We start from the raw sequence: 57,671 nt of genomic DNA, 5'->3' as shown, positions 1-57,671 counted from the left end.
GTCACCGGCACCGTCCTCACGGTCGACGGAGGACTCTCGATCTGAGCCGGCGCGCCCCCGGCCCGCGCTCGCGCTTCCCCTAGGAGACCCCGATCATGCACAGCACACCCCGCCCCTCGACGCAGCCGGGCCCGGCAACGGCCCCCGCACCCGCCCCGACGGCCACCCCGGCCGCAGACGGGAGGACACGGTGAAGCGGCGCGTCGTCATCACCGGCATCGGAGTCCTCGCTCCCGGCGGCATCGGTGCCAAGAACTTCTGGAGCCTGCTCAGCGAGGGCCGTACCGCCACTCGCGGCATCACCTTCTTCGACCCCTCGCCGTTCCGCTCGCGGGTGGCAGCGGAGATCGACTTCGACCCCGCGGAACACGGCCTGCGGCCCCAGGAGATCCGCCGCATGGACCGCGCCGCGCAGTTCGCGGTGGTCGCCGCCCAGGAGGCGCTGGCCGACAGCGGACTGGACATGGCCGAGAGCGACCCGCACCGGACCGGCGTCTGCCTCGGCAGCGCCGTCGGCGCCACCATGGGCCTCGACCAGGAGTACCGGGTCGTCAGCGACGACGGGCGCCTGGAGCTCGTCGACCACCAGTACGCGGTGCCCCACCTGTACAACCACCTGGTGCCCAGTTCGTTCGCCGTCGAGGTCGCCTGGGCCACCGGCGCCGAGGGCCCCACCACCGTGGTCTCCACCGGGTGCACCTCCGGCCTTGACGCCGTCGGCCACGCCACCGAGCTGATCCGCGAAGGCAGCGCCGACGTGATGATCGCCGGCGCCACCGACGCGCCGATCTCGCCCATCACCATGGCCTGCTTCGACGCGATCAAGGCCACCACGCCCCGCCACGACGACCCCGCGCACGCCTCCCGGCCCTTCGACGGGACCCGCAACGGCTTCGTCCTCGGTGAGGGCTCGGCCGTGTTCGTCCTGGAGGAGCTGGAGGCCGCCCGGCGACGGGGCGCCCACATCTACGCGGAGATCGCCGGATTCGGCTCCCGCTGCAACGCCTTCCACATGACCGGACTGCGGCCGGACGGGCGCGAGATGGCGGAGGCCATCCGGATCGCCCTCGACGAGGCCCGCCTCGACCCCGAGGCCATCGACTACGTCAACGCCCATGGCTCCGGCACCAAGCAGAACGACCGGCACGAGACGGCGGCGTTCAAGCTCAGCCTGGGCGAGCACGCCCGCCGTACCCCGGTCAGCTCCATCAAGTCGATGGTGGGGCACTCGCTCGGCGCCATCGGCTCCATCGAGATCGCGGCGTGCGCGCTGGCCATGGAGTACGGCGTCGTACCGCCGACGGCCAACCTGCACACCCCGGACCCCGAGTGCGACCTCGACTACGTCCCCCTGACCGCCCGGGAACGGCGGCTCGACAGCGTGCTCAGCGTCGGCAGCGGCTTCGGCGGCTTCCAGAGCGCCATCGTGCTCAGCCGCCCGGAGAGGAGCCCGCGATGACCACCGCCATGACGACGCCCGCCGCCGCGGGGACGCCGGCGGCGGCGAACGCGACCGCCGTGGTGACCGGCCTCGGCGTCGTCGCCCCCAACGGCCTCGGCACCGAAGCCTTCTGGGCGGCCACCCTCGCCGGGCAGAGTGGCATCGGACCCATCGAGCGGTTCGACCCCGCCTCCTACCCGGCCCGCCTCGCCGGCGAGGTGAGTGACTTCGACGCCGCCGAGCACCTGCCCAGTCGGCTGCTTCCGCAGACCGACCACATGACCCGGATGGCACTGGTCGCGGCCGACTGGGCACTCGCCGACGCCGAGGTGGAACCGGACGAGACGGACTCCTTCGGCATGGGCGTCGTCACGGCCAGCTCGGCCGGCGGCTTCGCCTTCGGCCAGAACGAGCTGCGGGCCCTGTGGAGCCGCGGCAGCAAGTACGTCAGCGCCTACCAGTCCTTCGCCTGGTTCTACGCCGTCAACACCGGCCAGATCTCCATCCGGCACGGCATGCGCGGCCCCAGCGGCGTCCTCGTCGGCGACCAGGCGGGCGGCCTCGATGTCCTCGCCCAGGCCCGCCGGCTGATCCGGAACGGCACGCCCCTCGTCGTCTCCGGCGGCGTCGACTCCTCGATCTGCCCGTGGGGCTGGGCCGCCCTGCTCACCAGCGGCCGGCTCAGCACCGACGACGACCCGGCCACCGCCTACCGGCCGTTCCACCCGGCCGCCGCCGGACACGTCGTCGGCGAGGGCGGGGCACTCCTGATCGTGGAGGACGCCGCGAGCGCGGCGGCCCGCGGCGCTCGCCCCTACGGACGGATCGCCGGTTACGGCACCACCTTCGACCCGCGGCCCGGCAGTGGCCGCGAGCCGGGGCTCCGCCGCGCGATCGACCTCGCCCTGGCCGACGCCGGCCTCGGCCCGGGGGACGTCGACGCCGTTTTCGCCGACGCCGCCGCCGTCCCCGAGCTCGACGCGGCGGAGGCCCGCGCCCTGCGCGACCTCTTCGGTGTGCGAGGGGTACCCGTCACGGCGCCCAAGACCATGACCGGTCGGCTCAACTCCGGTGCGGGGCCGCTCGACGTGGCCACGGCTCTGCTCTCCCTCCGGGATCAGGTGATCCCGCCGACCGTCCACGCGGAGGCGGACTGCGCCCACGGCCTGGACCTCGTCACCGGGCGGCCACGGGAGACGGCGCTGCGCACCGTGCTCGTCCTGGCGCGCGGCTACGGCGGCTTCAACTCCGCCCTCGTCGTCACTCGTGCGGACTGACGACGAGGCCGGCGGTACGCCGCCGCGCGCGGTGCGGCTGCCACGTCCCGGGCGGCCCCGGGAGACGGCGCTGCGCACCGTGCTCGTCCTGGCGCGCGGCTACGGCGGCTTCAACTCCGCCCTCGTCGTCACTCGTGCGGACTGACGACGAGGCCGGCGGTACGCCGCCGCGCGCGGTGCGGCTGCCACGTCCCGTGCGGGGAGACGTGGAGCTGTGGCTGGTCTGGACCGGCGAGCCGCCCGCCGCGGCGGAACTCGCCGTCCTGGACGCGGCGGAACGCCGGCGCGCCGCCGCGTTCCGCCGCCCGGCGCAGGCCGCGCTGTACGTCGCCGCGCACGCGGCCCTGCGGCACCTCCTGGGGGAGCGCCTCGGTGTCCTTCCTCAGGACGTGCCGCTGCGTCGCGAGGCGGGCGGGCGGCCGGTGGTGGCCGGGCAGTCCGCTGTGCACTTCTCCCTCTCGCACAGCGGGGACCTGGCCCTGGTGGGGCTCGCCGGCCGTCCGATCGGCGTGGACGTCCAGCGCGTGCCCGGAGTGACGACGGCGGAACTGTGCGGTCGCCGTCTGCACCCGGCCGAGCGGGCGGAACTCCGGGCCCGGCCGCCCGCCGACCGGGCGGAGTGCTTCGCCCGGCTCTGGGCGCGCAAGGAGGCGTACCTCAAGGGCCTGGGCACCGGTCTGCGGCGGGCCCTGGACGCCGACTACCTGGGCGACGGCGGGCCCGGAAAGCCCGGCGGCCCCGCCGGCTGGTCGGTGCTCGACGTGCCGTGCGCACCGGGGCACACCGCCGCGGTGGCCCTCGCGGCCCCGCCGGGAGCGGTCGTCCAGGCCGCGGCCTGACCGGGCGGGGCCGTACGCGCGCTCGTCCTCACGGCCCCAGGGTCGTACGGGGCCGTTCCCCGGGTCCGGGTGCGTACGCGGCCGTCTCGGGTCCGTACGCGGCCATCCCGGGTCCGTACCCGCCCCGCCGCGAAAGCCGTACCCGTGTCCGTCATCGACCGATCGACCGAAGGAGCAGCTGATGAACGCCGGCATCCTCCCGCACCTGATCCGCGTCGAACGCGGCAGCCTCGACGAGGACGAGGCCGCCGCACTCGTCACTGTCCTCCTCACCTGCACCCAGGCGGGCACCGTGGACCCGGACGGTTCGCGCGGCCCCGACGACGGCACGGCGCGCTGGGCCCGGCTGGAGAGGACCCGCGGCTTCGGCGGGCCGCGCAGCTGGCAGCGGCTGCGCTGAGCGAGCACCACGGACCCGTCGGGGCGGTGGGGAGACCCCTCGGCCGTCCCCGGCACGAAGCAAGGGCCGAGACCGTCACAGCAAACACCCGCTGAAAGGGAGCCGTCGTGCGCAAGGTGCTCATCGCCAACCGTGGCGAAATCGCTGTTCGTGTCGCCCGTGCCTGCCGGGATGCCGGGATCGCGAGCGTCGCCGTCTACGCCGAGCCGGACCGGGACGCTCTGCACGTCCGTAAGGCCGACGAGGCGTTCGCTCTGGGCGGTGACACCCCGGCCGCCAGTTATCTGGACATGGCCAAGGTGCTCCAGGCCGCGAAGGAGTCGGGCGCGGACGCGGTCCACCCGGGCTACGGGTTCCTCTCCGAGAACGCCGAGTTCGCGCAAGCCGTGATCGACGCCGGGCTGACCTGGATCGGCCCGCCGCCGCAGGCCATCCGCGACCTCGGTGACAAGGTCGCCGCCCGGCACATCGCCCAGCGCGCCGGCGCCCCCCTCGTGGCCGGTACTCCCGACCCGGTCTCCGGCGCGGACGAGGTCGTCGCCTTCGCCGAGGAGCACGGGCTGCCGATCGCGATCAAGGCCGCGTTCGGCGGCGGCGGCCGCGGACTGAAGGTCGCCCGCACCCTCGAAGAGATCCCGGAGCTGTACGACTCCGCCGTGCGCGAGGCGGTCGCCGCCTTCGGCCGCGGCGAGTGCTTCGTCGAGCGCTACCTCGACAAGCCCCGCCACGTCGAGACCCAGTGCCTGGCCGACACCCACGGCAACGTCGTCGTCGTCTCCACCCGCGACTGCTCCCTCCAGCGCCGCCACCAGAAGCTCGTCGAGGAGGCCCCCGCGCCGTTCCTGACGGGCGTGCAGGTGAAACACCTGTACGCCGCTTCCAAGGCGATCCTGAAGGAGGCCGGCTACGTCGGGGCGGGAACCTGCGAGTTCCTGGTCGGCGCGGACGGCACGATCTCCTTCCTGGAGGTCAACACCCGTCTCCAGGTCGAGCACCCGGTCACCGAGGAGGTCACCGGCATCGACCTGGTCCGCGAGATGTTCCGGATCGCCGACGGCGAGGAGCTCGGCGCTGCGTCATATTTCCAAGAGGGCGACCCGGTGGTACGCGGTCACTCCTTCGAGTTCCGCATCAACGGCGAGGACCCGGGCCGCCGCTTCCTGCCCGCCCCCGGCACCGTCACCGTCTTCAACCCGCCGACCGGCCCCGGTGTCCGCGTCGACGCCGGCGTCGAGGCCGGCTCGGTCATCGGCCCGGCCTGGGACTCGCTCCTCGCCAAGCTGATCGTCACGGGCGCCACCCGCGAGCAGGCTCTCCAGCGCGCCGCCCGCGCCCTGGCGGAGTTCGAGGTCGAGGGCATGGCCACCGCCGTTCCGTTCCACCGCGTGGTGGTCACCGACCCGGCGTTCGCCCCCGAACTCACCGGTGGCAGGGACCCGTTCACGGTCCACACCCGCTGGATCGAGACCGAGTTCGTGAACGACATCCCGCCCTTCGCCGCCCCAGCCGACGGGGAGGGCGACGAGGAACAGGGCCGCGAGACGGTCGTCGTCGAGGTCGGCGCCAAGCGGCTGGAGATCTCGCTGCCGTCCTCGCTCGGCATGACCCTGGCCCGCACGGGTCTGGCCGCCGGGGCCAAGCCGAAGCGCCGCGCCGCCAAGAAGTCCGGCCCGGTCGCCTCCGGCGACACCCTCGCCTCCCCGATGCAGGGCACCGTCGTGAAGGTGGCGGTCGAGGAGGGCCAGGAGGTCGAGGAGGGCGACCTGATCGTCGTCCTGGAGGCCATGAAGATGGAACAGCCCCTCAACGCCCACAAGCCCGGCACCGTCACCGGGCTCTCGGCCGAGGTCGGCGGCGCCCTCACCTCCGGCGCCCCCGTGTGCGAGATCAAGAGCGGTCCGTGACCCCACCGGCCGGGCCCGCGCGCTGCCGCCCACCGGTCGCACGACCCGCCGCCCCAGCGCCGACACAGGGCCGCCCGGCCGGTGCGCGCGACGCCCGCCGCCATCCGACCCCGAGAGGCGAACACCGACCATGACGGCCACCCTGCCGACGCGGCGCACCCGAACGGCCCGCCGCACCGTCCTCGACGGGGCGGGTGTCCCGCTGTCCGCGCTGCTCGCGCTGCCCGAGGACGCCCCGCCCCGCGCCACCGTGGTGGCGCTGCACGGCGCCGGGATGAGCGGCGGATACTTCGACGGCTCCGCGCACCCGGACGCCTCGCTCCTTGAGCTCGGCGCGCGCCTCGGCTTCGCCGTGCTCGCCGTCGACCGCCCCGGCTACGGCGACTCCGCGCCCCTGTTGCCCCGGGGCAGTGACCGCCAGGAGCAGTCCGCCACGCTGCGCGCCGCCCTTGCGGCGTTCACCGCGACCCACGAGACCGGTGCCGGGCTGTTCCTGCTCGGTCATTCGTACGGGGGGATGCTCGCCCTCACGGCAACCGCCGACGGCCCGGCCGGCGCGCCGCTGCTCGGCGTGGACGTCTCCGGTTGCGGCCGGCACCTGGCGGTCGACCCGGGCCCGCCGGAGGGTTCGCTGCGCCGCACCGCCCGGCACTGGGGTCCGCTGCGCTGCTACCCGCCGGACACCTTCCGCTCCAGCCAGGCGCTGGTCGGGCCGGTGCCGGAGCGCGAGCAGGGCGACGCCGGCGCCTGGGCGGACCTGTTCCCCGGCGTGGCGGCCCGCGTCCGCGTACCGGTGCGGCTGACGTTCGCCGCCCACGAGGGGTGGTGGCGGCAGGACGACGCCGACCTGGCGGAGCTCGCCGCGGCGTTCACCGCCGCGCCGCGCGTGCTCGTCGAGCGCCAGCCGAGGGCCGGCCACAACATGAGCCTCGGCTGGGCGGCCCGCGCCTACCACCTGCGGGCCCTGGCCTTCGCCGAGGACTGCCTGCTCCCCGCCGACCTGCCTCCACCGACCCAGCGAACAGGAAGGGACACGCCATGACGGCAGTCGATCCCCCCGACGCCGAGACCGGGGCCCGGCTCGACGAACTCCAGCGGCTCAAGACGCTGGCCGACGAGGGCCCCAGTCCCGAGGCGACCGCACGCCAGCACGCCAAGGGGAAGCTGACCGCGCGCGAGCGGATCGAGCTGCTGCTCGACAAGGGCAGTTTCTGCGAGATCGAACCGCTGCGCCGGCACCGGGCCACCGGTTTCGGCCTGGAGTCCAACCGCCCCTACACGGACGGGGTGGTGACCGGGTGGGGCGAGGTCGAGGGCCGTACGGTCTTCGTGTACGTGCACGACTTCCGGATCTTCGGCGGCGCGCTGGGCGAGGCCCACGCCGCCAAGATCCACAAGATCATGGACATGGCCATCGCGGCCGGTGCTCCGCTGGTCTCCCTGAACGACGGCGCGGGCGCCCGTATCCAGGAGGGCGTCTCCGCCCTCGCCGGGTACGGCGGCATCTTCCAGCGCAACACCAAGGCGTCCGGCGTCATCCCGCAGATCAGCGTGATGCTCGGCCCGTGCGCCGGCGGCGCTGCCTACTCGCCCGCCCTGACGGACTTCGTGTTCATGGTCCGCGAGACCTCGCAGATGTTCATCACCGGTCCGGACGTCGTCAAGGCGGTCACCGGCGAGGAGATCACCCAGAACGGCCTCGGCGGCGCCGACGTGCACGGCGGCGTCTCGGGCGTGGCCCACTTCGTCCACGACGACGAGGAGTCCTGCCTCGCCGACGTCCGGTACCTGCTGTCGCTGCTGCCGTCCAACAACCGCGACCTGCCGCCCGTCGTCCACGGCGGCGACCCGGCGGACCGCGCGAACGACCGCCTGCTCTCCCTCGTCCCCGCCGACGCCAACCGCTCCTACGACGTCCACGCCGTGATCGAGGAGGTCGCGGACGACGGCGAGTTCATGGAGGTGCACGCCGACTGGGCGCCGAACCTGGTCTGCGCGCTCGCCCGCCTCGACGGACACGTCGTGGGCTTCGTCGCCAACCAGCCCGCGGCCCTCGCCGGCGTGCTGGACATCCAGGCGAGCGAGAAGGGCGCCCGCTTCGTCCAGTTCTGCGACGCCTTCAGCATCCCCCTCGTCACCCTGGTGGACGTGCCGGGCTTCCTGCCCGGCGTCGACCAGGAACACGAGGGCATCATCCGCCGCGGCGCCAAGCTGCTCTACGCGTACTGCAACGCGACCGTGCCGCGGATCTCCGTCGTGATGCGCAAGGCGTACGGCGGCGCCTACATCGTCATGGACTCCCGCTCCATCGGCGCCGACATCGCCCTCGCCTGGCCCCTCAACGAGATCGCCGTCATGGGCGCCGAGGGCGCCGCCAACGTCGTCTTCCGCCGCGAGATCGCCGCCGCCGACGACCCCGACGCGGTGCGCGCGCAGAAGATCGAGGAGTACCGCCGGGAGCTGGTCCACCCGTACTACGCGGCGGAACGCGGCCTCGTCGACGACGTGATCGACCCGCGCGAGACCCGGGCCGTGCTCTGCCGCGCGGTCACCATGCTTGCCGCGAAACACGCGGAACTACCCCACCGCAAGCACGGCAACCCGCCGCAATGAGACCGGCCGTCCCCGCACCGGGGGCCGCCGGAACCGTGGCGCACGCCCGTAAGTCCCCTCGAAGGAGAGGTACATGGATGCTTCAGTGATCGTCGTCGGCGCCGGGCCGACCGGTCTCGCCCTCGCCGCGGAACTGCGACTCGCCGGTGTCGACGTCGTCGTCATCGAGCGCCTCGCCGAACCCACCGGCGAGTCCCGCGGCCTGGGCTTCACCATCCGCACCATGGAGGTCTTCGACCAGCGCGGCCTGCTGCCCCGCTTCGGCGACATGGTGACGAGCAACGTCGGGCACTTCGGCGGCCTCCCGATGGACTTCGGCGTCCTCGGCAGCAACCACCAGGCCGCGAAGTCCGTCCCGCAGTCCAAGACCGAGGCGGTCCTGGAGGAGTGGGCCCAGGAACTCGGCACCGACCTGCGCCGGGGGACCGAACTACTCTCGCTGCGCGACACCGGCGACGGGGTCGAGGCCGAGGTCCGCGACCCGTCCGGCGAGCGGCAGAAGCTCACAGCACGCTGGCTGGTCGGCTGCGACGGCGGCCGCAGCCTCGTCCGCAAGGCCATCGGATCCGAGTTCCCCGGCACCGCCGCGACCCTGGAGATGTACCTCGCGGACATCCGCGGCGTGGAGCTGGAGCCCCAGCTGATCGGCAAGACCTTCCCCGGCGGAATGGTCATGGTCGGCCCGCTCGGCGACGGCGTGAACCGCATCATCGTCTGCGAGCGGGGCACCCCGCCCCAGCGGCGCGACGCCCCGCCGCCGTACGAGCAGGTCGCCGCCGCCTGGGAACGCCTCACCGGCATCGACATCTCGCACGCCGAGCCCGTCTGGGTCAGCGCCTTCGGCGACGCCACCCGGCTGGTCACCGAGTACCGCCGCGGCCGGGTGCTGCTCGCCGGTGACGCCGCGCACATCCACCTGCCGGCGGGCGGCCAGGGCATGAACACCGGCATCCAGGACGCCGTCAACCTCGGCTGGAAGCTCGCCGCCGTGGTCCGCGGCACCGCCCCCGAGGGGCTGCTCGACACGTACCACGACGAGCGGTACCCGGTCGGGCAGCGGCTGATGATGAACACCAAGGCGCAGGGCCTGCTCTTCCTCGGCGGCCCCGAGGTCCAGCCGCTGCGCGACGTGATCGGCGAACTCCTCACCCACGAGGACGTCGCCCGGCACCTCTCCGGCATGGTGAGCGGCCTGGAGATCCGTTACGACGTCGGCTCCGGCGTCAACCCGCTCCTCGGCCTGCGCATGCCGCACCTGGAGCTCGTGTCGGACACCTTCAAGACCAGCAGCACCGCGCTGCTGCACGCCGGCCGCGGCATCCTCCTCGACCTGGAGGACAACGCCGAGCTGCGCCGCCGCGCCGACGGCTGGACGGACCGGGTGGAGGTGGTCACCGCGGCGCCCCACGGCGTCGACCCCGCCGGCCCGCTCGCCGGCACCTCGGCCGTCCTGGTGCGGCCCGACGGGCACGTGGCCTGGATCGCGCCCGGCAGCCATCACGACCTGCCCATGGCTCTCGGCCGGTGGTTCGGACCGTCCCGGCACGAGTCGGACTGAGAAGGAGACGGACATGCACAGCACGCTCATCGTGGCCCGGATGGAGCCCGGCTCGGCCACCGACGTGGCCAAGCTCTTCGGCGCGTTCGACGAGACGGAGATGCCACACCGCATGGGCACCCTCCGGCGGCAGCTCTTCTCCTACCGGGGCCTCTACTTCCACCTCCAGGACTTCGCGGGTGAGGACGGCGGAGAGCGGATCGAGGAGGCCAAGACCGACCCGCGTTTCGTCGGCATCAGCGAGGACCTCAAGCCGTTCATCGCCGCCTACGACCCGGCCACCTGGCGGTCCCCCGCCGATGCCATGGCCCAGCGCTTCTACCACTGGACCGCCCGCCCCTGACCGGCCGCAGGCCGCCGACGAAAGGAACACCCCTTGTCCTCCCGTGAATTCACCCTCGACGACCTCGTCCAGATCCTGCGCGAGGGGGCCGGCGCCGACGAGTCCGCCGACCTCGGCGGCGACATTCTCGACGTCGACTTCGAGAGCCTCGGCTACGAGTCGCTGGCCCTGCTGGAGACGATCGGCCGCATCGAGCGCGAGTACGGCATCACCCTCGACGACGACATCCTGGCCAGCGCCGGGACGCCCGGGCAGCTCATCGACGCCGTCGGCGCGCAGCTGGCGCTCGCCCGGGCCAACTGACCGGCGCCCGGCGCCTCCCCGAAGAAAAGACCGTCCGCCCCGCCGCCCCGCGGCGGCGTACCCGGGCTCGTACCGGCTCACAGGAGTCCCCCATGACCCAGCAGAACCCGAGAACCGCCCTCGTCACCGGCGCGACCAGTGGCATCGGCCTCGCCGTGACCCGTCTCCTTGCCGCCACCGGCCACCGCGTCTTCCTCTGCGCCCGTGACGAGGAGCGGGTCGCGCAGACCGTCAAGGAACTGCGCGAGGAGGGCCTGGACGTCGACGGCACTGCCTGCGACGTCCGCTCCGCCGACGACGTCCGGCGCTTCGTGCGGCTCGCCGTGGAGCGCTTCGGCACCGTGGACGTCCTCGTCAACAACGCGGGACGCAGCGGCGGCGGGCCGACCGCCGGCATCGACGACGAGCTGTGGCTCGACGTCATCGACACCAACCTCAACAGCGTCTTCCGGATGACCCGCGAGGTGCTGAACGCCGGCGGCATGTCCGGCAAGGCCGGCGGCCGAATCATCAACATCGCCTCCACCGCGGGCAAGCAGGGTGTCGTCCTCGGCGCCCCCTACTCCGCCTCCAAGCACGGAGTCGTCGGCTTCACGAAGGCCCTCGGCAACGAGCTCGCCCCGACCGGCATCACCGTGAACGCCGTCTGCCCCGGCTACGTGGAGACGCCCATGGCGCAGCGGGTCCGGCAGGGCTACGCGGCCGCGTACGACGTCACCGAGGACCAGATCCTGGAGAAGTTCCAGATCAAGATCCCGCTCGGCCGCTACTCCACCCCCGAGGAGGTCGCGGGCCTCGTCGGCTACCTCGCCTCCGACACCGCCGCCTCCATCACCTCCCAGGCGCTCAACGTCTGCGGCGGCCTCGGCAACTTCTGAGCCCCGCCCCGACCCACACCACCCCGAACAAGGAGGCATCGATGACCGTGCGCGAAGTGGAACACGAGATCACCGTCGCGGCCCCGGTCGAGCGGGTCTACCAGCTGATCGCGGAGGTCGAGAACTGGCCGCTGATCTTCCCGCCGACCATCTACGTCGACCATGTGGAGCGCGGCGAGCGCGAGGAGCGCATCCGCATCTGGGCCACCGCCAACGGCGAGGTCAAGAACTGGACCTCGCGGCGCACCCTCGACGCCGAGGCCCGGCGGATCACCTTCCGGCAGGAGGTGCCCGCCGAGCCGGTCGCCGCGATGGGCGGCGCCTGGGCGCTCGAACCGGCCGGCCCGGATGCCTGCCGGGTCCGGCTGCTGCACGACTACCGGGCGGTCGGCGACGACCCGGCCAAGCTCGCCTGGATCGACGAGGCCGTCGACCGCAACAGCCGCTCGGAGCTGGCCGCGCTGAAGGCCAACGTCGAACGCGTCGCCGCCGAGGACGAGCTGCGGTTCTCCTTCGCCGACGCCGTGACCGTGCAGGGCGCGGCCAAGGACGTCTACGACTTCCTGAACGAGGCGGACCTGTGGAAGGAGCGGCTGCCGCACGTCGCGCAGGTCGTCCTCACCGAGACCTCCCCCGGGCTCCAGACGCTGCGGATGGACACCCTCACCAAGAACGGCGACTCGCACACCACCGAGTCCGTCCGCGTCTGCTTCCCGCACAGCCGCATCGCCTACAAGCAGACGACGCTGCCCGCCCTCATGAACCTGCACACCGGGCTCTGGACGGTCGAGGAGGACGGGGAGGGCACCACCACCGTCACCTCCCACCACACCGTCGTGGTCGACATCGAGAACATCACCCGCGTCCTCGGGGCCGACGCCGGGGTGCCCGAGGCGCGCGCCTTCCTGCGCGAGGCCCTCGGTGGCAACAGCCGGGCGACCCTCGGGTACGCCAAGGGGTACGCGGAAGCGCGGCGCTGAGCCGTGGCCGCGACGGGAGACCGCGGGGACCGACGGCCGGCCGACACCGACGTGCTCGTCGTCGGCGCGGGCCCGGCCGGCCTGATGCTCGCCGGTGAACTGCGCCTCGGTGGGGCCCGGGTGACGGTGCTGGAGCGGCTGGTCGAGGCCACCGACGAGTCCCGGGCCTCGGTGCTGCACACGCGGACCATGGAGCTCCTCCACGAGCGGGGACTCCTCGGCCGCCTGGGGCCCCCGCCGAACGTCGGCCCCGGCCACTTCGGCGGACTTCGCCTCGACCTCGCCGCAGCCGGCGACAGCCCGTTCGCCGGGTTGTGGAAGGCGCCGCAGACCCTCGTCGAGAAGGTGCTGGGGGAGTGGGCCGCCGGGCTCGGCGCGACCGTGCTCCGCGGCCACACCGTGACCGGCCTGGACGACGGGCCGGACGGGGTACGCGTCGAGGCGCGCGGCCCCGACGACACCCCCCGCGTGTTCCGCGCCGGATACGCGGTGGGCTGCGACGGCATGCGGAGCACCGTCCGCGACCTGGCCGACTTCGCCTTCCCCGGCGAGGACGCCGGCCGGGAACTGCTGCGCGTCGACCTCACGGACATCGACATCCCGGACCGCCGCTTCGAACGGCACCCGCACGGGGTGGCGAACGCCCGCCGCGGCCCGGACGGCACCACCCGGCTCATGATGCACGCCTACGGGACCGAGCCCGGGGCCCGCGTCCGGCCGCCGGACCTCGCCGAGGTGTGCGCCCTGTGGGCCCGCATCACCGGAGAGGACATCACCGGCGGGCGGACGCTGTGGATCGACGCATTCGACGACGCCTGCCGCCACGTCGCCCGCTACCGGGAGGGCCGGGTACTGCTGGCCGGAGACGCCGCGCACGTCCAGCTGCCCGTCGGCGGACAGGCGCTCAACCTCGCCCTCCGGGAGGCCGTCGCCCTCGGCGGCCGGCTCGCGGCCGTCGCGACCGGGCGCGCTGGGGAGTCCCTCCTCGACGAGTACGACGCAGAGTGCCACCCGGCGGCCGCCCGGGTGCTCGGCAACATCCGGGCCCAGACGCTGCTGCTGTTCGGTCCCCCCGGACTCGACCCCCTGCGGCAACTCGTCGGCGAGCTGCTCGAACTGCCCGCGGCCCGACGGCACCTGGCCGCCATGGTCAGCGGCCTCGACCGTCCGCGGCAGGCCGGCACCGACACCGGCGCCGCCACCCCCGCACGTACCACCGACAACACCAAGCGCAGGAGGAGCATCATCATGGGCAAGCTCAGCGGGAAGGCCGCGCTCGTCACCGGGTCCAGCCGCGGCATCGGCCGTGCGACCGCCATCCGCCTGGCCCGTGAGGGGGCCCTGGTCGCCGTCCACTGCTCACAGGGTCTGGAAGCCGCCGAGGACACCGTCGCCACCATCGAGAAGGAGGGCGGCCGCGCCTTCGCCGTCCAGGCCGAACTGGGCGTCGCCGGCGACGTGCACACCCTCTTCCTCGGCCTGGAGCAGGGCCTGAAGGAGCGCACCGGCTCCACCACCCTCGACATCCTGGTCAACAACGCCGGGGTGATGGGCGGGGTCGCCCCGGAGGACCTCACGCCTGCGGAGTTCGACCGGCTCATCGCCGTCAACGCCAAGGCGCCGTACTTCATCGTGCAGCGCGCCCTGAACCTCATCCCCGACGGCGGCCGCGTCATCAACATCTCCTCCGGCCTGACCCGCGTCGCCAACCCGCAGGAGATCGCGTACGCGATGACGAAGGGCGCGGTGGACCAGCTCACCCTGCACTTCGCCAAGCACCTGGGGCCGCGCCGGATCACCGTCAACAGCGTCGGCCCGGGCATCACCGACAACGGATCGGCGATCTTCGACAACCCGGAGGCCGTCGAGCAGATGTCCTCCTACTCCGTCTTCGGCAGGGTCGGCGACGCCTCCGACGTCGGCGACGTCGTCGCCTTCCTCGCCGGCCCCGACGGACGCTGGATCACCGGCTCCTACCTCGACGCCAGCGGCGGCACCTTGCTCGGCTGAGCCGCTCACACCCTTAGGGCGTGTTCGCCCCAACCCCCGACCCCAGCCCGAGGAGGGTGACCCCCGGATGCCGACGACCGTCCGTCCCGCCGCGGCCCGGCCAGCGGCCGCGTCCGCCCGGTGGCGGCTGCGCGAACGGGCCCTGCTGCTCGTCCTCGCGGGCAACATGCTCATCGACGCGCTCGAGGTCTCCGTCGTGCTCGTCGCCCTGCCGGCCATCCGCGCCGACCTCGGACTGCCGGTGTGGCAGGCGCAGGCGGTGATGAGCGGCTTCGCGCTCGGCTTCGCCGCCCTGCTGCTGCTCGGCCCGCGCATCACCGCGCGGTGGGGCCGGCGCCGCGTCTACCTGCTCTCGCTCCCGGTGTTCACCGCGGCCTCGGTGGCGGGAGGGCTCGCCGAGGGCGGCGCGGTCCTGATCGCCGCCCGGGTGGTCACCGGGGCGTGCGCGGCGCTCACTGCCCCCACCGGCCTGGCCATCATCAGCACGGCCTTCCCGGAGGGGGCGGAGCGGCGCCGGGCCGTCTCTCTCTACTCCCTGTTCGGGGCCGCCGGGTTCACCATCGGTCTGCTCTCGGCCGGCGCCCTCACCGGCCTGAGCTGGCGGTGGGACGTCGTCCTGCCAGGGCCCGTCGCCCTGATCCTGCTCCTGTTCGGCCTGCGGCTGCTCCCGCCGGACGACACGTCCGTCCGGAACGGCCCCCGGCCGACGGCCGCCCTGCTGCGGCACGGCCCGCTGCTCCGCTCGGCGGTCGGCGCCGCCCTCCTCAACGGCACCTATCTCGGCCTGCTCCTCCTCCTCACCCTCCACTTCCACGCCCGGTACGGCTGGGACGCCTGGCAGACGGCGCTGGCCTTCCTGCCCGCCTGCCTGCCGCTCGTCCTCTCGCTGCCCTTCGCCGGACGGCTGGTCGAACGGTTCGGCGCCGCCCGGCTCGTCGCGGCGGGCGCCGCCGCCGCCCTGCTCGGCCAGGCGCTCCACCTGCGGCCGGGCGCCCTGGACGACTACCCGGCCGGCGTCCTGCCCGGCCTGCTGCTCATCGGCGCCGCCTTCGTGCTCTCCTTCGCCGCGCTCAACCTCCAGGCGCTCGCCTCCGTCCCGGCCGAACAGCGCCCGGCGGCCGTGCCGCTGTACCAGGCGGCCGTGCAACTCGGTGTGGTCCTCGTCCTGCCGGCGGTCGCCGTCCTCTCCACCGCCGACCCCGGGCTCCGCGCGCCGCTCGCGCTGCTCACCGCGCTCGCCGCCGCCGGTGCCCTCACCGCCCTCGCCGGACTGCGCCGCGACCGCCCTGACGCCTCGCGCTGAGCACGCGCACCCCCCGGGGCCCGGGCCGCCTGCCCGTACGACATCCTCAGGACCCTCAGGAGAAACAGCGTGAAGATCCTTTTCGTGGCCGCGGGAAGCCCCGCGACGGTGTTCGCCCTGACACCGCTGGCCACCGCGGCGCGCAACGCCAGTCACCAGGTGATCATGGCCGCCAACGACGACATGATGCCCGTCGTCGCGTCCATGGGCCTGCCCGGCATCCCGACCACCGACCTGCCCATCCGGCACTTCATCACCACCGACCGCCACGGGAAGCCGCTCGACATCCCCGCCGACCCGCTGGAGCAGGCGCACTTCACCGGCGCCTGGTTCGCCCGGATGGCCCTCGCCGGCCTGGACCGCCTCACGGCACTCGCCGAGCACTGGCGGCCGGACGTGGTCGTCGGCGGCACCCTCAGCTACGTCGCGCCGCTCCTCGCGGCTCGGCTCGGCGTCCCGCACGTCCGGCAGACCTGGGACGCCGTGGACTCGGACGAGATCCACCGCGGCGCCGAGGCTGAACTCGTATCGGATCTCCCCGACTTCGGCCTCGACGGGCTCTCCGAGCCCGACTTCCTCATCGACATCTGCCCGCCGAGCCTCCGCCCCGCGGACGCCGCGCCCGCCCACCCGATGCGCCACGTCCCCGCCAACCGGCAGGCCGGCCACCTCGAACCGTGGATGTACACCCGCGGTTCCCGCCCCCGGATCGTCGTCACCTCCGGCAGCCGCGTCGCCAAGGACAGCTACGACCACAACTTCGAGTTCCTGCGCGCCCTCGCCGGCGACCTGGCCACCTGGGACGCCGAACTGGTCGTCGCCGCCCCCGAGGCCGTCGCCGAGGCGCTGCGCCCCGAACTGCCCGGTGTACGCGTCGGCTGGATGCCGCTGGACGTCGTCGCGCCCACCTGCGACCTGTTCGTGCACCACGCCGGCGGCGTCTCCACCCTCACCGGCCTCACCGCCGGCGTGCCCCAGCTCCTCATCCCCAAGGGCGCCGTGCTGTGCACCCCGGCGCAGCGCGTCGCCGACCAGGGCGCGGCCGTCACCCTGCTGCCCGGCGAGGACACCCCCGCCGCGGTCACCGAGGCCTGCCACGCCCTCCTCGAGCAGCCCTCCTACCGCACGAGAGCGGGCGAACTCGCCGCCGAGATCGCCCGGATGCCGTCCCCGGCGGCCCTCGTCCCCGCACTCGAACGACTCCTGCGCGACTGACGCCGGAAGCGAAAGGACCTCCCCTATGAAGGCACTGGTGCTGTCAGGCGGGTCAGGCACGCGCCTGCGCCCCTTCACCTACTCGATGCCCAAGCAGCTGATCCCCGTCGCCAACACCCCGGTGCTCGTCCACGTCCTACGCAACATCATCGACCTGGGCGTCACCGAGATCGGCGTGGTCGTCGGCGACCGCGCCGCCGAGATCGAGGCGGTCGTCGGCGACGGCTCCCGGTTCGGCACGCGCGTCACCTACCTGCGGCAGGACGCGCCGCGCGGGCTCGCCCACACCGTCGCCATCGCCCGCGACTTCCTCGGCGACGACGACTTCGTGATGTACCTGGGCGACATCATGCTCCCCGACGGCATCGCCGACGCCGCCGCCGAGTTCACCGCCCGGCGGCCCGCCGCCCAGGTCCTGGTGCACAAGGTCGCCGACCCGCGCGCGTTCGGCGTCGTCGAGCTCGGCCCCGACGGCGAGGTGCTGTGCCTGGTCGAGAAGCCGCAGGAGCCGCGCAGCGACCTCGCCCTGTGCGGCGTGTACTTCTTCACCTCCGCCGTCCACGAGGCTGTCGCCTCCATTGCACCCGGCCCGCGTGGCGAACTGGAGATCACCGACGCCGTCCAGTGGCTGGTGAGCGCCGGCGCCCCCGTCCGCGCCCACCACTACGCCGGCTACTGGAAGGACACCGGCCGGGTCGAGGACGTCCTGGACTGCAACCGCTACCTGCTCGACGCCGTCCGTGGCTCGGTCGCCGGACACGTGGACGAGGGCAGCGAACTCGTCGGCCCGGTCGTCGTGGAGGAGGGCGCGCGGATCGTCCGCTCCCGCATCACCGGCCCGGTGGTCGTGGGCAGCGGCTCCGTCGTCCAGGACAGCCACCTCGGCCCGTACATCTCGGTGGGCCGCGACTGTCTGGTCGCGGGCAGCCGCCTGGAGGACTCCATCGCTCTCGACGGGGCCTCCGTCACCGGCATCCGCAGCCTGCGCCACTCCCTCATCGGCCGGTCCGCCTCGGTCGGCCCCACCGGTGACGGCGCGGACCACGTACGGCTGGTCGTCGGCGACCACACGCGCGTGGAGGTGGCCTCGTGAGGATTCTCGTCACCGGCGGCGCCGGCTTCATCGGCTCCCACTTCGTCCGCGAGCTGCTCGCGAACCACTACCCGCGCTGGACGGACACGCACGTCACGGTCCTGGACAAGCTCACCTACGCCGGCAACCGCGACAACCTGCCCGCGTCCCACCCCCGCCTGGAGTTCGTCCGCGGCGACATCTGCGACCACGCGCTGCTGCGCGAGCTGCTGCCCGGCCACGACGCCGCGGTGCACTTCGCCGCCGAGTCGCACGTGGACCGCTCCCTCCAGGGCGCCACCGAGTTCTTCCGCACCAACGTCCTCGGTACGCAGACCCTCTTCGACGCAGCCGTCGCCGCCGGCACGCCCCGCGTCGTCCACGTCTCCACCGACGAGGTGTACGGCTCGCTGGCGGAGGGTTCCTGGACCGAGGACATGGCGCTGCTGCCCAACTCGCCCTACGCCGCCTCCAAGGCGGCCTCGGACCTGGTCGCCCGCGCCTACTGGCGCAGCCACGGCCTGGACGTGTCGGTCACCCGCTGCTCCAACAACTACGGGCCGTACCAGCACCCCGAGAAGCTGATCCCGCTCTTCGTCACGAACCTGCTGGAGGGCCGCCCGGTCCCGCTGTACGGCGACGGCCGCAACGTCCGGGAGTGGCTGCACGTGGACGACCACTGCCGGGGCATCGCCCTCGTCCTCGACGGCGGGCGGGCCGGCGAGGTGTACAACATCGGCGGCGGCAACGAGCACACCAACCTGGAGATCACCCATCAGCTGCTCGAACTGCTCGGAGCCGGGCCGGAGATGATCCGGCGGGTGGCCGACCGGCAGGGTCACGATCTGCGCTACTCCGTCGACGAGACGAAGATCCGTGAGGAGCTCGGCTACGCGCCGGCGATCGGCTTCACGCGGGGCCTCGCCGACACCGTCGACTGGTACCGCGACCACCCGGACTGGTGGAAGCCCGCAAAGCACCCGGCGGAGGACGGCGCCGGCTGACCGGCCCCGGCCCTCGTCTCCGCCCCTCGCCTCTCGCCTCCGACCCTCCCACACAGGAACAGGAGCCCGCGCATGCACATCCTGGGGAACGGCTTCCTCGCCCAGAACCTGCGGCCGTTAGCCGGCCGCCATCCCGACACCGTCGTCCTCGCCGCGGGTGTTTCCTGGGCGAGCTGCACCTCCGAGGAGGAGTTCGCCCGGGAACGCGCGCTGCTGGCCGACACCGCCCGCCGCTGCGTCGCCACGGGCCGGCGCCTCCTCTTCTTCTCCACCTCCTCCGCGGGGCTCTACGGTCCCCTGGACTGTCCGGCCCGCGAGGACGGGCCGGCCACCCCGTCCACGGCCTACGGCGCCCACAAGCTCGCCCAGGAGGAGCTGCTGCGGGCGAGCGGCGCCGACCACCTGATCCTGCGCCTGAGCCACCTCGTCGGCCCGGGCCAGCCCGAGCACCAGCTGCTGCCGACCCTGGTCCGGCACATGCGCGAGGGCGCCGTCCAGGTGCACCGGGGCGCCACCCGGGACCTCGTCGCGGTCGCCGACGTGATCATGGTCATCGACCGGCTGCTCGGCCTCGGACTGCGCTCCGGCACCGTCAACGTCGCCTCCGGCACGGCCGTCCCGGTCATGGAGATCGTCGAGCACCTCAGGCCGCGGCTGAACGGGGCCGCGCGCGTCGAGCAGGTGGACGCCGGCCTCATCCACCCGCACACCGTCTCCGTCGAGAAGCTGCACCGCCTCCTCCCCGGGGCCGACACCCCGGGGGCCGGACCGTACTACTACCGCCGGGTCCTCGACGCCTACACAGCAGTGTCCGCCTGACCCGCTGGCCGCCGCGCCCACCGTTCCCGCCCGACCCGCCCGCCACCTCCCGAACCCCCAGGAGAGAGCTCCCATGCCGCACCGGACCATCCGGACCCTCGTCCGCGCCGGGCTCCAGCCGCGCGAGGACAGGGCGCTCGCCGACCGCCTCGCCGCATCCACCGCGGCCCTCGACGGAGCGCACCTGCGCACCGCGGACTTCACCGGCTGGCTGGCCGGCCGCGGCCGCGAGCACGCCTTCCGGGTCGACCGGATCCCCTTCGCGGCGCTCGACGGCTGGTCGTTCGAGGCGGGCACGGGCAATCTGCGGCACCGTACCGGCCGGTTCTTCACCGTCGAGGGACTGCACGTCACGGAGAAGGGCGAGCCGCACGGCGACGGCCCCGCCGCCGAGTGGTACCAGCCGACCATCCGCCAGCCCGAAGTCGGCCTCCTCGGCATACTCGCCAAGGAGTTCGACGGCGTGCTGCACTTCCTCATGCAGGCGAAGATGGAGCCGGGCAACCCCAACCTGCTCCAGCTCTCGCCCACCGTGCAGGCCACCCGCAGCAACTACACCAAGGCACACCAGGGCGCCGCCGTCCGCCACATCGACCACTTCATGGGCCCCGGGCGGGGACGGGTGCTGGTCGACAGCCTGCAGTCAGAGCACGGCTCCTGGTTCTTCCGGAAGTCCAACCGCAACATGGTGGTGGAGGCGCGCGGCGACGTGGAGCCGCACGAGGACTTCTGCTGGCTGACCCTGGGCCAGCTCCACGCGCTGCTGCACCGTGACAACACCGTCAACATGGACTCCCGTACCGTCCTTGCCTGCCTGCCCCCTGCCGCGTACCCCACCTTCTCCGGCGGCCCGGCCCCGCACGAGGACTCCGCCCTGCTCGGCGACACCGAACTGCTCTCCTGGATCACCGGCGAGCGGTCCCGGCACCATGTCCGCGCCGAGCCCGTCCCGCTCGCCGGGCTGCCCGGCTGGACGCGTCGCGACGACGCCATCGTCCACGACGAAGGCCGGTACTTCGAGGTTGTCGCCGTAGACGTCCGCGCGGACAGCCGGGAGGTGTCCGGCTGGACACAGCCGCTGTTCGCCCCCGTCGGCTGCGGCGTCACCGCCTTCCTGACGCGGGAGTTCGACGGTGTCCCGCACGTCCTCGTGCACGCCCGCGTCGAGGGCGGCTTCCTCGACACCGTGGAGCTCGGGCCCACCGTCCAGTGCACCCCCGGCAACCACGCCCATCTGCCTCCGGAGCTGCAGGCCCCCTTCCTCGGCACCGTGCTCGGGGCCGGCCCCGACCGCATCCGGTACGAGGCCGTGCACGCCGAGGAGGGCGGCCGCTTCCACCACGCGGAGAGCCGCTACCTCGTCGTCGCCGCGGACGAGGAGACCGCGCCCGCCGACCCGCCACCCGGCTACGCCTGGGCCACGCCCGCACAGCTCTCCTCGCTGGTGCGGCACGGCCACTACCTGAACGTCCAGGCCCGCACGCTGCTCGCCGTCCTCAACGCGCTGCCGGAGCGGGCGGGATGACGGGCGGCATGACGGGCGGCGGGATGACCGACACCGTACGGATCGGCGTGCTCGGCTGCGCGGACATCGCGATCCGCCGCATGCTGCCTGCCTTCGCCGCCCATCCCGGCACCGTGGTCACGGCCGTCGCCAGCCGGGACGCGGACAAGGCCCGGCGCACCGCCGAGCGGTTCGGCTCCAGGCCCGTCACCGGCTACGCCGAACTCCTTGCCCACGAGGGCGTCGACGCCGTCTACCTCCCGCTCCCCGCCGCCCTGCACGCCGACTGGACGGAGGCCGCCCTCGCCGCGGGCAAGCACGTCCTCGTGGAGAAGCCCGCCGCACCGGACGCGGCGACGGCGGCCCGGCTGTGCGAACTGGCCCGGGCGGCGGGCCTGGCCCTCGTCGAGAACGTGATGTTCGTCCACCACCCGCGCCACGCGGTGGTGCGGAAGCTCGTCGCCGACGGCGCCATCGGTGAACTCCGCTCCCTCCAAGCCGTGTTCACCATTCCCGCGCCCGCCGACGGAGACATCCGCTACGACCCGGAACTAGGCGGCGGCGCCCTCGCGGACATCGGTCTGTACCCAGTGCGCGCGGCCCTGCACCTCCTCGGCGACGACCTGGAGACCGTCGGCGCCCACCTCGCCGCGGGCCCCGGCTGGCGCGTCGAGACCACGGGTGCGGCGCTGCTGCGCACCCCGGACGACGTGGTCGCCCAGCTGGAGTTCGGGATGGCACACGCCTACCGCTCGGAGTACCGGCTGCGGGGCAGTGCCGGCGAGATCCACGTCGACCGGGCCTTCACCCCGCCGGCCGACCAGGTCCCGGAGATCACCGTGCACCGGGGCGGCCGCACCGAGCGGATCCGGCTCGACCCCTTCGACCAGGTCGCCGCGGCCGTCGAGGCCTTCGTCACCGCCGTGCGGGAACGCGCCGCGCCCGACCCCGCCGTGGTGGGGCAGGCGGCGCTGCTCGACGCGGTCCGCCGGTCCGCCGCCGGCCGGGGAGCATGATCGGCCGCGGGCCGGGGCACGACTCCGTCGACCGACCCCGTCGGTCGACGGGGCCGCCAGTCCGGCGGTCGCGTCAGTCCGCACACCGAGGAGACCGGCAGATGGCACAGCAGAGGGACACACGGCAGGCCGTACGGGTGCAGATCGTGGTCGACGTGATCTGCGCCCACTCGTACATCGGCTTCACCCGGCTCGGCCGGGCGGTCGCCCGACTGCGCGAGGAGGGCGTCGAGGCCCGGGTGGAGGTCCTGCCCTTCGAGCTGGCGCCCGGCGCGCCGACCACCGGACAGCCGCTGCTCGACGTGCTGCGGCACGTCTTCGGCGAGCGGGCCGTCACGGACGCGCTCGCCCTCGCCGAGCGGGCCACCGCCGACGGGTTGCGCTTCGACTACGAACGCGCGCTGGCCAGTGGCACGTTCGAGGCGCACCGGCTGATCCTGATGGCCGGCTGGCAGGGCCTGGCGGAGCCGATGACGGAGCGGCTGTTCCGGGCCCACTTCACCGACGGTCTGCACATCGGCGACCCCCAGGTGCTGGCCGCCCTCGCCGCCGAGGCGGGTGTGCGGACCGACGAGGAGGCGGCCCGCGACAGCGCCGGCGAACTGAAGGAGCGGCTGGACCGGGTGCGCGGGCAGGGCGTGACGGGGGTGCCGGTCGTCGTGGTCGACGGGGTGCCGACGATGACCGGCGTGCAGCCGGAGGAGACCCTGTACCGCGCCCTGCGGACGGGTGTCCGCCCGGCCTGATCCCCGCCGGGGGCGGGCGTGTCCCCCGGGTCCGGTGCGCTGTCGAGGGCCGTTTCCTGTCGTCTATGTACGTTGTCTACTCTCTGATACGCTGTACACAAGCGCATCGGAAGGAGCCCGGCGATGCTTGCCCAGGAGGGAAAGCCCCAGAGCGAGGACGGGGACCACGTTTCCCTGTGGGAGCGGCTCGACCGCCCGGTCCCCACCCCCCGCGTGACGCTCACCCCCGAGCGGATCGCCACGGCCGCGGTCGGGATCGCCGACGCCGAGGGCATCGACGCCGTCACCATGCGACGCCTGGCCACCGAGCTGGGCGTCGCTCCCATGGCCGCGTATCGCTACGTCTCGGGGAAGGACGAGCTCCTGGAGCTCATGGTCGACTTCGTCTACGCGGAGCTGGAGCTCCCGGACGGCGACGCCGACTGGCGGGAGGCCATGCGGACGCTCGCCCTGCGCATCCGCGAGGTGCTGCTGACGCATCCCTGGGTGGCCCGGGTGAGCTGGTGCGCGCCGACCCCCAACCAGCTGGCGGTGCCGGAGAGCGCGCTCGCCGCGCTCGACGGCGTCGGTCTCGACGCCGACACGGCGATGGCGGTCTGCAGCACCGTCACCGCGTACGTGCACGGCGCCGTCGACCTGGAGATCGGCCTGACGCGGATGCTGCGCGTACGGGGCTGGTCCAGCCGCGAGGAGGCCCGCTCGGGACTGGCGTCCCAGATGGCCTGGCTCATGAACACCGGCCGCTACCCGAAGTACAACCGCTACATCGGCGAGGCCACCCGCAAGGACGACCTGCAGTGGCAGTTCGAGACCGGCCTGGACTGCGTCCTCGACGGCATCGCGGCGCGTCTGGGCGTCTGACGCCCTCGGGCGTCGGGCACCGCATCGACCACCGCACCGGGGGCGGTCACACCCGTGCCCGGTGTGACACGACATCCGGAGGGCCCCATGGCCAGTACCAACCCCGCCGCCACCCACACCGTCCAGGGCCGACGCGGGCTGCCCGCCTGGCAGGCCGTGATCTGCGCCGCCGTCATCGCCGCGGTCGCCAACGTGATCGTCCTGATCATCGGTGACGCCGCAGGAGCCTCGCTGGTCCTGGAGCTCAACGGCAAGCCGGACGAGATCGGCGCGGCCGACGTGATCATCGTGTCCGTGCTCGCGCCGGCGGTGGGCGTCACCGCCGCCGTCCTGCTGGCGCGGTGGAGGCCGGGCTTCCTGAGGGTGGCCCAGATCCTGGCCGCCGCCGTGGCGGTGGTCAGCCTCGTCGGTCCGCTGACGCTGGAGACCGACGGCGGCACCGCGACCACGATCGCCGTGATGCACCTGCTCGTCGGCGGCATCGCGATCGCCGCGCTCGAGGCGATCCGCCGCTCGCGGGGGTGAGTCGGCACAGCCGAAGGTGACGGCCCTTCCGGACCCGGTCCGGAAGGGCCGTCGTCGTACGGGAGGGGACCCGGGACACCGCCCGCGGGGCGAGGACGTCACCCACCCCCTCCGGAAGACCCCGGGACGGTCCCGGCCGAGCACGCATCGCGAACCGCGAGAAGAGGACGGTTGACCCGCATGGTGAAGCAGGACGAGTGGGACGCCATCGTCGTCGGCAGCGGCATGGGCGGCCTGGTGTGCGCCGCCTATCTGGCCGCCGCCGGACGCCGCGTGCTCGTGCTCGAACAGCACGACGTGGCGGGCGGCAACAGCCACGTCTTCCGCCGCCGCCGGGCCTACGAGTTCGACGTCGGCGTCCACTATCTGGGCGACTGCGGCCCGGACGGGGTGCTGCCCGCGATCTTCTCCGGACTCGGTCTCGCCGGCCGCATCACCTACCGGGAGATGGACCGGGACGGCTTCGACCGGATCACTCTGCCGGGCCTCACCCTGGACGTCCCGGTGGGATGGGAGCGGTACACGGAGCGGCTCACGCGGGCGTTCCCGGAGCACGCGGAGGGCATCGCCAGGTTCACCGGCATCTGCGCCGACATCGCGGCGGAGGCCCGCTTCCTGATGCTGTCGGCCGGCGACCTGACCGGCACCGAGCTCCTGGCCCGTACCTCGGTCACGGTCCGCTGGGGACGCCGTACGCTCGCCGAGCTCTTCGGCCACTGCGGGCTCCCGGCCCGCGTCCGGACCGTACTGGCCGCCCAGTCGCCCAACTACGGCATGGGACCGCACGAGGCTGTCGTCTCCCGGCACGCCGCCGTCACGGATCACTACCTCCGGGGCGCCTACTACCCGGAGGGCGGGGGCCAGGTACTGCCGGCAGCGCTGGTCGAGGCGCTGGAGGCGCACGGCGGCGAACTGCGGACCAGGTGCCGGGTGGAGCGCATCCTCGTCGACGGCGGCCGGGTCACCGGCGTGGGGACGACGGACGGCGAACTCCTCAAGGCCCCGCTGGTGGTGTCGAACGCGGACTACACGCGGACCGTCCTCGAACTCGTCGGCGAGGAACACCTCGGCCGCCGCACGGCGGACAAGACCCGGCAGGCGCGGATGGCGCTGCCGTTCGCCACGCTCTACCTCGCCCTCGACCGGGAACTGCCCGACCGCCCGAACGCCAATCTGTGGTGGTTCCGGGACGACGACATCGAGACCGCCTACCGGCGGCTGGCCGAGGAGCGCGTCGACCCGGTGCCCTTCCTCTTCGTCTCCTTCGCCTCCCTGAAGGACCCGGGCGCCCGCAACGTCTGCCCGCCGGGCCACAGCAACCTCCAGGTGATGACGCTGTGCCCGCCCGGGTACGCGTACTGGGGCGCGAGCACCGGCCCGGCGGCCGGCGAGCGCTACCGGCGCAACCACGACTACCAGCAGCGCAAGGCCCAGCTCACCGAGTCCATCCTGAGCGCGGCGGAGACCGCGCTGGGCCCGCTGCGCGACCACATCGTGCACCTGGAGACGGCGACGCCCCTCACCCACGAGCGGTACACCCTCGCGTCCGGGGGAACCCCCTACGGGCTGGCCCGGTGGGGCACCGCGGGCAGCCGCCCCGACACCCGCAGCACGATCGATGGGCTGCACGTGGTGGGCGCCAGCACCCGGTACGGCAGCGGCATCGCCGGCGCCGCCGTCAGCGGCATGGCCTGCGCCGCGCAGATCCTGGAGCGCCGGCTACTCCCCGAGGTCCACCGGGGCGCGGTCCTCGGCGACCCGGACCTGCTCCCGGGGCGCACCGCGGACTGGGACCCGCTGGCCGTCTCCCGCGGCGCCCGGCGGCGCGACGCCCGCGGACTGGCCCGGATCGGCTGACCCACCGGCCTCCGGCGGCGCCGGAGCCGCCGCCGGAGGCCGGGCGGACACCGCCGGTTCCGACCTGGCGCCGTGCGCTCCGCGCTGCGTGAGAGGGGCTATTTAGAGGCCTGGGACGTCGTGACCTGCTGCGTTGTCTGAGACCCAAGGGGCCTCCGGAGTCGTTGCAGTACAGCAGCGAAGTACGGCAATCGCCGTGACCGCAGCTGGCCGTCGACGGCCGCCTGACCAGCCCAACAGACCCCCAATGACCCCCAAGCCGAGAGTTCGGGACGAAGCGGTCGTACTGCAACCCGCCGCGGACCCACGGTCGCGTTCCGTTAGGGTGCGCCGCATGACCAGCGATGTCCCGGCCTGTCCTGAGTGCGGCCGGCCCATGCAGTCCGGTGGCCTCGTGCTCTCCGAGAGGAAGGACGATGGCCTGCGGACCTGCCGATCGCTGTGGAGGTGTACCGGTCGGCACGTCTGGTGGAGCTGGGCCGATCGGCCGGACGAGCCCTTGGAGATCTGTCCTGTGCCGGAGCTGTGCCGCTGACATCCAACACTGACATCAACGACCATGGACAACCACAGCATTGGGCGGCCGCGGATGACTCTCGTGCGCGCAGCTGGGCCCAGCCAAGCCCGCGGTAGGCCGAACGTCTAAAGCGGTGATTACTCGCCCGCCCGCCGTACGCCAGTGCAGGCCACCAGTGCGCCGCCGTCTTCGGCGAGGAAGAGCATGAAGACCCATGCCCCATCGGCAGCTGTGACCTGCCCAAGGCGCACCGGCTGGGCATACCGGCCGAGGAGCTGCACCGCTCGTTCCAGTCCCAGACTCTCGATGCCCTTCCGCCGGGTGTGCCGAAGTCGGCGCGCGTAGGTCCGGGCATGCGACTCGGCGGGAGAAGTCCCGTCCCACACAACGTAGGCAGCGCCGCTGAGGAGAGCAGCCAGGTAGCCACGGATGCCTCGTCGTCACCGGTGAGCAGTCGTGGTCGTAGCCACGGTCGGCAAGAAGAGCGTCCGGTCTCCGGCGTGGTCGGCCGACGGCACCGGCGACGGCGGGATCTTGTCGAGCAGGGGCAGTAGTTGTCCCACACCCCGGCCGCGTTCCAGGCGGCCAGGCGCCGCCAGCAGGTCATGCCCGAGCCGAAGCCCAACTCCTGCGGCAGGTACTCCCATTGGACGCCGGTGTGCGATACGAACAGGATCCCGCAGAGGGCCTGCTGGTCCGGCACCCGTGTCCGGCCCTCCACCGGCTTCGGCCCCGGCTCCGGCAGCAACGGCTCGACCAGCGACCACAGTTCATCCGACACGATCCACGGCCGCGACTGTCTCTTCCCCACGACCAGACCAAACGACCCAACAGTCACATGATCAACTGCTTTTGTTAGTGCCAGTTGGAGCCCCCGAGGCTCTCGGCAACCCGACCCTCCTCCTCACGGGCACCGAGGCCGACTCCTCGACTCCCGCCCGCCCTGTGGAGGAAGCCCATGCACAGCCTGCTCACCAGCCCGTTCTAGGGGCAGGGGAGAGCTCACGCAGCGGGGCCCCAGGCCCTCATCAGCTGCTCCGGCCCGTACGTAGCCGCCAGCCCGTCCACCGTGACCCCGGAGCGGGACACGGCGACCAGCGGAGTGTCCTCGTCGGCGCCGGGTACGGCCAGGGCGTCCCGGGCCAGCGCGGCCAGGGCGCGGTGGTCGAAGGAGCCGCGTTCGTGCCATTTGATCGAGCCGACGAATCCGATCTCGCGTGCCGGTGACCGGTCCGCCCCCACCAGGTCCACCTCGGGATTGTTCGTACGAGGCCACCAGCCGCCCACTTCCCGCACCTGCGGCCACGCGTCGTCGGGGAGCAGCCGGGCCAGCGACTCTCTCACGACGGGTTCGATCGCCCGCCCGCGCCAGGAGGTCCATCCGCGTTCGACCGCCTCGACCACGATCCGGCTGCGCCCGCGCTCGATCTCCGGGATCCCCTGTTCCAGGAAGGCGAGCCAGAAACGGAGGTAGGGATCGGCGACGCGGTAGCGGCGGTCGCGGTCTCCCGGGCGGGTGGAGAGAGGCGTGTCGACGGCGATGAGTCGTTTGTCCGCGAGGGTGCGCAGGGCGGGGTTCAGCGAGCCGGGCGGGAGTGGTCGTTCGGCCGCCCCGGCTTTCGCGGCGATCGTTCCGAAGGTCCGCTCACCGCTTCCGATCACGGAGAGCACGTGCCTGGCCTGGAGGGCGGTGGGGAACTCGGCGGCCAGCATTCGCTCGCCCGAGACGAGGAGGGGGGAGGTGGGGTCGTCGAGGGCGCGGGTAAGGAAGTCGACGCGGCTCTCTCCTTCCTGCCACTCCTGGCAGATGAGCGGCAGGCCGCCGGTGATCAGATGGGCGTCGAAGGCGTCCGCGGCAGGGAGCCCGGTCATTGCCATGACCTCGGAGGGGGAGAGTGGCGACAGCACCATCTCGACGCCTCGCTGGTGAAAGGGGCGGCCGTACGCCGAGAGCTGCTCCATCATCGCCAGGTCACTGCCGATGAGGATGAGCAACACGGGTTTCCGGCTCAGTACCCGGTCCCACACGGTCTGCAGTGTGCCTTCCAGTACCGGGTCACCTTCGAGCATCCAGGGCAGTTCGTCGAGTACGACGATGCTGGGGGCGTCGTCCGGGAGCACCGCGGCGAGCTGACGAAGGGCGGTGTCCCATTCGGCGACGGTCGTGACGCCGGCAAGGAGGGTGGTGTCGGGCAGTGAGGAGTGCCGGACCTCGGCGAGGAAGCGGGCCCGTTCCCGGTGGGCGTCCTCGCCCCGGGTGGCTTGGTGGACGACGTACGGCACCTGGGCGCGCTCACAGAAGAGGTCCACGAGCCGCGACTTCCCGACCCGACGCCGACCGCGGAGCAGCAGGGCCCGGCCGCGCTGGTCGCCCCGGCCGTCGCGCACCCAGGCGAGGTGGCGCTCCAGGGCGGCCAGCTCGGACTTGCGGCCTACGAAACCCGCCATGGGTCACCTTTCGAGTTTGCTCATGCTGAACATACTCAAGTGAACCATAGTATGGGAAATCCGAGTAGCTGATTAATTGCGTTGAGTAACAGGGGATGGCGGATGGGCAACGAGTATGCGCCAAGGCTCGTGTGGAGTCCTCCCGCCTCGCCGTGCACGCAATGTGCACTGCCTCTGGTCGCGTGGAGCGTCCACGCAGCTCGGAGGTCGATTCGCCATCACGCCAACCATCCCCGGCGTACAGCCCGACTCGTCTGCCAACGTGGCCCTGACCAGGGAAGACTTCTTGGCCAGGGCCACAATGAGTCCGGTGGGAGTTCGTGCCTGTACCTGCGGTTCACCCAGGAGTTCCCGCGCGATTGCGCACGGGTTGTGCACGCAGACCCGGGATCAGGGCGTGTCACCGGGGTCGTCGTTTCGCTGGCGGCGAGCCTCGCAGCGGCGCCTGCCCTGCCCTGCCCTGCCCTGGCCTGGCCTGGAAGCCGGTGCCCTGGTGGCCAGACAGCTTCCTGTGGTGCTGATGCTCCCGGTCGAGTCGTTGTGCACGGAGTTGCAGATCGGGGCGGGTCGATCGAGGGAACTGGTCGCGATCGTGCGTGTCAGTGCGGTCGATGCCAGGCCTTGATCTCCAGCAGTCTCGTGCCCTGGCCGAACCCGGAGCGGGGTCGGCCCCTTGGGCAGCCCGTCGCGCCCTGTCCCAAACGCCTCGCGGAGTGTCGCGGCGAGCCTCTCGGGCGAGCTTGGCTGAAGCCTCGGGAGGGCGCCCGGAATGGACAAGTCCATATCTGATAACCCCCATTATCGAGGCCTTGCAATTATCGGCCACGACATGGCCGTATCGTTCTCTGCGGGCCGGACGAAAGGCCTCTGTGAGGAGCACGAGGGGCGCGTTCGGCCCGGAGCTCGTGGACCGAAACAGCTGACGCAACGATAGACAGAGGGGTGGGTATACGCGCTGTGGTGACCGAACTGCCGGATTTCACGTTGCGCTCCTGGGCCTCCCCAAAGGCACCCCTGCTGGTCTCGATGTCCGAGATCGCCGCCTTCGCGCGGGTGAAGCGCCCAGTGGTTTCCACCTGGCGTCGACGCTACCCGGACTTCCCCGCTGCCGTGTCCGAGAACGCGGGCAGGCCGCAGTTCGACGGCGCGCAGGTGGCCGAGTGGCTGATCGCATCCGGTCTGGGCAACGCCGACGCGACCGAACTCCGTTCCGAGCTGGCCCTGTTCGGCATCGTGGCGTTGCGGGCCCGGTTCACCCCGTGGCAGCTGGTCGAGACACTCGGCAGCCTGCTGTGTCTGCGCCGGCTCGACGGCCGACCGCTGGTCGACGGCTCGGATGCGTCCCTGACTGATGCCGAAGCGGACAGGTCTCTGTGGTCCGCGGTGCTGCGCCGAGCCGAACGGATCGACGTGGAGGACGAGTTCGTCCTGCGGGAGCTGCGCTCCGTTGACGCCGCCGCGGCCCCGCTCGCCCGCCTCGCCGAGGACCTGGTCGAGGCCGCCTACGACGAACGCGGCGCGTACGAGTGGCTGCTCGCCTCCCGCTCCCGGCTGGGCCTGGACTCCCTCGCCGCCGACGCGGTCGCCCCCGAGCTGCGGAGCCTGCTCACCCAGCTCACCGACCTACGTGTCCGCTTGGAGCGCGGCGAGTCCGTCACCCTCGCCGACCCACATGCACGCGCCGGCGACCTGCTCGCCGCACTCCTCGGCGAGGCGGAGGACCAGGAGCGCGTCACCGTTCTCGCCGCCGACCCCGACGAGCGGCTGGCCCGCATCACGCGCCGCCGACTCCTGCTCGCGGGCGTCAGCGAACTCGATCTGGACGTGCGGACAGGCCCCGACCTGGAAGAACGCCTCGCGGACCCGGACCTCGTCGTCACCCAGCTCCCCTACCGCCCCGGCGAGGATCGCTCAATCCTCGCAGCCTTGGCGGGCGTCGAGAGCGTCGCCGACCTCCTCCGCCCCGGCTGCACTGCCCTCGTCCTGGGACCGGCCGACGCACTCGTGGACGAACTCAAGGGCACGGAGGAGTCCCAGCTCCGCTCGGCCCTCCTGCGCAGCAACGTGGTGGAGTCCGTCATTGCGCTCCCCGGCGGAGTCCTGCCCTTCCGTCCCGGCTACCGGCCCGCGCTCTGGACGCTCACCCGCGAACCCGTCCCGGCCGCGGAGGGCAAGGTCTTACTCGCCGACATCAGCTTCGAGCCCCTCACGGAAGCCGTGCGCATGCGGCTCGCGGAGGACGTCCTCCTCTGGCGCGCCGAGGGCTTCCGGGCACTTGACGGCCACGACCCCCGCTACGGCCGCTCGGTCCCCGTCGCCGACCTGGACCGAGCCTTCGGCGGCCCGCTCACTCCGCCTGCGCCGCCCGCCTCCGCGATCTGGTCCAGCAAGGTCACCGAGCGCCCCGCCCTGATCGCCGAGGCCGAGGCACGCCTGGAGCGCGCGACGACGGACGCCCGAACCTACGGGGACCAGCACGGTCCGTACCGAGGCGGCGTACTGCGCCGGGTCGGCCGCCTGCCCCGGCGGACCACCCTCGGCAAGCTGATCTCCGAGCGCAGGGTGACCCGGCTCCCCGGCCACCGTGTCGACGAGCGGCACATCACCGAGGACGGCCACCACGTCGTCCTCGGTCCCGAGGAGATCACCGGCAGCCGGGCCGTCGAAACGCGGCGCATCGACCGGCTGTTACTGGCCACTGCGTACGAGCGGGTGGCGCTCACCGAGCCCGGCGACGTCGTCTACACTCTCGCGCCGCACCTCGGCCTGTACGTCGACCACGACGGCTTCGCCGTGGTCGCCTTCCCGGCCCGGATCCTCCGCGTCAACCCCGACGCCGAACGTCGGCTGACCTCGCGTGTCCTGGCGGCCCTGCTCGGCGCCGCCCGGGGCACCGGCCGCAGCCCGAGCGCGGTACGCCCCGCCCGCCGTATCGAGGACTATCAACTCCCCGACCTCGACCCGGACGAGGTCGCGCGCTTCGACGCCCTGCTGGCCGAGACCGAACGCCGGGAGCGCCTGCTGAGAGCCCAGGCCGACGCCCTCGCCGAGGCCCGCCGCCTGACGGTGGCCGGCCTGGCGGACGGCACGCTCACCCTCGACGACACCCGTACGCAGCACGCCGACTGACATTCACTGACACCAGGAAGAAGGAACGATGCCTCCCCGCAAGCGAGCCGCCGCCGGACAGGGTGAACTGCCCGGTGTCTCCAGCACCAAGGAGATCCAGGACATCCTGTGGAAGGCAGCGGACAAGCTCCGCGGCTCCATGGACGCCGCCCAGTACAAGGAGTTCGTGCTTGGCTTGGTCTTCCTGAAGTACGTCTCCGACGCGTTCGCCGAGCGCCGCGAGGAATTGGCCGCCGACCCGGAGCTGGCCCAGATCCCGGAACACCGGCGTGCGGCGTTCCTTGAGGAGAAGGACGAGTACACCGAGAAGAACGTCTTCTGGGTACCCGCGACGGCTCGCTGGGACTACATCTCCGAGAACGCCTCCAGCGCGGAGGGGGGCGTCGGCAAGCTCCTCGATGAGGCCATGGACGAGGTGATGAAGGCCAACAAGACCCTCACTGGTGTCCTCCCGAAGATCTTCAACCGCGACAACGTCGACCAGAAGCGCCTGAAGGAACTTGTCGACCTCATCAGCGACGCCCGCTTCACCGGTCACGGCGACCGACCGGCCCAGGACGTTCTCGGTGAGACCTACGAGTACTTCCTGGAGAAGTTCGCCCGGGCCGAGGGCAAGCGCGCCGGCGAGTTCTACACTCCAGCGAGCGTGGTCCGCCTGATCGTCGAGGTCTTGGAGCCGTACGAGGGTCGGGTGTACGACCCGGCCTGCGGCTCGGGCGGCATGTTCGTGCAGAGTGGCAAGTTCGTCGCGAAGCGGCGCGGCAGGGACCACACGCACGACATCGCGGTGTACGGCCAGGAGGCCAACGAGCGCACGTGGCGCTTGGCGAAGATGAACCTCGCCATTCATGGCATGGACCCGAAGGGCGTCGGTGAGCGCTGGGCGGATACCTTCGCCGACGACAAACTGCCGGATCTCAAGGCCGACTTCGTGATGGCCAACCCGCCGTTCAACATGTCGGACTGGGCGAGGAAGTCGGACGACCGGCGGTGGCGGTACGGCGCCCCGCCGCAGTCGAACGCCAACTACGCGTGGCTCCAGCACATCGTCTCGAAGCTGGGAGACCGGGGCAGCGCGGGCGTGGTCCTGTCCAACGGCTCGATGTCGTCAAAGCAGTCGGGAGAAGGGGAGATCCGCGCGGCCATGGTCGAGGCGGACCTCGTCTCCTGCATGATCGCGCTGCCGGGGAACCTGTTCCGTACGACGGCGATCCCGGCGTGCCTGTGGTTCCTGACGAAGGACAAGTCCCCGCAGGGTGTCAAGGCGCTCAACGACCGTCGAAACCGGGTGCTGTTCATCGAGGCGCGGGCGATGGGGACGATGATCGACCGCACGGAGCGCATTCTCACGGAAGTAGACCTGGAGAAGATCTCCGACACCTACCACGCGTGGCGCGGCACCAAGTCGGCGAGGGACAAGGGTCTTTCGTACGAGGACGTTCCCGGCTACTGCTACAGCGCGACACTCGAGGAGATCGAGAAGAATGATTACGCGCTGACACCTGGGCGATATGTGGGTGCGACGGAGGTCGAGGACGACCCGGACGCGGAGCCGTTGGGAGAGAGGATCGCGCGGCTGACGAAGCGGCTCTTCGAGCAGTTGGACGAGTCGGCGCGGCTCGACGTGGTGGTGCGGGAGCAGCTGGAGAAAATCGATGACTGAGTGGACGACGATTCAGCTGCGTGACGCTTGCGACTCCGTCGACTACGGGTTGACCGCGAGCGCATCGTCACAGGATACGGGCACACGCTTTCTCCGAATCACGGACATTGTAGGGCACTCGCTTTCCTGGAATGATGTCCCCTTCGTCGTCGTGACCGAGGAACAGACGGATAAGTACGTTGTCTCACCTGGAGACATCGTGATTGCCCGGACAGGGGCGACCACCGGTGTGAGCAGGTGGCTGGGCAGTGTTCCGGACAGTGCCGTTTTCGCCTCGTACCTGGTCCGGCTGAAGATTTCAGACAGGTACGATTCGCGCTTCATCGGTTATGCACTCAAGGGCAATCAGTACTGGGATTATGTGCGCGGCGTGCTCGGTGACAAATCGGCACAGCCCAATGCCAGCGCGACCACGCTTGCCGCCGCTCCGCTTCGTGTGCCTGACGACCTCGCCGAGCAGCGGAGGATCGCGAGCGTGCTCGGGGCACTGGACGACAAGATCGCGGCCGACGAACACCTCCTGGACACGGTTGATGATCTCGGGAAGGCGCTCTTTGAGCGGTGCTTCGCCGAGGCTTTCCAGTACGTGATCGACGGCGTGAGTCTGCCGGCGGGATGGAAGGCCGCGGACCTGGGTGCGGCGACGACGACGGTGGAGACAGGCAGCCGCCCCAGGGGAGGCGTGGCCAAGTACGCGTCGGGTGTGCCGAGCATTGGGGCCGAAAGTATCGTTCGCCTGGCGCGGTTCGACTTCGGAAAAGTCAAATACGTACCGGAAGAGTTTTTCGCCGGCATGAAGCGGGGTGTTCTGCAGGATCGCGACATTCTGGTCTATAAGGATGGCGGGAAGCCAGGCGATTTCAAGCCGCATGTCTCCATGTTCGGCAATGGTTTCCCGTTCACCACGATGTGCATCAATGAGCACGTCTATCGGGTTCGTATGAATCCTGAGTTGGGGCAGGAGTTCGGATACTATTGGCTCTCCTCGGCTGCCATTATGGGAGAAATGCGTCGGCGTGGTACGGGGGCCGCCATCCCTGGTATCAACTCGACTGCGGTCAAGGGAATCCCTGTGGTGGAGCCGCCGGTCGACCGTCTCTCGGAGTTCAGGAGCACGGCGGAACCACTCGTGGACCGGGCGCTGCAGGCAGCCGTGGAATCGCGCACCCTGGCCACCCTCCGCGACACCCTCCTCCCCCAACTGATGTCCGGCAAGCTCCGCGTCCGTGACGCCGAGCGGATCGTGGAGGATGCCGTATGACCAGCGGCAGTGACCGTAACCACGAGCACGCCACCCCCCACACCCCCGCCCACCTCGACGGCAAGATGACCGAGTCCACATGGGAACACCTCGCCATGGACGAACTCGGCCAGCTCGCCTGGGAGATCAAGGCCGGCAAAGACCTCGCCCCCGGCACCGGTCACCGCCGTGACTGGGACGACCTGATCCTGCACGACGAACTCCGGGCAGCCATCGCGAAGTTGAACCCGGAGTTGTCCGCCACCGCCGTCCACGAAGCCCTCCGTATCGCCACCGACCCCGCTTCCCGCGAGGCGTATCCTGAGAACAGGCAGGCGCACGAGTACATGACCGCCGGTATCCGGCTGACGTACACCGACGAGTTCGGCGCCGAGCAGACCCCGACCGTCCGCCTCGTCGACTTCACGGACGCCGACGCGAACAGCTACCTCGCCGTCAACCAGGTCACCGTTAGGGACACCGACGGCAGTCACCGCCGTTTCGACGTCGTCCTCTACGTCAACGGCCTGCCCCTCGCCGTCGTCGAGCTGAAGAGCGCCGCCGCCGGGACCGCGACGCTCAAGACCGCGCATGCCCAACTTCAGACGTACGTCTCGGAGTTCCCTATCGCGTTCCGCTACAACGTGCTCTGCCTGGTCTCGGACGGCATAACCGCCAAGTACGGCACGGTCTTCACCCCATACGAGCACTTCGCGCCCTGGAATGTGGACCACGAGGGCCAGCGCGTGGACACCAACGCGCCCGACTACGACGGCCTGGAGGCGGTGAACCTCGCCCTGCACGGCCTGTTCACGCAGGACCGGTTCCTCTCCCTCACCCGGAACTTCGTCAACTTCACCCCGCCCAAGCCGGGCGAGCCCCTCTCCGGCAAGCGGATCGCGAAGCCGCACCAGTACTTCGCGGTCAACAAGGCGATGGAGGCGGTTGTCGAGGCCTCCCAGACCAACGGGCAGGCCGGCGTCGTCTGGCACACCCAAGGTGCGGGCAAGTCCGAGGAGATGGTGGAGACTTCGGCGCTCGTCTCCCGTCACCCGGCGCTCAACAACCCCACGATCGTCGTCATCACCGACCGCAACGACCTCGACGACCAGCTCTACGACACCTTCCTGGACAGCGAGACCCTGCTCGGGCAGAAGGCGCACCAGATCGACACCCGCGCAGAGCTGCGGACCGAGCTGAAGCGGCGCAACGTCGGCGGGATCGTCTTCACCACCCTCCAGAAGTTCGGCCTGAGCAAGGAGGAGAAGGACGCGGGCAAGGCGCACCCCCTCCTCTCCGAGCGCCGCAACATCCTGGTGATCGTCGACGAGGCTCACCGCTCCCACTACGACAGCCTTGACGGCTACGCTCGCCACCTGCGCGACGCGCTCCCGTACGCCACACTGCTGGCCTTCACCGGTACGCCGATCTCGAAGGCCGAGGCCGACACCCGTGCGGTCTTCGGCCAATACATCGACATCTACGACTTGAAGCGGGCCGTGGACGACGGGGCCACAGTCAGGGTCTTCCACGAGCCGCGCGTCATTGACGTGTCGCTCCCGCCCGACGTCGACCCGAACAAGATCGACGAGGAGGCCAACACCCTCACCGAGGGCATGGACGATGCCGAGCGCCGCCGCGCCATCCAGTATGCGGCGACCATGAACACGGTCTACGGCGCCCCCGACCGGATAGCCACCCTCGCCGACGACCTGATCGCGCACTGGGAAGTGCGCCGCGAACTCGTCAAGCCCGACATCGGCGGCCCCGGCAAGGCGATGGTCGTGTGCGCCACGCGCGAGATCTGCGTACGGCTCTTCGACGCGCTGGCCGAGCGGCGGCCGGGCTGGGTCAGCGACGAGGTCGACAAGGGCGTCATGAAGATCGTCTTCCACGGCGACCGCTCCGACCCCGAGCACCTGCGCAAGCACGCCCTGCGCAAGTCTCAGCAGAAGACGATCCAAGGCCGTGCCAGGAAGCCCGATGACAAGCTCGAGCTGCTCATCGTCCACTCGATGTTGCTCACTGGCTACGACGCGCCGCCCATCCACACCCTCTACATGGACCGTCCCATGCAGGGCGCCAACCTGATGCAGGCTCTCGCCCGCGTCAACCGCCGCTTCCGGGGCAAGCAGGACGGTCTCCTCGTCGGCTACGCGCCCCTCACCGACAACCTCGCCAAGGCCCTGCGCGAGTACTCCGACCAGGACCGCAAGGACCAGACCCTCGGCGCGGACATCGAACGGGCCATCACCGAGGTCAAGAACGAACTGTCCACCATTAAGGGGCTGCTGGCGGGCTGTCGTTGGAAGGAGTGGCTCGCCGACACCGGCCGGTCCGAGTCGCGCAAGCGGGCGCTGCGCCTGACCTCCAACTTCCTGCGTGACCCGAAGACCCCGGGCAACGAGGTGGAACCCGCTGCCAAGCCGCTGTCCCTCCGCTTCAAGGACAGCGCTGCCCGGCTCGACCGGTTCTACCGCGTCTGCGCGATGAGCCGCGAGATCGCCGAGCGTTGCGAGGACCTGGCGGACTGGCGCCGCGACATCGCGTTCTTCAGCGAGGTGCGGGCCTGGATGGTCAAGCTCGACGCCGCCGAACGCGAGGCGAGTGGGCAGCCGTTGAGCGCCGAGGTGCAGCGCTACCTCCAGGCCCTGGCGGCCTCGGTCGTCGACGCCGATGAGATCACCGATCTGTACGCGGAGGCGGGGATCGGCCGGCTGGACATCACCCGCCTCAACGAGGCCCAGCTGCGCAAGCTGGAGAACTCCGAGACCCCGCACCTGGTCGCGGAGGCTCTGCGGCGCATGATCGAGCAGAAGATGCGCGAGGTGACGAAGCACAACGTCGTCCGGAACGAGAGCTTCTCCGAGCGCCTCAGTGATCTGATGAAGCGTTATATGCTCCACCAGCTCACCAGCGCCCAGGTCATCGCCGAACTCGCCGCGCTGGCACGGGAGGTGTCCGAGGAAGCCCGTCGCGGTGAGCGCTTCGACCCACCGCTCAATCACGCGGAGCTGGCCTTCTACGACGCGGTCGCCCACCGCGACATGGCCGAACTGATGGAGGGCGGCCAGGACACGCTCGCCGACATCGCCCGAGCGCTCGTGAAGGACATCCGGAACAACCTCTCCGTCGACTGGCTTTCTCGCGAGCCCGTCCGCGCCAAGCTGCGCACCCGAATCCGCCGCGTTCTGGCGATGTTCGACTACCCGCCGGAGGAGGAACGAGAGGCGATCGACCTGGTCCTCAAGCAGATGGAGATCGTGGCCGCGCTGTGGGCGCCCGGGGCGAAGTAGCGCCGGACCACGAGACCGAGTCGACCGGGGAACGCTGAACCCTGCTGCCCGCCGTACCGGAATCTGCTGCCCACCCGCCGGCCACCTTGACCAGCTTCCCGATGACACCGGCTTTTGCCCGCGGTCGGTCGAGCACGGCCGGCTCGGTCGAAGGCGCTCGCGCAGCATCCGCGGGCGCCTCGAAGTCACCGGTGTCCACTGCCGCCTGACCAGCCATCACCTCTGAGTATGTGGGCCTGCAGAGAGCATCTCGGTCGCGGCGCGCTCGACGTCCGCCTCCGACACAAGGACCAACTGAGCTGCTTTCCCCAGCGGGACGAAGCTGTCCACGCTCGCGACCCGTCCGACCGCCCCGGTGAATCCGGCGTCGACCAGGGCGGTCACGACTCCCTCTGACACACCTCCCGTACGGCGGGTCTCGTCGACCACGAGGACGCGTCCCGTCGCGCGGGCTTCCCGCAGCAGGTCGTCGAGCGGGAGGGGGGCCAGCCAGCGCAGGTCGACGACCCGGCCGGCGATGCCCTGTTGATCCAGTCGGCGTGCGGCTCGCAGGGAGATGGGGAGGCCGTTGCCGAAGGTTACGAGGGTCAGGTCTGTGCCTGTGCCGTAGGTGCGGGCTCGGCCGATCGGTACGTGGTCTGCGGGGGGTGGGTAAGCCGCCAGCCAGGCGTTGTCGCCCTCCTCGTGGAGGTCTCGCGTGTGGTAGAGCGCGATCGGCTCCAGGAAGGCGCTGACGGTGCCGTCCACCTTCGCGGTCGCCACGCACGTGCGGAGCATCGCCGCCGCGTCGTCGGGGCGGGAGGGGGAGGCGATGACCAGGCCGGGGATGTCGCGCAGGGCGCCGAGCGCGTTGTCGTTGTGGAAGTGGCCGCCGAAGCCGCGCTGGTAGCCGTAGCCGGCGATGCGGACCACGAGGGGGTTGCGGTACTGGCCCTGGGAGAAGAACTGGAGCGTGGCGGCCTCGCCTCGCAGTTGGTCTGCGGCGTTGTGCAGGTAGGCGAGGTATTGGATTTCGGGAACCGGCAGTAGTCCGGACAGGCCCGCCCCCAGCGCGAGGCCGAGGATGGACTGCTCGTCGAGCAGGGTGTCGAAGACCCGCGCGGTACCGAAACGCCGCTGGAGGCCCCGCGTCAGACCGTAGACCCCACCCTTGCGGCCGACGTCCTCGCCGAAGACGACCATCTCCGGGTGGCTGCCCAGCAGGTCGGCGAGTGTGTGGGTGATGGCCTGGGCGAATGTGACGGGCTCGCCCACGGGGGCTGTGGGTGGTTCGGTTGTACGGAGTGCCGTAGCCGCCACGAGGCCGGGGCGGCGGGGTGCGATGGGGGCTGTGATCTGCGCGGCGGTGGTCAGGGGCTCGCTCTCCAGGGCCTCCTTGGCTACGGCGAACACCCGTCCGCTCACCTCGTCGTACCGGTCGAGAACCTGTTGCGGTGACAGGATGCCGGCCGCTGTGAGCAGCCGGGCCGTGGCCGGCAGTGGGTCGCGTTCCAGGTCCGCGGCGACTTCGGACGGCGTGCGGTAGGCGGCTTCGGCGTCCGAGCCCGCGTGGCCGAGGAAGCGCACCATCGACAGGTGCAGGAAGGCGGGTTGCCGGCTCTTGCGTACGTGGGTCACTGCCTCGCGCGCGGTGTCGAAGGCGGCCTGCGGATCGCAGCCGTCCGCGGCGAAGTAGGTGAGAGAAGGCCGGCTGCCGTAGGCCTGCCGCACCCAGTCGTGCGGTGTCGGGACGCTGATGCCCAGGCCGTTGTCCTCGCAGACGAACAGGATCGGCATCGGGAGGCCCTGGTAGGCCGCGTGGCAGGCGCTGTTGATGGCGCCTGCCGCCGTGGAGTGGTTGACCGAGGCGTCGCCGAAGGAGCAGCAGACGACGGCGTCGGCGGGCCAGGTGCACTCGGTTCCGAGCCGCTTGGCGCGGGCGATGCTCCATGCCACACCGACCGCTCGAGGCAGGTGGGAGGCGATGGTCGACGTCTGCGGGATGACGGCCAGTTCGTGGCGCCCGTATACCTTGTGCCGTCCACCGGCGATCGGCTCCTCGGCCCCGGCGGCCACCCCCAGCAGCATGTCCCTGACCGCGTCGACGCCGCCGGCCTGCCGGGCGCGGGCGCAGTAGAAGGCGCCGGATCGGTAGTGCAGCAGTGCTGGGTCGGTGGGGCGCAGGGCGAGGGCGAGTGCGGCGTTGCCTTCGTGCCCGCTCGATCCGATGGTGTAGTAGCCACGGCCCTGCTGCTGCATCCAGCGTGCGGCGGCGTCCGTGTGCCGGCTCTCCAACTGGGCGTCGAACAGGTCCAGTGCGGTACCGGTGTCCAGTCCGCCGGTGTCGCGCAGCGGGATCGCCGCGTCCGCAGACCGTAGACCGGCCACCGCCTCGCGGAAGTGCCGGTCCAGGTCCTCGACGGCGCTCACAGGCGGAACGACAGGTCGGGCTCGAGCGTGGCCACGTCCATCTGCGCTTTTTGCAGACGGCCGGAGTGGTCCCAGTTCATCGACTGCCAGCGGGTGAACTGGTCGAGCACCCACTGCCCCGACTGTCGACTGCCGTTGCCCGACTTGCCGTTGCCGCCGAAGGGGAGGTGGGCCTCGGCTCCGGAGGTGGTGTTGTTGACGCTGACCATGCCTGCGGAGATGCCGCGCCGGTACGTCCATACCTCGTGCGGATCGTTGGTGTAGATCGCGGCGGACAGTCCGTAGCCGTGGGCGTTGGCCAGATCGACGGCCTCGTCGAGGTCCCGGTAGGTCGTCACTCCGACGATGGGGCCGAAGGTCTCGTTGAGGAACAGGTCGTCGTCGCGGCGCACTCCGTCGACGATCACCGGGTGGTAGAACATGCCCGCCTCAGGGTCCCCGACGAAGCCCTTGCGCGGGTTGTCGGCCGTGATCCGCCCGATGCCGTCGGAGCCGTAGGTGCGGTGGTGGTCCTTGATCCAGCCGAGGAAGGTCTCGTAGCGATGCGCGAAGCGCTCGTCGAGCATCGGGCCGTAGAGGACGTCCTCGAACGCGTCGCCGATCCGGGCCGCGCGGCTCGCGGCGTCGAAGCGGGTGAGGAAGTCCTCGTGCACCGACTCGTGCACGATGAGCGTTCCGAGGGAGGTGCAGCGCTGCCCCGCGGTGCCGAACCCGGAGAACAACGCCCCCTCGACCGCCAGGTCGAGGTTGGCGCTCGGGGTGATCACCTGGGGGTTCTTGCCACCCAGCTCCAGGCACGGGGTCTGCAGGTGGCTCCCGCACAGGGCGCCGATCTTCTGGCCGACGACCGTGGAACCCGTGAAGCCGACCTTGTCGACCAGGCCGGCGTCGAGGGAGGCCTCCAGACCGGCGTATGTCTGCTCCCCGTCGGCGAGGACGAGGTTGAGTACGCCGTCGGGCAAGCCCCCTCCGTGCACGAACAGCTCGAAGAGGGCCTTGGCGCTCGCGGCGGCGTACTCGGCGGGCTTCCACACCACGGTGTTGCCGGTCACGAGCGCCGGTACGAGGTACCAGGACGGCACGGCCACCGGGAAGTTGCCGGCGGTGACCACCGCGACCGCGCCCACGGGGTTGCGGAAGGTGAACAGCTGCTTGTCCGGCATCTCCGAGGGCACCGTCTGCCCGTACAGCCGGCGCCCCTCGCCCAGGAAGAAGTCGCAGGTGTCGATGATCTCCTGGACCTCGCCGAGTGCCTCGGCCAGCGGCTTGCCGATCTCCTCGGTCACGATGCGGGCGAGCTGGTCCTTGTTCGCCTCGACGAGCCGGCCGATCTTTCCGATCGCGGACCCGCGCACCGGCGCCGGGACGTCCGCCCAGGACGGCTGAGCCGCCTTCGCGGCCCTGGCGGCCTCGACGAAGGTCGAGGCGTCCCCGAGCGAGACCTCGGTGACCACTTCGGCGGTACGACCGGGATTGGGGCGCCGAAGAGTCCCGCCGGGAGCGCCGGCGACCGGATGGCCGGCAACGATCGAGGCGACGGAACGGGCCATGTCTTTGCCCTGCCTTTCGGGTGGGTTGGGCTGGGGTGGCTGGTACGGGATCGTCCGGTACGGGTCAGTGGAGACCGGCGAGGATCCGGTCGAGGGCCCGCAGGGCGAACCCGAGCTCGTCCCGGCTGATGGACAGGGCAGGGCGGAAGCGCACCGTACGCTCACCGCACGGCAATGCGATCACCTGCTCCTCGGTTCGCAGCCTGCGCACCACGTCGTCGCGCACGGCGCCGTCAGGCAGATCGATGGCGCACATCAGTCCGCGGCCTCGCGCGTTGGCCGCCAGCGGTGTGTGCCGGACTTCGAGATCACGCAGTTCGGTCAGGAACCACGCTCCCACGGCAGCGGCATTGGCCACCAGGTCGTCCCTTTCGATGATCTCCAGGATGCGGCGGGCCCGGACCATGTCGACGAGTCCGCCGCCCCAGGTGGAGTTGATCCGCCCGGAGACCCGGAGGACGTTGTCGGGTACCTGGTCGACCCGGCGGCCGGCCATGATGCCGCCGAGCTGGACCTTCTTGGCGAAGGCGACGATATCCGGCTCGAGACCGAGTTGCTGGTAGGCCCAGGTGGTGCCGGTGATCCCCACCCCGGTCTGCACCTCGTCGAGCACGAACAGCGCGTCGTACTCGTGGCAGAGCGCCTGCATCGCCTGCAGGAACTGAGGGCGCATGTGGTTGTCGCCGCCCTCGCCCTGGATCGGCTCGGCGATGAAGCAGGCGATGTCGTGCGGGTTGTCCTCGAACGCTCGCCGCGCCTGCGCGAGGGCCTCTCGCTCGGCCTCCTCGACCTCGGCGAGGTGGCGCTCGAGGGGGAAGCGCACCGCGGGTACGTCGATGCGGGGCCAGTCGAACTTCGGGAAGCGGGCCGTCTTGTTGGGCTCGGTGTTGGTCAGCGAGAGGGTGTACCCGCTGCGGCCGTGGAACGCCTGCCGAAGGTGGAGCACCTTGGTGCCGAGCTCGGGGGAGCGGCCTGCGGCCTCGTTGCGGCGGCTCTTCCAGTCGAACGCCGTCTTGAGCGCGTTCTCGACGGCGAGCGCCCCGCCCTCGACGAAGAACAGTCTCGGCAGGTCCGGATCGCCCAGCACCCGGGCGAACGTCTCGACGAACTCGGCGTAGTGCGTGGTGTAGACGTCGGGGTTGGCGGGCTTGTTCGCCGCCACCTGCGCGAGGAGGGTCATGAACTCCGGGTCGTCCACGATGCCCCGCGCGTTGAGCCCCAGCGGGGCGGACGCGAAGAACGAGTAGAGGTCGAGGAACTTCCCACCGGTGCGCGCGTCGACGATCCACGAGCCCTGGCTGCCGAGCGGGTCGAGCACGAGCTTGAAACCGTCGGTCAGCACATGCCGGCCGAGTCTCTCGTGCACCTCGTCGGGGTGGACTGTCGACACTGCGGCAACCGTCATGGAGGCACCTACTCTCGATAGCCGTCTACCGAAGAAACTTCGTTGAACGCGAGAATCAGCGAAAATATTTTAGATATGAGGCGGTAGAGGTCGCAAGGTTTCGTGCAGCGGTAGATGCGGATGCGTCGAACGGGGGGCTGATCCGGCCGCCGTGACGGCGTCAACGGCGACGACGCGGGCGAGCAATCGGCTGCTACGCGCTCGTGCCACGACGGCCAGTCCGAGCGGAGGAGCTGCGCATTGAGCCGACGCTCGTGAGTGCGCGCTCTCAGAGGTCGACCGGCGACACGTCGTCGCCGAGCCGGGGGTGGACCCGCGTCAGCAGTCGTTCCTCCAGGACGGTCGCGTAGATGGCGGCTTGCGTGGTGGCGGGGTGGCTCGGCGGCCAGATGCCCCGGCGGAAGACGCAGCGACGGCCACGGAAGAGCACCACCGCGGTGGCGGCGACGACCACGTTGTCCGCTGCGTCGGACACGGCTTCGCCGGTGAGCGACTCGAACTCGCCGCCCCGTCGGTCGCAAAGATCCAAGACAGCCTGGTGGGCGCACCGCAGGAACACGTCCGTGTATTCCTGCGGCCCGCCCCAACCGGCGTGGTCGTCAGTCACCGCAGTTGTGCATCGCGCTGTCGGTCGCGGCCAGGACGACCTCACCGCCACCGGCGGGAAGGACGAGGTGGACGCCGTTGACCTTGAGGCCGGCATCGGCGCCGGTCGAGGGCAGCTGTTCGTTCACGATGAGCCGACCACCTCCGACGAGCGGGATCTCCGTATTCGGATCACCCGACACCGTAACCGGAACTCCCGCGATCTTCAGGGCGAGCGTGGTGCTGCCCGTGGTCCTCCCGCACTCGCTGCTGGAGACCGCGGTGAGCCCGGACACCTCGATGACCGGCACACCGGGCAGCCCGATGCGGGCCTGCGCCACCGTCGAGGTCGCCGTGACCTTGCCGGGGGTGAGCGTCGTGGTGACCTTGGGGCACAGCTTCTGCACCGATAGCAGCGGCGAGCTGTACTCGGCCGAGCACGGGGTGTCGGTTGCGGTCACGTCCGCCGTACGGACGGTCCCGGTGTCGGGCTGCGGCTCGATCTCCAGGAGCGGTACGCCGATGAGAGCGACGTGCGCCGAGAGGCCGTAGGCGCGGCCCGTCGCGTGCTGGAGCATCAGCCGTGCGGAGGTCTCGGAGGCCAGGTAGCCGGCGTCACCTGCGAAGGACGCGCGCAGCGGGACGTTGGCGGAGTCGGTCAGCGGCTGGTCCACCGACGTGACGGTGCAGGTAGCGGTCCCGGTGCCGCCCGTCGTACCGGTGCATGACTGTTGGTCCTCACCGGTGCCGAGGACGAAGCGCACACTGCGCCCCGGCAACGCATCTCCGTGGAAGTCGGTGAGCTCGGCGGCCAGCTGGGCCGGAGTGCCGTTGGCGAGGTGCGTCACGCCGGTGTAGTCGAGTTCGGTCGGTGAGGTCAGGCCCAGTTCGGCGGACGTGCTGGACGGGTTGTAGTCGTCGTCGCCGAAGGTGACGGCTACGGGCACCGCGTTCGACGTCCCCTGTGGCTGGTCGACCGAGGCGAGGGTGCAACTGGCCGTGCCCGACGCCGTGGTGGTGCCGGTGCACGTCTGCTGTGTGGCCCCGGTGCCGAGTGCGAACCGCACGGCACGGCCGTCGACCGGCGTCCCGAAGACGTTGGTGAGCTTCGCCGAGAGGCGGGCCCGGGATCCGTTCACCGCGCTGTCGGTACCGGTGTAGGTCAGGGCGGTGTCCACCTTGTGGGGCTGCTCGGGACCGGGGCAGTCGGCGGCCTGGAGGCAGGGCAGGAAGTAGTAGGCGGTGATGATCCCGAACGGCCTGCCGTCGCCCGAGCGCGGATCGTTGTGGGTGACGTACACGACGACGAGGCTGGCGTCCGTGTTGGTGCAGATCATCCGGTTGTCCGGGGCGGGGACGCGGAAGCCCTCCGTGCCGACGGTCTCCTGGATGTCGTCGTGGTCGGGCACCACACCGTGTTCCAGGATGTGCCGCCTGCCGAAGCCGTCCACGGGAGGGTTGCACTGAGGTGTCTTGCAGTCGTTCTGTCCTTCACGCAACGGGATGTCGTTGCCCGCCGTCCCCCGGAAGGTGTCGACGACGGTCCAGTCGATCATGTTCGGATTCGGATCACCGGGATCGGCGGATGCGGTGGCGGGCGCTACGAGCGCACCTAACAGCGCCGGCAACAGGGTGAGTACGGCGGATGACAGACGTCGGTGTGCCCGGCCGCGCGCCGGGGCACGCGTGAGTGTGCGCCGGGGGTCATGAAGAACCGGCACGGAATCCCCTCCTTGTGACCGGGCGGCCCCATGACGGTCCGGTGTCCCCGCGACATCCCGACCGCCACGGGGACACCACCTTGCCGACAAGTAAGGGACATGACAAATGGTTGTCGTGCGACGGCGAGTCCTGTCAGTGCGGGGTCAGCCGTTACGTGCGTTGGGTGTCCGACACGGGCAGGTTCGACCGATGTCTGGCCAGTAAGCGACATGCCGCATCCCGCTGCACCCCGGTGCGCTGGGATGACGCAACCCATCACAAGTGCATTGATTGAGGCGGTTATGGGCAACTTGGGCAGAACCGGATCACCCCAACCCGCCGAGGCCGGGCGGGAGCAGTCCTGCCGGTGCGACGTCCACGGCAGGGTGATCGGTTCATCGGAGGTGTCCGAGGAGCGGTTTCGGGGGCTGTTGGAAGCCGCTCCGGATGCCATGGTGATCGTCGATGACACCGGCATCATCAGGCTCGTCAATGCTCAGACCGAGGCGCTCTTCGGTTACCCGCGTGACGAACTCCTTGGCTGTCCTGTCGAACTTCTCGTCCCCAAACGGTTCCACGGCCACCATGGCTTGCATCGCGAGGGTTACGCGGCCAACCGTCAGGTCCGCCCGATGGGTGCGGGACTCGATCTGTACGGTCTGCGCAAGGATGGCACCGAGTTCCCCGTCGAGATCAGTCTCAGCCCGCTGGAAACCTCTGACGGACTTCTCGTTTCCGCCGCCGTGCGCGACGTCAGCGAACGCAAAGCCGCGGAGGAGCGGTTTCGGGGGCTGTTGGAAGCCGCTCCGGATGCCATGGTGATCGTCGATGACACCGGCATCATCAGGCTCGTCAATGCTCAGACCGAGGCGCTCTTCGGTTACCCGCGTGACGAACTCCTTGGCTGTCCTGTCGAACTTCTCGTCCCCAAACGGTTCCACGGCCACCATGGCTTGCATCGCGAGGGTTACGCGGCCAACCGTCAGGTCCGCCCGATGGGTGCGGGACTCGATCTGTACGGTCTGCGCAAGGATGGCACCGAGTTCCCCGTCGAGATCAGTCTCAGCCCGCTGGAAACCTCTGACGGACTTCTCGTTTCCGCCGCCGTGCGCGACGTCAGCGAACGCAAAGCCGCGGAGGAGCGGTTTCGGGGGCTGTTGGAAGCCGCTCCGGATGCCATGGTGATCGTCGATGACACCGGCATCATCAGGCTCGTCAATGCTCAGACCGAGGCGCTCTTCGGTTACCCGCGTGACGAACTCCTTGGCTGTCCTGTCGAACTTCTCGTCCCCAAACGGTTCCACGGCCACCATGGCTTGCATCGCGAGGGTTACGCGGCCAACCGTCAGGTCCGCCCGATGGGTGCGGGACTCGATCTGTACGGTCTGCGCAAGGATGGCACCGAGTTCCCCGTCGAGATCAGTCTCAGCCCGCTGGAAACCTCTGACGGACTTCTCGTCTCCGCCGCCGTGCGCGACGTCAGCGAACGCAAAGCCGCAGAGCGGCGCATCGGCGAACTCGCCGCGCTCGTCGAATCTTCGCAGGATGCGATCCTCGCCAAGACGCTCGACGGTCGCATCACGTATTGGAACTCCGCAGCCCAGCGGTTGTACGGCTACGCCGCGCAGGAAGTCTTGGGACATCACGTGTGCCTCCTCGCCCCGGCCGACCGGAAGCATGAGATCGACATGCTCCTGGAGCGGATGAGACAGGGTGAGAAGGTGGAGCGCTACGAGACCCTGCGCGTTACCCGGTCCGGCGAATTCCTGGATGTGGACGTCACCCTGTGGCCGACCCGGGACACCGACGGGACGGTCGTGGGCGCGTGCGCCATCATCCGCGACGTCAGCGACCGCAAGAAGGCCGAGGCGGAGCTCACCGCCCTGTACCAGCAGCAGCGCCACATCGCCCTCACCCTGCAGCGCAGCCTCATGGGCACCCCGCCGGCCATCCCCGGTCTGACCACCGCCAGTCGGTACCGGCCCGCCACCCAGGGAGCCGGTGTGGGCGGCGACTGGTTCGATCTCATCCCGCTGGGCGCGGGCCGGGTCGGGGTCCTCATCGGCGACGTCATGGGCCGCGGTCTGGAGGCCGCCGCCGTCATGGGACAGCTACGTTCCGCCGCTCATGCCCTGGCCAAGACCGGCATGCAACCCCGCCAGCTGATGCAGGCGCTGGACACCTGCGTCGCCGACCTCGACGTCCCCGACCAGCTGGTCACCTGCTGCTACGTCGTGGTCGCCTCCGACGCAGGAGAGGTGACCATGTGTTCTGCCGGGCACCTGCCAGTCCTCGTCGCCGTACCCGGCGACGGCGCCCGGGCGCTGCCGTCGCCGGTGAACGCGCCGCTCGGTGTGGGCGGCGTGCTCTACGAGCAGTCCAGGGCGGTCATGCCGCCCGGCGCCACTCTCGTGCTGTATACCGACGGCCTGATCGAAACCCCCGGCAGCGACATCGAGGACCAGCTCTCCGAGCTCGTCGCCACGCTCAACGACCTCTATGCCACCACGCCCGGCCTCGAAACGGTCGCCGACCACGTCCTCGCCACCCTGCTGCCCGACGCCGAAAGCCACAACGACGACGTCACGCTGCTGCTCACTCAACTGCCGGCCGCACCCTTGGTCACCCTCACCGCCGACTTCCCCGCCGTCCCGGAATCCGTGTCCGAAGCCCGCGTCGTCCTCAATAAGGCCCTCACCTCCTGGGACTGCCCAGACGCGGTCGACGACGCGTGCCTCCTGCTGTCCGAAGTCATGACCAACGCAGTCCAGCACGCCGAGGGCCCCATCGGCCTGCACCTGTGCCGCACGGACACCGAACTCACCGTGGAGATCAGCGACTGCAGCCCCCATCTTCCCCAGCCCCGCCTGGCAGCCGACGACGAGGACTCCGGGCGCGGGCTGCTGCTGGTACGCACCCTTGCCGACGATTGGGGCGTCCGCCCCACCGACGAGGGAAAGACCACCTGGTTCAGCCTCACCCTGTAGAGCGCGCGACGCACGCAAGCCGCGGGCCGCACCGGTCACGGATGTGGGGAACGGCGACGGAGAACGCCGCGTTCAGCGGGACCAGTCTGCCCGCAGGCCTCCGGGAGAAGCGGACGTCAGAGCGCGTCCACGCCGCTCACCCTCCAGCCGTCGGACGTGCGAGTCAGCGTCATCCGCACCCGGTTCAGGTCCACGCGGGAGCCCGAGACCTGGGTGCTCGTGGTCACTTGGTTGACGAAGAGGAGGACCACGGCGCGGTCCGCCGAGGCCGAGACCACGGAGGCCGAGGGGGAGCCGCCGGTGGGGTGCGCCACCGTCGCCTTCACCACCCCGTGGTACTTCCTGGCCGTCGGTCCGACCACCGTTGTGGTGGTCTTGCCGTACTCGTCGCGGAAGTGTCCGGTGAGGTGGGCGCGTGCCGTGGCGAAGTCGCGGTCCAGGTGGTGGTAGTCGTACGACAGGACGACGGGTGCTGACTGCCGCGCGGCCGCGAGGGCCTGCCCGCGCGCCTGGTCGGCCCGGACTCCCTCCCGGTACTGCCACCCGAGCACGGCGGCCGCGGCCAGGCCCGCCACGAGCAGAACGCACAGGACCGCGGTGAGCAGCCGCCGCCGGACGCGCCGCATCGCGGTACCGAGGGCAGTGTTGTCGCTGCCAGGCCTTGTCGCGGTACCGGAGCCCGGCTCGCCCCTGCCGCGCCGCGTCGCCGTGCCGGGGCCGGGCTCGCCTCGACCGCGCCGCGTCGCCGCATCGCGGCCCGGCTCGCCCTCATCCCCCGGCGCGTCCTGCTCGAAGGACTCCGGTGAAGGCTCGGGCGGGTCGTCCCAGCCGTCCTTCTCCGGGGCCTCGACGAGCACGGTGCGTCCGGCGGCCGGTGCCTCGGGCCGACCCAGGGTCTCCTCGTCGGTGGCCGGTCCCGGCTCGCGGTGGCCGCGCTCCGCGCGCTTGGCAGCCGCGCGGGCGGCTGCGGTCATGGTGCGTCGGGTGCTCGAACCGGAACCCGAGCCGCGGCCTTGGGTGGTCGTCTTCGCCACGGTCTTACTCCTCATGTGCTCTTGGGTCGTACGGCGGTCAGGGCGCGGTCAGCCGACGAACTCGACGTCCGAGGTCAGCCAGCGGCCGTCCCGTTGCACCAGGTCGAGCTGGAGCCGATAGGTGCGCGCCTCGCCCTTGGGTGCGGCGGTGTTGGTCACCTTGCTGTCGGCGACCACCAGGACGCGGGCCGAGTGCTTGTCGGAGCGGACGATGCCCGCGTCAAGGACCTGGCCCTCGGACACGGACTCGTTCTCGGCGACGAGCTTGGTCAGCTGCTCGGTCTGCGCGGCGAACTGCTTCTTGAAGTCGCCGGTGGCGCCCTCGAGGACGTTCGCGCTGTCCCGGTCGTAGTGCCGGTAGTCGAGCGAGGTGAAGTTCAGCGCCGACTGGCGGGCCGCGGCCAGGATGTCCTGGCGCCGCTGCTCCGCCTCACGCTGGTCGTAGAGGCTGAGGCTCAGCCAGATCGTCAGTGCGGTGGTCAAGACGGTCGCCACGACCAGCCCCACCGACCGGGCCCTGCCCGACCAGGCCCTGCCCGTCGGTGTTTTGCTCGGCCCGGCTCCGTCCGTCGGTGTTTTGCTCGGCCCGGCTCCGTCCGTCGGTGTTTTGCTCGGCCCGGCTCCGTCCGTCGGTGTTTTGCCCGGCCCGGCTCCGTCCGTCAGCGCCTCGCCCGACAGGGACCTGCCCGTAAGTGCCTCGCCCGCCATGTCCCCGCTCACGCCATCGGTCCGACTAGCAGCCATTGCCACGACTCCCTTCCGAACACCGCCTGTTGGCCGCCCGTCGAGCCGATCTCGACGGGTCTTCCGTCCGGGCCGGTGGCGGTGCCGGTCTCCGGGTCGTACGGCGTCGCGTACGCCATCTGGTTCGCACCGGCGGAAGCGGTCGACATGCCGGGGGCGTTCTGCGCGCCCCGTACTGACGTCTTGCTTCCGCGCGGGGCCGTGCAGCGCGCGTCGGTGTTCGCCGCGCGCGTGCTGATGTCTGAGGGGTCGCGCCGTGTCGTCCCGTACCCCTGGGTGCACGGCGGTGGGTCGTCGGCGTTCACGACCAGGCCGAAGTGGGTGGTGCCGTCGCCCGGGACGACGGTGTAGCTGCCCGCGACCAGTGCTGGGAAGGTGACCAGGGACTGCTCGACGCCGGGCAGGCGGGCCAGCGTGACCTGGCCGCCGCTGATCAGGTTGGCCAGCAGGACCGAGAGCTGTGGACCGGTGGACTTCAGCAGCGAGTTCACCTGCTGGGCGGCCGGCGTCGCGTTGCCGATCAGTTTGCGCAGGTCCCCGTCGCTCGACTTCAGCTGTGCGCTGAGCGTCGCCAGATCGTGCGCGAACGACTTGATGGACGAGCCCTGGTCGGCCTGCGTCTTGAGGACCTTCCGCGAGTCCTCGATGAGCGAGATCGTCTGGGGGAGTGAGTCGGACGCCGACTCCACGAGGGCGTTGCCCGAGTCCACCAGGCGGCTCAGGTTCGGGCCGGTGCCGGAGAAGGCCTTGCCCAGCTCGTCGACCGTGACCTGGAGATCGTCCTTGCCGACCGAGTTCACCAGGCGGTCCAGGCTGAGGACCAGGTCCGTGGTGGGCAGCGGTACGCGGGTGCTGCCGCGGGGGATGGCGCTGCCGTCGAGGAGATACGGGCCGTGGGACGTGCGCGGCTGTAGATCCACGTACTGCTCGCCCACCGCCGAGCGGTTCGCCACCACGGCGAGGGTGTCCGCCGGGATGCGCGGCGCGCCGTCCTTGATGTCGAGGTCGACCGAGACGCCGTCGGTGCCGGTCAGCTGCAGCGCGCCGACGCGGCCCACCGGCACCCCGCGGTAGGTGACCTCGGCGCCGGGGAAGATGCCCCCGGAGTCGGCGAAGTCCGCCTGCACGGTGTAGCCGCGGTTCAGGACCTCGTCCACCAGGCCGGTGTACTCGGCGCCGACGTACGACACCCCGACGGCGGTGACCGTGGCGAAGGCGAGGAGTTGGGCCTTGACCGTACGGGTGATCACGGCTGGACTCCCTTCAGCATCAGCTCCGCGAGCGCGAGGTTGATCCCCTCGGGCAGGTCCGCGTCGCTTGTGCCGGTCGTGTAGCTGCTGGTGCACACCGGTGGGCACAGCGGCCCGCCGCCGCTCGACGGAGCCGAGGGGGACGACGGCACCGAGGGGGACGACGGCAGGCTCGGTGTGCTCGGCAGCGCGGTGGGCGTTGGGACGGCCGGAAGGTCCGGGAGATCCGGCAGGTCGGGGGTTTCGGGCCCTTGGGAGTCGCCGTTCCCCTTGCCGGGCTTGCCGGAGCCGTCCGTCAGGTTCCCGTAGAGGTCCGACAGGTCGAGGTCGGCCGTGATGTGGAGGTTGACGTAGTCACCCTTGACGGCGTCCACCGCGTTGCGTGGGAACGGGTAAGTGGTCAGCAGCTCCAGGGAGTCGGGTAGGTCGTTGCCCGCCTTGTTGAGCTGCTGCAGGATCGGCCGCAGCTGTTTCAGGTTCGCGACCGTGTCGTCGTGTGAGGCGTTGACCACCTTGGTGCCCGTCTTGCTCAACTTCGACAGGGCGGTGAGCATCCTCGTCAGGTCGCGGCGCTGGTCGGCCAGGACCTTCAGGGCGGGTGGCATCGTGTCGACGGCCTGGGCGATCGTCTTCTTCTCCTTGCCGAGCCGCCCCGCGAGCCGGTCGACGGCCTTGAGGGCGTGGATGATGTCCTTCCGCTGGTCGTCCAGGCCGCCGATGAACGTGTTGAGCTCCTTGAGCAGCGATCTGACCCGGTTCTCCCGGCCGTCCAGGGCCTTGTTCAGCTCCACGGTGATCGTCTTGAGCTGGGCCACTCCGCCGCCGTTGAGCAGGGCGGAGAGCGCGGACAGCACCTCCTCGATCTCCGGGTTGCGACCGCTGCGGGACAGCGGGACGCGGTCGCCGTCGCCGAGCCGGCCCACGGGAGCGGTGCCGGTCGGGGCGGAGAGCGCGACGTACTTCTCGCCGAGCATGCTGGTCTGCCGCAGCTCGGCGACCGCGTTGGCGGGCAGCTTCACCGAGTCGGCGACCCGCAGCCGTACGCGCGCGTGCCAGCCGTTCAGCTCCACCTTCTCGACCGCGCCCACGGTGACGTTGTTGACCTTCACCGCCGACTGCGGCACCAGGTCGAGGACGTCGCGGAACTCGACGGTGACGTGGTACGCATGGCCGTCGGTGGCGGCTCCGCCGGGCAGCTGGACGTCGTACCAGCCGTTGAACTCGCAGCCGGACAGCAGCAGCGAGCCGACCGCGGCCATCGCCACCGCCCCGACCTTGCGCCGCGCGCTCATGCGCTCGCCCCCAGAATTCCGCCGAGCGTCCGGTCGACCGTTCCCGTCACCGCGGAGCCCTGAGGCACCTTCGGCAGGGAGTCGAAGAGCTCCTTCAGCTCCTTGCAGTCGGGGTTCTTGCCGCCTTCGTCGCCGGTCGTCTTGAGTACGGAACACAGCAGCGAAGCCGGATCCTGTGCCTGCTGCGCGTTGTTGCGGGTGTCGAGGGTGCCCGCGGACGGGTTGTAGGCGTTGTTCAGGTTCGACAGGCCCGTGGGAGCGACCTCCAACAGCTCGGCCAATGCGGCCCGTTGGGTGACGAGCACCTTGGTCACCTTGCTGAGGCCCTTCACGTTCGAGGTCAGCGACTTCTTGTTGTTCTTGACGAAGGTGGACACATCGCCGAGCGCCGTCCCCAGGTTCGTGAGCGCGTCCGCGAGGTCCTTGCGCTCGCCCGCGAGCTGCCCCGCGACCTTGGCCAGGCTGGTGTTGAACGACCGCACGCTCGTGTCGTCGGCGGCCAGCGCCGCCGTGAACACCTGCAGGTTCCGTACCGTGCCGAAGAGGTCCGTGCGGCCGTCGGACAGCGTGGTGACGGCCTGCGAGAGGTCCTCGACCATCTGGTTGAGGTTCTCGCCCTGGCCGTCGAGGTTGTCCGCGCTCACCCCGAGCAGCCGCGACAGCGAGCCGTCCTTGTTGGCGCCCTTGGGGCCGAGCGCGTCGGACGTGGTGTGCAGACTGTCGAAGATGCGGTCCAGTTCGACCGGCACGGCAGTCCGCGTCTCGGGGATGACGGCGCCGTTCCGCAGTACCGGGCCCCTTCGGTACACCGGCAGCAGCTGCACGTAACGGTCGCTGACCACCGAGGAGTTGATGATCGCGGCCTTGGCGTCCGCCGGGACCTTGCGGCCCTCGTCGTACTTCAGCTCCACCCGCACCCGGTCGCCCTGCGGCGTGATCTTCTCGACCTCGCCGATCCGGACGCCGAGGACGCGGACGTCCGAGCCGGGGTAGATGCCGACGGTGCGCGGGAAGTACGCGGTGATGTGGACGGACTCGGAGCGCGGCCACAGGACGTAGGTGAGCCCGGCGACGAGGGCGAGTGAGGTGATGACGGCCACGCGCCTCTTCAGGTTCTTCACTGGGTGCCTCCCGTGCGCGGCACCACCGGAGCGGCGACCAGGTTCTGGACGTAGCTGTCGAACCAGCGGCCGTTGCCGAGGGCGTTGGTGAAGACCCGGACGTACGGCGCGAGCAGCTTGACGCTCCGGTCCAGGCTCGACTGATTGCGTTCGAGCATCCGCACCACGGTGTTCAGGCCCTTGAGCGCGGGCCCGATCTCCTTGTCGTTGTCCGCGACCAGGCCGGAGAGCTCGATGCCGAGTGCGGCGGAGCTCTTCAGCAGCTTGTGGATCGCCGTGCGCCGCTTGCTGATCTCCTTGAACAGCTTGTCGCCGTCCTTGACCAGCGCGGTGAAGTCCTCGGAGTGCTCGGCCAGCACGCCCGTGACGCCGTTCGCATGGTCGAGGAGTTCGCCCAGCGCCTTGTCACGCGAAGCGACCGTCCGGGAGATCCTCGACAGGCCCTTGATGGACGCCCGCACCTCGGCGGGCGAGTCCTGGAAGGTGGTGGAGATGGTGTCCAGGGCCTTCGCCAACCGGTCGGTGTCGACCTTCTCCGTCGTGGTGGTGAGATCGCTGAACGCCTGCACGACGTCGTACGCCGGAACCGTCCGCTTGAGCGGGATCTCGCTGCCGGGCTTCAATTGCCCCGATCCCTTGGGGCGCAGCGCGAGGTACTTCGCGCCGAGGATCGTCTTGACCCGGATCGAGGCGCCGGTCTCGGTACCGAACCTCGGATCGCCCTTGATCTTGAAGGTGACCTTGACGTGGTCGCCGTCCAGATCGACGTCCTCGACCTTGCCGACCTTGACGCCGGCGATCCGCACCTCGTCGCCGGGCTTGAGGCCGCCCGCCTCCGAGAAGGCCGCGCTGTACGCGTCGCCGCCGCCGATCAGCGGCAGGCTGTCGGCGTTGAACGCGGCCACGGTCAGCAGCCCCAGGATGGTGAGGCCGACGGCTCCGATCACCACGGGGTTTCGCTCCCGGAACGGGATCAAGCGCGGTCGGCGTATCCGTATGCGGGGCAGCTTCGGCGGGTCGATGCGGACTTTGACCAGGGGTTCGGGGCGGCGGGGGCGCGGTGCCCGGCGTGGAAGCAGCCGTATTTTCGGGAGCTTGGGCGGATCGATGCGGACTTTGACCAGGGGTTCGGGGCGGCGGGGGCGCGGTGCCCGGCGTGGAAGCAGCCGTACCTTCGGGAGCTTGGGCGGATCGATGCGGACCTTGACCAGCGGTTCCGGGCGGCGCTTACGGGTCCTGCGCGGAAGGAAGTGCTTCGTCATGCGCCGCACCTCGCCCTCGCCACGTGCAGCTCGGGAGTGAGCACCTGCTTCGTCTTCGGCAGCACGATCCGGCCGTCGAAGTCGCAGAGGTAGAAGTTGAACCACGAGCCGTAGGACGCCGTCCCGGTCAGCTCGTTGAGCTTGTTCGGCAGCCGCTTCAGGACGCCCTCCACGGTGTTCTCGTTCTTGTTGAGCGTTCCGGTGAGATCGGTCAGCTCGGCGATGTCGTCCTTCAGGGGCGGACGCGCGTCCTTGAGCAGCCCGGAGGTGGCGTCCGTCAGGTCGCCGATGCCCACCAGCGACTGCCCGATGGGCTTGCGGTCGGCGGACAGCCCCGAGATCACCCGCCGCAGCTGTTTGAGCAGCCCGGAGAAGCGGGAGCCGCGCTTGTCCAGCGTGTCCAGCACGGTGTTGAGGTTGTCGATCACCGAACCGATCAGCTTGTCGCGGCCGGCCAGCGTCGTGGTGAGCGAAGCCGTGTGCACGAGCAGGCTGTTGACGGTGCCGCCCTCGCCCTGGAGGGTCCGGATGATCTCGGTGGCGAGCTGGTTGACGTCCTGCGGGCTGAGCGCGGCGAACAGTGGCTTGAAGCCGTTCAGCAGCGCGTTGAGGTCCAGCGCGGGCTGCGTGCGCGACAGCGGGATGGTGGCGCCGGGCTTCAGCCGGGTGCCGTCTCCCACGCCCTCGGTCAGGGCGACGTAACGCTGTCCGACCAGGTTCCGGTAGCGGATGACCGCGCCGGTGCTGAGCAGCAGCGGACGGTCCGCGCCGACCGTGAAGGTGACCTCCGCCAGCGTCCGGTCCTTGATCCGGATGCCCTCGACCTCGCCGACCCGCACCCCGGCCACCCGGATGTCGTCGCCCTTCTCCAGGCCCGTCACGTCGCTGAACACCGCGCGATACGTGCGCTCGGGGGTGAGGGAGATGTTGACGATGGTGGCGGCGAGCAGGGTCGTCGCCAGGATCGTCACCAGGGCGAAGAGGCTGAACTTGATCAGCGGGGCGGCGGTCTGCCGGGCTCCTGACGTCCTCGTGGCCCTCGTGGCCCTCGTGGCCCTCGCGGACTTCGCGTTCTCCGTCGTCTCCGTAGCCTTCGTGGTCTTCGCCGTCTTCGTGGTCCTCATGCGACGCTCACCGCCGTTCCGCGCGCCATCGGTCCGAACAGCAGGGTCGCGACCGGCGGCACCTCGTCGGCAGGTACGCCCATGACGGGCGCCACGATCGAACCGACGGCGCGCTGCTCGGCCCGGGTGGCGGAGACGCCGCCGGGGCCGGACGGACTCCCCTTCGCGGAACCGTCGTCGAGGTGGACCCCGGGCGCGGGCACCCGCGGATGCGGCAGGTCGCGGCAGTTCGGCCCCGACCGCTCGCCGTAGCGGGGGTACTCACCGGGTTCGTACGCCCCTTGCCGGCGGACGACTTCCAGCGTGATGTGCATCTTGCCGCCCCGGAACGCCTGCTCGGAGGCCTGCTCCTCGCGCACCAGGCCGGCGAGGAGGCAGGGGTACTCGGGTGAGTAGCGGGCGAAGAGTTCGAGCGTGGGGCGGGAGACCCGGCCCAGGGTGATCAG

The 57,671-nt window shown here is 71.0% G+C and carries 45 protein-coding genes and 1 pseudogene (2 of these 46 cut by a window edge); 31 read left to right on the top strand and 15 right to left on the bottom strand.

Annotated elements, in window-relative coordinates; all coding sequences use genetic code 11:
* The 26 genes from fabG (OG390_RS15065) to OG390_RS14940 all read left to right on the top strand — a co-directional run.
* Positions 1–45, top strand: the 3' end of a protein-coding gene (gene fabG / locus OG390_RS15065; protein WP_406168231.1) for a 3-oxoacyl-ACP reductase FabG. It extends 696 nt beyond the left edge of the window; the window shows 45 of its 741 coding nt (coding positions 697–741); its start codon lies off the left edge, out of view; the stop codon is at positions 43–45.
* 145 nt (positions 46–190) lie between these two features.
* On the top strand, positions 191–1,459 hold the full coding sequence (locus OG390_RS15060) for a beta-ketoacyl-[acyl-carrier-protein] synthase family protein (RefSeq protein ID WP_406168230.1): 1,269 nt from the start codon (positions 191–193) through the stop codon (positions 1,457–1,459).
* An 8-nt stretch (positions 1,460–1,467) separates the two neighbouring features.
* Positions 1,468–2,718 (top strand): ketosynthase chain-length factor, encoded by a 1,251-nt coding sequence (locus tag OG390_RS15055; RefSeq protein ID WP_406177675.1) that lies wholly within the window; start codon positions 1,468–1,470, stop codon positions 2,716–2,718.
* Complete coding sequence (locus OG390_RS15050) at positions 2,708–2,863, top strand: hypothetical protein (protein ID WP_406168228.1); 156 nt, start codon at positions 2,708–2,710, stop codon at positions 2,861–2,863. Before OG390_RS15055 ends, OG390_RS15050 begins: the two co-directional genes overlap by 11 nt.
* Positions 2,853–3,557: a 4'-phosphopantetheinyl transferase family protein gene (locus OG390_RS15045; RefSeq protein ID WP_406168226.1), complete on the top strand. Its 705-nt coding sequence runs from the start codon at positions 2,853–2,855 to the stop codon at positions 3,555–3,557. The genes OG390_RS15050 and OG390_RS15045 overlap by 11 nt, the downstream gene beginning before the upstream one ends.
* Before the next feature lie 181 nt (positions 3,558–3,738).
* On the top strand, positions 3,739–3,957 hold the full coding sequence (locus OG390_RS15040) for an acyl-CoA carboxylase subunit epsilon (protein WP_406168224.1): 219 nt from the start codon (positions 3,739–3,741) through the stop codon (positions 3,955–3,957).
* Positions 3,958–4,064: 107 nt separating this feature from the next.
* Positions 4,065–5,861 (top strand): acetyl/propionyl/methylcrotonyl-CoA carboxylase subunit alpha, encoded by a 1,797-nt coding sequence (locus OG390_RS15035; RefSeq protein ID WP_406168220.1) that lies wholly within the window; start codon positions 4,065–4,067, stop codon positions 5,859–5,861.
* Between the two features lie 130 nt (positions 5,862–5,991).
* On the top strand, positions 5,992–6,903 hold the full coding sequence (locus OG390_RS15030; protein WP_406168218.1) for an alpha/beta hydrolase: 912 nt from the start codon (positions 5,992–5,994) through the stop codon (positions 6,901–6,903).
* Complete coding sequence (locus tag OG390_RS15025) at positions 6,900–8,474, top strand: acyl-CoA carboxylase subunit beta (RefSeq protein ID WP_406168216.1); 1,575 nt, start codon at positions 6,900–6,902, stop codon at positions 8,472–8,474. Before OG390_RS15030 ends, OG390_RS15025 begins: the two co-directional genes overlap by 4 nt.
* 73 nt (positions 8,475–8,547) lie before the next feature.
* Complete coding sequence (locus tag OG390_RS15020; RefSeq protein WP_406168214.1) at positions 8,548–10,032, top strand: FAD-dependent monooxygenase; 1,485 nt, start codon at positions 8,548–8,550, stop codon at positions 10,030–10,032.
* Between the two features lie 13 nt (positions 10,033–10,045).
* Positions 10,046–10,375: a TcmI family type II polyketide cyclase gene (locus tag OG390_RS15015; RefSeq protein WP_406168212.1), complete on the top strand. Its 330-nt coding sequence runs from the start codon at positions 10,046–10,048 to the stop codon at positions 10,373–10,375.
* A gap of 33 nt (positions 10,376–10,408) precedes the next feature.
* Complete coding sequence (locus OG390_RS15010; RefSeq protein WP_406168211.1) at positions 10,409–10,678, top strand: acyl carrier protein; 270 nt, start codon at positions 10,409–10,411, stop codon at positions 10,676–10,678.
* Between the two features lie 92 nt (positions 10,679–10,770).
* Entirely contained in the window at positions 10,771–11,556 is a 786-nt protein-coding gene (gene fabG / locus OG390_RS15005; protein ID WP_406168209.1) for a 3-oxoacyl-ACP reductase FabG, read from the top strand.
* 41 nt (positions 11,557–11,597) lie between these two features.
* The gene (locus OG390_RS15000) at positions 11,598–12,536 is read left to right on the top strand and encodes an aromatase/cyclase (RefSeq protein ID WP_406168207.1); all 939 of its coding nucleotides are present in this window, start codon (positions 11,598–11,600) and stop codon (positions 12,534–12,536) included.
* A gap of 84 nt (positions 12,537–12,620) precedes the next feature.
* Entirely contained in the window at positions 12,621–14,546 is a 1,926-nt protein-coding gene (locus OG390_RS14995; RefSeq protein ID WP_406177674.1) for an SDR family oxidoreductase, read from the top strand.
* 67 nt (positions 14,547–14,613) lie between these two features.
* Complete coding sequence (locus OG390_RS14990; protein ID WP_406168206.1) at positions 14,614–15,849, top strand: MFS transporter; 1,236 nt, start codon at positions 14,614–14,616, stop codon at positions 15,847–15,849.
* A 69-nt stretch (positions 15,850–15,918) separates the two neighbouring features.
* Positions 15,919–17,064 (top strand): nucleotide disphospho-sugar-binding domain-containing protein, encoded by a 1,146-nt coding sequence (locus tag OG390_RS14985; RefSeq protein WP_406168204.1) that lies wholly within the window; start codon positions 15,919–15,921, stop codon positions 17,062–17,064.
* Positions 17,065–17,089: 25 nt separating this feature from the next.
* Positions 17,090–18,157 (top strand): glucose-1-phosphate thymidylyltransferase, encoded by a 1,068-nt coding sequence (locus OG390_RS14980; protein ID WP_406168202.1) that lies wholly within the window; start codon positions 17,090–17,092, stop codon positions 18,155–18,157.
* A complete protein-coding gene (gene rfbB / locus OG390_RS14975) occupies positions 18,154–19,140 on the top strand; it encodes a dTDP-glucose 4,6-dehydratase (protein WP_406168200.1) in 987 nt (328 codons plus the stop codon). The genes OG390_RS14980 and rfbB overlap by 4 nt, the downstream gene beginning before the upstream one ends.
* Positions 19,141–19,212: 72 nt before the next feature.
* Entirely contained in the window at positions 19,213–19,959 is a 747-nt protein-coding gene (locus tag OG390_RS14970) for an NAD-dependent epimerase/dehydratase family protein (RefSeq protein ID WP_406168198.1), read from the top strand.
* A gap of 73 nt (positions 19,960–20,032) precedes the next feature.
* Entirely contained in the window at positions 20,033–21,484 is a 1,452-nt protein-coding gene (locus tag OG390_RS14965) for an NDP-hexose 2,3-dehydratase family protein (RefSeq protein WP_406168197.1), read from the top strand.
* A complete protein-coding gene (locus OG390_RS14960; protein WP_406168195.1) occupies positions 21,481–22,479 on the top strand; it encodes a Gfo/Idh/MocA family protein in 999 nt (332 codons plus the stop codon). Before OG390_RS14965 ends, OG390_RS14960 begins: the two co-directional genes overlap by 4 nt.
* Before the next feature lie 101 nt (positions 22,480–22,580).
* Positions 22,581–23,225: a DsbA family protein gene (locus OG390_RS14955; RefSeq protein WP_406168193.1), complete on the top strand. Its 645-nt coding sequence runs from the start codon at positions 22,581–22,583 to the stop codon at positions 23,223–23,225.
* A gap of 123 nt (positions 23,226–23,348) precedes the next feature.
* The gene (locus tag OG390_RS14950) at positions 23,349–24,086 is read left to right on the top strand and encodes a TetR/AcrR family transcriptional regulator (protein WP_406168191.1); all 738 of its coding nucleotides are present in this window, start codon (positions 23,349–23,351) and stop codon (positions 24,084–24,086) included.
* Between the two features lie 87 nt (positions 24,087–24,173).
* The gene (locus OG390_RS14945; protein WP_406168190.1) at positions 24,174–24,611 is read left to right on the top strand and encodes a DUF6069 family protein; all 438 of its coding nucleotides are present in this window, start codon (positions 24,174–24,176) and stop codon (positions 24,609–24,611) included.
* A 180-nt stretch (positions 24,612–24,791) separates the two neighbouring features.
* The gene (locus OG390_RS14940) at positions 24,792–26,468 is read left to right on the top strand and encodes a phytoene desaturase family protein (protein WP_406168188.1); all 1,677 of its coding nucleotides are present in this window, start codon (positions 24,792–24,794) and stop codon (positions 26,466–26,468) included.
* A gap of 1,073 nt (positions 26,469–27,541) precedes the next feature.
* On the opposite strand, the pseudogene OG390_RS14935 reads toward OG390_RS14940, so the two are convergent.
* A pseudogene (locus OG390_RS14935) lies at positions 27,542–27,769 on the bottom strand (transposase); the annotation flags it as partial.
* 218 nt (positions 27,770–27,987) lie between these two features.
* Entirely contained in the window at positions 27,988–29,433 is a 1,446-nt protein-coding gene (locus OG390_RS14930; RefSeq protein WP_406168186.1) for an ATP-binding protein, read from the bottom strand.
* Between the two features lie 960 nt (positions 29,434–30,393).
* On the opposite strand from OG390_RS14930, the gene OG390_RS14925 reads away from it, so the two are divergent.
* Genes OG390_RS14925 through OG390_RS14910 form a run of 4 tightly spaced genes read left to right on the top strand, consistent with a single transcriptional unit; the run spans position 30,394 to position 38,761 of the window.
* Positions 30,394–32,562, top strand: coding sequence for a hypothetical protein (locus tag OG390_RS14925; RefSeq protein WP_406168184.1), 2,169 nt, complete (start codon positions 30,394–30,396; stop codon positions 32,560–32,562).
* A gap of 28 nt (positions 32,563–32,590) precedes the next feature.
* Entirely contained in the window at positions 32,591–34,225 is a 1,635-nt protein-coding gene (locus tag OG390_RS14920; protein WP_406168182.1) for an N-6 DNA methylase, read from the top strand.
* Positions 34,218–35,486, top strand: coding sequence for a restriction endonuclease subunit S (locus OG390_RS14915; protein ID WP_406168180.1), 1,269 nt, complete (start codon positions 34,218–34,220; stop codon positions 35,484–35,486). The genes OG390_RS14920 and OG390_RS14915 overlap by 8 nt, the downstream gene beginning before the upstream one ends.
* Positions 35,483–38,761, top strand: a complete 3,279-nt coding sequence (locus OG390_RS14910; protein ID WP_406168179.1) for a type I restriction endonuclease subunit R — start codon at positions 35,483–35,485, stop codon at positions 38,759–38,761. The genes OG390_RS14915 and OG390_RS14910 overlap by 4 nt, the downstream gene beginning before the upstream one ends.
* Positions 38,762–38,977: 216 nt before the next feature.
* On the opposite strand, the gene OG390_RS14905 is transcribed toward OG390_RS14910, so the two are convergent.
* The 5 genes from OG390_RS14905 to OG390_RS14885 all read right to left on the bottom strand — a co-directional run bounded on the left by OG390_RS14905 (position 38,978) and on the right by OG390_RS14885 (position 46,266).
* Positions 38,978–41,170, bottom strand: a complete 2,193-nt coding sequence (locus OG390_RS14905) for a thiamine pyrophosphate-dependent enzyme (protein WP_406168177.1) — start codon at positions 41,168–41,170, stop codon at positions 38,978–38,980.
* The gene (locus tag OG390_RS14900) at positions 41,167–42,720 is read right to left on the bottom strand and encodes an aldehyde dehydrogenase family protein (RefSeq protein ID WP_406168175.1); all 1,554 of its coding nucleotides are present in this window, start codon (positions 42,718–42,720) and stop codon (positions 41,167–41,169) included. The genes OG390_RS14905 and OG390_RS14900 overlap by 4 nt, the downstream gene beginning before the upstream one ends.
* A 64-nt stretch (positions 42,721–42,784) precedes the next feature.
* The gene (gene lat / locus OG390_RS14895; RefSeq protein WP_406168173.1) at positions 42,785–44,125 is read right to left on the bottom strand and encodes an L-lysine 6-transaminase; all 1,341 of its coding nucleotides are present in this window, start codon (positions 44,123–44,125) and stop codon (positions 42,785–42,787) included.
* 268 nt (positions 44,126–44,393) lie between these two features.
* On the bottom strand, positions 44,394–44,732 hold the full coding sequence (locus tag OG390_RS14890) for a hypothetical protein (RefSeq protein ID WP_406168172.1): 339 nt from the start codon (positions 44,730–44,732) through the stop codon (positions 44,394–44,396).
* Positions 44,725–46,266 (bottom strand): choice-of-anchor P family protein, encoded by a 1,542-nt coding sequence (locus tag OG390_RS14885; protein ID WP_406168170.1) that lies wholly within the window; start codon positions 46,264–46,266, stop codon positions 44,725–44,727. Before OG390_RS14885 ends, OG390_RS14890 begins: the two co-directional genes overlap by 8 nt.
* A gap of 447 nt (positions 46,267–46,713) precedes the next feature.
* Between OG390_RS14885 and OG390_RS14880 the strand changes: the two genes are divergently transcribed.
* Positions 46,714–49,398, top strand: coding sequence for a PAS domain S-box protein (locus OG390_RS14880; protein WP_406168168.1), 2,685 nt, complete (start codon positions 46,714–46,716; stop codon positions 49,396–49,398).
* A 116-nt stretch (positions 49,399–49,514) separates the two neighbouring features.
* Here OG390_RS14880 and OG390_RS14875 read toward each other — a convergent pair whose 3' ends face one another.
* The 8 genes from OG390_RS14875 to OG390_RS14840 form a co-directional block, all read right to left on the bottom strand.
* Entirely contained in the window at positions 49,515–50,432 is a 918-nt protein-coding gene (locus tag OG390_RS14875; RefSeq protein ID WP_406168166.1) for a hypothetical protein, read from the bottom strand.
* 48 nt (positions 50,433–50,480) lie between these two features.
* Entirely contained in the window at positions 50,481–50,927 is a 447-nt protein-coding gene (locus OG390_RS14870; protein ID WP_406168164.1) for a hypothetical protein, read from the bottom strand.
* 221 nt (positions 50,928–51,148) lie between these two features.
* Positions 51,149–52,426, bottom strand: a complete 1,278-nt coding sequence (locus OG390_RS14865) for an MCE family protein (protein ID WP_406168163.1) — start codon at positions 52,424–52,426, stop codon at positions 51,149–51,151.
* Complete coding sequence (locus OG390_RS14860) at positions 52,423–53,718, bottom strand: MCE family protein (protein WP_406168162.1); 1,296 nt, start codon at positions 53,716–53,718, stop codon at positions 52,423–52,425. Before OG390_RS14860 ends, OG390_RS14865 begins: the two co-directional genes overlap by 4 nt.
* A complete protein-coding gene (locus tag OG390_RS14855) occupies positions 53,715–54,839 on the bottom strand; it encodes an MCE family protein (RefSeq protein WP_406168160.1) in 1,125 nt (374 codons plus the stop codon). The genes OG390_RS14860 and OG390_RS14855 overlap by 4 nt, the downstream gene beginning before the upstream one ends.
* Positions 54,836–55,816, bottom strand: a complete 981-nt coding sequence (locus OG390_RS14850; protein ID WP_406177673.1) for an MCE family protein — start codon at positions 55,814–55,816, stop codon at positions 54,836–54,838. The genes OG390_RS14855 and OG390_RS14850 overlap by 4 nt, the downstream gene beginning before the upstream one ends.
* A 281-nt stretch (positions 55,817–56,097) precedes the next feature.
* Positions 56,098–57,099: an MCE family protein gene (locus tag OG390_RS14845; protein ID WP_406177671.1), complete on the bottom strand. Its 1,002-nt coding sequence runs from the start codon at positions 57,097–57,099 to the stop codon at positions 56,098–56,100.
* Positions 57,100–57,221: 122 nt separating this feature from the next.
* A protein-coding gene (locus OG390_RS14840; RefSeq protein ID WP_406168158.1) for an MCE family protein crosses the window boundary here: on the bottom strand, positions 57,222–57,671 show its final stretch. Its footprint extends 795 nt past the window's final position; the window shows 450 of its 1,245 coding nt (coding positions 796–1,245); the start codon falls outside the window, past its right edge — the gene reads right to left on this strand; the stop codon is at positions 57,222–57,224.

The organism is Streptomyces sp. NBC_00996, from assembly GCF_045162675.1.
Lineage (GTDB): Bacteria > Actinomycetota > Actinomycetes > Streptomycetales > Streptomycetaceae > Streptomyces.
This window is presented reverse-complemented; position numbering and strand designations above follow the sequence as displayed.

Bases quoted from the DNA above. Each gene is read 5' to 3' on its own strand.
- OG390_RS15055 (WP_406177675.1), top strand. From the start codon at position 1,468: ATGACGACGCCCGCCGCCGCGGGGACGCCGGCGGCGGCGAACGCGACC.
- OG390_RS15040 (WP_406168224.1), top strand. From the start codon at position 3,739: ATGAACGCCGGCATCCTCCCGCACCTGATCCGCGTCGAACGCGGCAGC.
- OG390_RS15030 (WP_406168218.1), top strand. From the start codon at position 5,992: ATGACGGCCACCCTGCCGACGCGGCGCACCCGAACGGCCCGCCGCACC.
- OG390_RS15025 (WP_406168216.1), top strand. From the start codon at position 6,900: ATGACGGCAGTCGATCCCCCCGACGCCGAGACCGGGGCCCGGCTCGAC.
- OG390_RS15020 (WP_406168214.1), top strand. From the start codon at position 8,548: ATGGATGCTTCAGTGATCGTCGTCGGCGCCGGGCCGACCGGTCTCGCC.
- OG390_RS15015 (WP_406168212.1), top strand. From the start codon at position 10,046: ATGCACAGCACGCTCATCGTGGCCCGGATGGAGCCCGGCTCGGCCACC.
- fabG (WP_406168209.1), top strand. From the start codon at position 10,771: ATGACCCAGCAGAACCCGAGAACCGCCCTCGTCACCGGCGCGACCAGT.
- OG390_RS15000 (WP_406168207.1), top strand. From the start codon at position 11,598: ATGACCGTGCGCGAAGTGGAACACGAGATCACCGTCGCGGCCCCGGTC.
- OG390_RS14995 (WP_406177674.1), top strand. From the start codon at position 12,621: ATGCTCGCCGGTGAACTGCGCCTCGGTGGGGCCCGGGTGACGGTGCTG.
- OG390_RS14990 (WP_406168206.1), top strand. From the start codon at position 14,614: ATGCCGACGACCGTCCGTCCCGCCGCGGCCCGGCCAGCGGCCGCGTCC.
- OG390_RS14980 (WP_406168202.1), top strand. From the start codon at position 17,090: ATGAAGGCACTGGTGCTGTCAGGCGGGTCAGGCACGCGCCTGCGCCCC.
- OG390_RS14970 (WP_406168198.1), top strand. From the start codon at position 19,213: ATGCACATCCTGGGGAACGGCTTCCTCGCCCAGAACCTGCGGCCGTTA.
- OG390_RS14965 (WP_406168197.1), top strand. From the start codon at position 20,033: ATGCCGCACCGGACCATCCGGACCCTCGTCCGCGCCGGGCTCCAGCCG.
- OG390_RS14960 (WP_406168195.1), top strand. From the start codon at position 21,481: ATGACGGGCGGCATGACGGGCGGCGGGATGACCGACACCGTACGGATC.
- OG390_RS14955 (WP_406168193.1), top strand. From the start codon at position 22,581: ATGGCACAGCAGAGGGACACACGGCAGGCCGTACGGGTGCAGATCGTG.
- OG390_RS14950 (WP_406168191.1), top strand. From the start codon at position 23,349: ATGCTTGCCCAGGAGGGAAAGCCCCAGAGCGAGGACGGGGACCACGTT.
- OG390_RS14945 (WP_406168190.1), top strand. From the start codon at position 24,174: ATGGCCAGTACCAACCCCGCCGCCACCCACACCGTCCAGGGCCGACGC.
- OG390_RS14940 (WP_406168188.1), top strand. From the start codon at position 24,792: ATGGTGAAGCAGGACGAGTGGGACGCCATCGTCGTCGGCAGCGGCATG.
- OG390_RS14930 (WP_406168186.1), bottom strand. From the start codon at position 29,433: ATGGCGGGTTTCGTAGGCCGCAAGTCCGAGCTGGCCGCCCTGGAGCGC.
- OG390_RS14920 (WP_406168182.1), top strand. From the start codon at position 32,591: ATGCCTCCCCGCAAGCGAGCCGCCGCCGGACAGGGTGAACTGCCCGGT.
- OG390_RS14915 (WP_406168180.1), top strand. From the start codon at position 34,218: ATGACTGAGTGGACGACGATTCAGCTGCGTGACGCTTGCGACTCCGTC.
- OG390_RS14910 (WP_406168179.1), top strand. From the start codon at position 35,483: ATGACCAGCGGCAGTGACCGTAACCACGAGCACGCCACCCCCCACACC.
- OG390_RS14900 (WP_406168175.1), bottom strand. From the start codon at position 42,720: ATGGCCCGTTCCGTCGCCTCGATCGTTGCCGGCCATCCGGTCGCCGGC.
- lat (WP_406168173.1), bottom strand. From the start codon at position 44,125: ATGACGGTTGCCGCAGTGTCGACAGTCCACCCCGACGAGGTGCACGAG.
- OG390_RS14885 (WP_406168170.1), bottom strand. From the start codon at position 46,266: ATGATCGACTGGACCGTCGTCGACACCTTCCGGGGGACGGCGGGCAAC.
- OG390_RS14880 (WP_406168168.1), top strand. From the start codon at position 46,714: ATGGGCAACTTGGGCAGAACCGGATCACCCCAACCCGCCGAGGCCGGG.
- OG390_RS14860 (WP_406168162.1), bottom strand. From the start codon at position 53,718: ATGAGCGCGCGGCGCAAGGTCGGGGCGGTGGCGATGGCCGCGGTCGGC.